The 56,060-nt window shown below is 65.3% G+C and carries 58 protein-coding genes (2 of these 58 only partly in view); 29 read left to right on the plus strand and 29 right to left on the minus strand.

Going from position 1 to position 56,060, the window contains the following annotated elements; genetic code table 11:
* A protein-coding gene (locus GY40_RS22115; protein WP_038367273.1) for an enoyl-CoA hydratase/isomerase family protein crosses the window boundary here: on the minus strand, positions 1–235 show its beginning. Its footprint begins 542 nt before the window's first position; only the first 235 of its 777 coding nucleotides appear in the window; it begins with the start codon at positions 233–235; its stop codon lies off the left edge, out of view.
* Between the two features lie 137 nt (positions 236–372).
* On the opposite strand from GY40_RS22115, the gene GY40_RS22120 reads away from it, so the two are divergent.
* The 4 genes from GY40_RS22120 to GY40_RS22135 all read left to right on the plus strand — a co-directional run bounded on the left by GY40_RS22120 (position 373) and on the right by GY40_RS22135 (position 4,410).
* A complete protein-coding gene (locus tag GY40_RS22120) occupies positions 373–1,920 on the plus strand; it encodes an AMP-binding protein (protein WP_038367275.1) in 1,548 nt (515 codons plus the stop codon).
* Positions 1,921–2,006: 86 nt separating this feature from the next.
* Positions 2,007–2,975, plus strand: coding sequence for an ABC transporter permease (locus tag GY40_RS22125; protein WP_038367110.1), 969 nt, complete (start codon positions 2,007–2,009; stop codon positions 2,973–2,975).
* Positions 2,972–3,883, plus strand: a complete 912-nt coding sequence (locus GY40_RS22130) for an ABC transporter permease (protein WP_038367113.1) — start codon at positions 2,972–2,974, stop codon at positions 3,881–3,883. Before GY40_RS22125 ends, GY40_RS22130 begins: the two co-directional genes overlap by 4 nt.
* Positions 3,884–4,053: 170 nt before the next feature.
* Positions 4,054–4,410, plus strand: coding sequence for a response regulator (locus tag GY40_RS22135; protein WP_038367277.1), 357 nt, complete (start codon positions 4,054–4,056; stop codon positions 4,408–4,410).
* On the opposite strand, the gene GY40_RS22140 is transcribed toward GY40_RS22135, so the two are convergent.
* Positions 4,411–5,349: a sensor histidine kinase gene (locus GY40_RS22140; RefSeq protein WP_051988415.1), complete on the minus strand. Its 939-nt coding sequence runs from the start codon at positions 5,347–5,349 to the stop codon at positions 4,411–4,413. It abuts the gene before it with no gap.
* Positions 5,350–5,549: 200 nt separating this feature from the next.
* On the opposite strand from GY40_RS22140, the gene GY40_RS22145 reads away from it, so the two are divergent.
* A complete protein-coding gene (locus tag GY40_RS22145) occupies positions 5,550–5,822 on the plus strand; it encodes a hypothetical protein (RefSeq protein ID WP_038367116.1) in 273 nt (90 codons plus the stop codon).
* 44 nt (positions 5,823–5,866) lie between these two features.
* On the opposite strand, the gene GY40_RS22150 is transcribed toward GY40_RS22145, so the two are convergent.
* The 5 genes from GY40_RS22150 to GY40_RS22170 form a co-directional block, all read right to left on the minus strand.
* Positions 5,867–6,181: a hypothetical protein gene (locus GY40_RS22150; RefSeq protein ID WP_051988416.1), complete on the minus strand. Its 315-nt coding sequence runs from the start codon at positions 6,179–6,181 to the stop codon at positions 5,867–5,869.
* A complete protein-coding gene (locus GY40_RS22155; protein ID WP_038367119.1) occupies positions 6,178–6,396 on the minus strand; it encodes a hypothetical protein in 219 nt (72 codons plus the stop codon). Before GY40_RS22155 ends, GY40_RS22150 begins: the two co-directional genes overlap by 4 nt.
* Positions 6,397–6,467: 71 nt before the next feature.
* The gene (locus GY40_RS22160) at positions 6,468–6,689 is read right to left on the minus strand and encodes a hypothetical protein (protein ID WP_038367122.1); all 222 of its coding nucleotides are present in this window, start codon (positions 6,687–6,689) and stop codon (positions 6,468–6,470) included.
* A gap of 221 nt (positions 6,690–6,910) precedes the next feature.
* A complete protein-coding gene (locus GY40_RS22165; RefSeq protein WP_038367125.1) occupies positions 6,911–7,147 on the minus strand; it encodes a hypothetical protein in 237 nt (78 codons plus the stop codon).
* Positions 7,148–7,229: 82 nt separating this feature from the next.
* Complete coding sequence (locus tag GY40_RS22170) at positions 7,230–7,694, minus strand: hypothetical protein (RefSeq protein ID WP_248311257.1); 465 nt, start codon at positions 7,692–7,694, stop codon at positions 7,230–7,232.
* A gap of 502 nt (positions 7,695–8,196) precedes the next feature.
* Between GY40_RS22170 and GY40_RS22175 the strand changes: the two genes are divergently transcribed.
* The 7 genes from GY40_RS22175 (at position 8,197) to GY40_RS22205 (ending at position 16,494) form a co-directional block, all read left to right on the plus strand.
* Complete coding sequence (locus GY40_RS22175; RefSeq protein ID WP_038367131.1) at positions 8,197–10,098, plus strand: ABC transporter substrate-binding protein; 1,902 nt, start codon at positions 8,197–8,199, stop codon at positions 10,096–10,098.
* A 100-nt stretch (positions 10,099–10,198) separates the two neighbouring features.
* Positions 10,199–11,203: an ABC transporter permease gene (locus tag GY40_RS22180; protein WP_038367134.1), complete on the plus strand. Its 1,005-nt coding sequence runs from the start codon at positions 10,199–10,201 to the stop codon at positions 11,201–11,203.
* Positions 11,203–12,066: an ABC transporter permease gene (locus GY40_RS22185; protein WP_038367137.1), complete on the plus strand. Its 864-nt coding sequence runs from the start codon at positions 11,203–11,205 to the stop codon at positions 12,064–12,066. The genes GY40_RS22180 and GY40_RS22185 overlap by 1 nt, the downstream gene beginning before the upstream one ends.
* Positions 12,063–13,073, plus strand: a complete 1,011-nt coding sequence (locus GY40_RS22190) for an ABC transporter ATP-binding protein (protein ID WP_038367140.1) — start codon at positions 12,063–12,065, stop codon at positions 13,071–13,073. The genes GY40_RS22185 and GY40_RS22190 overlap by 4 nt, the downstream gene beginning before the upstream one ends.
* Complete coding sequence (locus GY40_RS22195; protein ID WP_051988417.1) at positions 13,070–13,915, plus strand: ABC transporter ATP-binding protein; 846 nt, start codon at positions 13,070–13,072, stop codon at positions 13,913–13,915. The genes GY40_RS22190 and GY40_RS22195 overlap by 4 nt, the downstream gene beginning before the upstream one ends.
* Positions 13,912–15,447, plus strand: a complete 1,536-nt coding sequence (locus tag GY40_RS22200; protein WP_038367143.1) for an arabinosylfuranosidase ArfA — start codon at positions 13,912–13,914, stop codon at positions 15,445–15,447. Before GY40_RS22195 ends, GY40_RS22200 begins: the two co-directional genes overlap by 4 nt.
* 15 nt (positions 15,448–15,462) lie before the next feature.
* Positions 15,463–16,494: an ArsR/SmtB family transcription factor gene (locus GY40_RS22205; RefSeq protein WP_081925606.1), complete on the plus strand. Its 1,032-nt coding sequence runs from the start codon at positions 15,463–15,465 to the stop codon at positions 16,492–16,494.
* Positions 16,495–16,624: 130 nt separating this feature from the next.
* Here the strand turns inward: GY40_RS22205 and ald are convergent, their stop codons facing one another.
* The gene (ald, locus tag GY40_RS22210; RefSeq protein WP_038367146.1) at positions 16,625–17,740 is read right to left on the minus strand and encodes an alanine dehydrogenase; all 1,116 of its coding nucleotides are present in this window, start codon (positions 17,738–17,740) and stop codon (positions 16,625–16,627) included.
* 132 nt (positions 17,741–17,872) lie between these two features.
* Here ald and GY40_RS22215 point away from each other — a divergent pair, with 132 nt between their 5' ends.
* Positions 17,873–18,055 carry a hypothetical protein gene (locus GY40_RS22215; protein WP_197062803.1) on the plus strand — a complete coding sequence of 61 codons (183 nt, stop codon included), beginning with the start codon at positions 17,873–17,875 and terminating at the stop codon, positions 18,053–18,055.
* An 86-nt stretch (positions 18,056–18,141) separates the two neighbouring features.
* Here the strand turns inward: GY40_RS22215 and GY40_RS22220 are convergent, their stop codons facing one another.
* Positions 18,142–19,041, minus strand: coding sequence for a LysR family transcriptional regulator (locus GY40_RS22220; RefSeq protein WP_038367151.1), 900 nt, complete (start codon positions 19,039–19,041; stop codon positions 18,142–18,144).
* 173 nt (positions 19,042–19,214) lie between these two features.
* Here GY40_RS22220 and GY40_RS22225 point away from each other — a divergent pair, with 173 nt between their 5' ends.
* Positions 19,215–20,096, plus strand: coding sequence for an alpha/beta fold hydrolase (locus GY40_RS22225; protein ID WP_248311258.1), 882 nt, complete (start codon positions 19,215–19,217; stop codon positions 20,094–20,096).
* A 59-nt stretch (positions 20,097–20,155) separates the two neighbouring features.
* Here GY40_RS22225 and GY40_RS22230 read toward each other — a convergent pair whose 3' ends face one another.
* The 6 genes from GY40_RS22230 to GY40_RS22255 all read right to left on the minus strand — a co-directional run bounded on the left by GY40_RS22230 (position 20,156) and on the right by GY40_RS22255 (position 26,077).
* A complete protein-coding gene (locus tag GY40_RS22230; RefSeq protein ID WP_038367157.1) occupies positions 20,156–20,839 on the minus strand; it encodes a hydrolase in 684 nt (227 codons plus the stop codon).
* A gap of 41 nt (positions 20,840–20,880) precedes the next feature.
* On the minus strand, positions 20,881–22,506 hold the full coding sequence (locus tag GY40_RS22235) for an MFS transporter (protein WP_038367159.1): 1,626 nt from the start codon (positions 22,504–22,506) through the stop codon (positions 20,881–20,883).
* Positions 22,503–22,922: a DoxX family protein gene (locus GY40_RS22240; protein ID WP_038367289.1), complete on the minus strand. Its 420-nt coding sequence runs from the start codon at positions 22,920–22,922 to the stop codon at positions 22,503–22,505. Before GY40_RS22240 ends, GY40_RS22235 begins: the two co-directional genes overlap by 4 nt.
* A 2-nt stretch (positions 22,923–22,924) precedes the next feature.
* Positions 22,925–24,802, minus strand: a complete 1,878-nt coding sequence (locus tag GY40_RS22245; protein WP_038367162.1) for an amidohydrolase — start codon at positions 24,800–24,802, stop codon at positions 22,925–22,927.
* 101 nt (positions 24,803–24,903) lie between these two features.
* A complete protein-coding gene (locus GY40_RS22250) occupies positions 24,904–25,176 on the minus strand; it encodes a XapX domain-containing protein (protein ID WP_038367164.1) in 273 nt (90 codons plus the stop codon).
* 64 nt (positions 25,177–25,240) lie between these two features.
* Entirely contained in the window at positions 25,241–26,077 is an 837-nt protein-coding gene (locus GY40_RS22255; protein ID WP_038367166.1) for an alpha/beta fold hydrolase, read from the minus strand.
* Between the two features lie 244 nt (positions 26,078–26,321).
* Between GY40_RS22255 and GY40_RS22260 the strand changes: the two genes are divergently transcribed.
* A complete protein-coding gene (locus tag GY40_RS22260) occupies positions 26,322–26,663 on the plus strand; it encodes a winged helix-turn-helix transcriptional regulator (RefSeq protein ID WP_051988418.1) in 342 nt (113 codons plus the stop codon).
* 376 nt (positions 26,664–27,039) lie between these two features.
* Here GY40_RS22260 and GY40_RS22265 read toward each other — a convergent pair whose 3' ends face one another.
* From GY40_RS22265 to GY40_RS22305, 9 genes are all read right to left on the minus strand, one after another.
* Positions 27,040–28,206, minus strand: a complete 1,167-nt coding sequence (locus tag GY40_RS22265) for a mandelate racemase/muconate lactonizing enzyme family protein (RefSeq protein WP_248311259.1) — start codon at positions 28,204–28,206, stop codon at positions 27,040–27,042.
* Between the two features lie 86 nt (positions 28,207–28,292).
* Positions 28,293–29,057: an amino acid ABC transporter ATP-binding protein gene (locus GY40_RS22270; RefSeq protein WP_038367168.1), complete on the minus strand. Its 765-nt coding sequence runs from the start codon at positions 29,055–29,057 to the stop codon at positions 28,293–28,295.
* On the minus strand, positions 29,047–29,709 hold the full coding sequence (locus GY40_RS22275; protein WP_038367297.1) for a GntR family transcriptional regulator: 663 nt from the start codon (positions 29,707–29,709) through the stop codon (positions 29,047–29,049). The genes GY40_RS22270 and GY40_RS22275 overlap by 11 nt, the downstream gene beginning before the upstream one ends.
* Before the next feature lie 35 nt (positions 29,710–29,744).
* Positions 29,745–30,443, minus strand: coding sequence for an amino acid ABC transporter permease (locus GY40_RS22280; RefSeq protein WP_051988420.1), 699 nt, complete (start codon positions 30,441–30,443; stop codon positions 29,745–29,747).
* 31 nt (positions 30,444–30,474) lie between these two features.
* Positions 30,475–31,314 carry a transporter substrate-binding domain-containing protein gene (locus GY40_RS22285; RefSeq protein ID WP_038367169.1) on the minus strand — a complete coding sequence of 280 codons (840 nt, stop codon included), beginning with the start codon at positions 31,312–31,314 and terminating at the stop codon, positions 30,475–30,477.
* A 449-nt stretch (positions 31,315–31,763) separates the two neighbouring features.
* Positions 31,764–32,792 carry a DUF1254 domain-containing protein gene (locus GY40_RS22290; RefSeq protein WP_081925608.1) on the minus strand — a complete coding sequence of 343 codons (1,029 nt, stop codon included), beginning with the start codon at positions 32,790–32,792 and terminating at the stop codon, positions 31,764–31,766.
* A gap of 27 nt (positions 32,793–32,819) precedes the next feature.
* A complete protein-coding gene (locus GY40_RS22295) occupies positions 32,820–33,650 on the minus strand; it encodes an acid phosphatase (protein ID WP_038367304.1) in 831 nt (276 codons plus the stop codon).
* A gap of 47 nt (positions 33,651–33,697) precedes the next feature.
* Positions 33,698–34,612, minus strand: coding sequence for an outer membrane protein (locus GY40_RS22300; protein ID WP_133565785.1), 915 nt, complete (start codon positions 34,610–34,612; stop codon positions 33,698–33,700).
* Positions 34,613–34,747: 135 nt separating this feature from the next.
* Positions 34,748–35,575, minus strand: a complete 828-nt coding sequence (locus GY40_RS22305) for a hypothetical protein (RefSeq protein WP_038367171.1) — start codon at positions 35,573–35,575, stop codon at positions 34,748–34,750.
* Between the two features lie 377 nt (positions 35,576–35,952).
* On the opposite strand from GY40_RS22305, the gene GY40_RS22310 reads away from it, so the two are divergent.
* From GY40_RS22310 to mmsB, 14 genes are all read left to right on the plus strand, one after another.
* The gene (locus GY40_RS22310; protein WP_081925612.1) at positions 35,953–36,951 is read left to right on the plus strand and encodes a helix-turn-helix transcriptional regulator; all 999 of its coding nucleotides are present in this window, start codon (positions 35,953–35,955) and stop codon (positions 36,949–36,951) included.
* A gap of 147 nt (positions 36,952–37,098) precedes the next feature.
* Positions 37,099–37,773, plus strand: coding sequence for an RraA family protein (locus GY40_RS22315; protein WP_038367173.1), 675 nt, complete (start codon positions 37,099–37,101; stop codon positions 37,771–37,773).
* Positions 37,774–37,987: 214 nt separating this feature from the next.
* On the plus strand, positions 37,988–38,950 hold the full coding sequence (ytfQ, locus tag GY40_RS22320) for a galactofuranose ABC transporter, galactofuranose-binding protein YtfQ (protein ID WP_038367175.1): 963 nt from the start codon (positions 37,988–37,990) through the stop codon (positions 38,948–38,950).
* 127 nt (positions 38,951–39,077) lie between these two features.
* Entirely contained in the window at positions 39,078–40,595 is a 1,518-nt protein-coding gene (locus GY40_RS22325) for a sugar ABC transporter ATP-binding protein (RefSeq protein ID WP_038367177.1), read from the plus strand.
* Between the two features lie 8 nt (positions 40,596–40,603).
* Positions 40,604–41,587 carry an ABC transporter permease gene (locus GY40_RS22330; protein WP_038367312.1) on the plus strand — a complete coding sequence of 328 codons (984 nt, stop codon included), beginning with the start codon at positions 40,604–40,606 and terminating at the stop codon, positions 41,585–41,587.
* Positions 41,584–42,561 (plus strand): galactofuranose ABC transporter, permease protein YjfF, encoded by a 978-nt coding sequence (gene yjfF, locus GY40_RS22335; RefSeq protein WP_038367180.1) that lies wholly within the window; start codon positions 41,584–41,586, stop codon positions 42,559–42,561. The genes GY40_RS22330 and yjfF overlap by 4 nt, the downstream gene beginning before the upstream one ends.
* Positions 42,558–43,280, plus strand: coding sequence for a FadR/GntR family transcriptional regulator (locus tag GY40_RS22340; RefSeq protein WP_038367182.1), 723 nt, complete (start codon positions 42,558–42,560; stop codon positions 43,278–43,280). The genes yjfF and GY40_RS22340 overlap by 4 nt, the downstream gene beginning before the upstream one ends.
* A 68-nt stretch (positions 43,281–43,348) precedes the next feature.
* The gene (locus tag GY40_RS22345; RefSeq protein ID WP_038367185.1) at positions 43,349–44,281 is read left to right on the plus strand and encodes a dihydrodipicolinate synthase family protein; all 933 of its coding nucleotides are present in this window, start codon (positions 43,349–43,351) and stop codon (positions 44,279–44,281) included.
* A gap of 2 nt (positions 44,282–44,283) precedes the next feature.
* Entirely contained in the window at positions 44,284–45,210 is a 927-nt protein-coding gene (locus GY40_RS22350) for a Gfo/Idh/MocA family protein (RefSeq protein WP_038367314.1), read from the plus strand.
* Complete coding sequence (locus GY40_RS22355; RefSeq protein WP_038367188.1) at positions 45,204–46,301, plus strand: aldose epimerase family protein; 1,098 nt, start codon at positions 45,204–45,206, stop codon at positions 46,299–46,301. The genes GY40_RS22350 and GY40_RS22355 overlap by 7 nt, the downstream gene beginning before the upstream one ends.
* Positions 46,298–47,221 (plus strand): SMP-30/gluconolactonase/LRE family protein, encoded by a 924-nt coding sequence (locus GY40_RS22360; protein WP_038367190.1) that lies wholly within the window; start codon positions 46,298–46,300, stop codon positions 47,219–47,221. The genes GY40_RS22355 and GY40_RS22360 overlap by 4 nt, the downstream gene beginning before the upstream one ends.
* A gap of 105 nt (positions 47,222–47,326) precedes the next feature.
* Complete coding sequence (gene chvE / locus GY40_RS22365; protein WP_038367193.1) at positions 47,327–48,397, plus strand: multiple monosaccharide ABC transporter substrate-binding protein; 1,071 nt, start codon at positions 47,327–47,329, stop codon at positions 48,395–48,397.
* Positions 48,398–48,458: 61 nt separating this feature from the next.
* On the plus strand, positions 48,459–49,994 hold the full coding sequence (gene mmsA, locus GY40_RS22370) for a multiple monosaccharide ABC transporter ATP-binding protein (RefSeq protein WP_038367195.1): 1,536 nt from the start codon (positions 48,459–48,461) through the stop codon (positions 49,992–49,994).
* Between the two features lie 23 nt (positions 49,995–50,017).
* Positions 50,018–51,202, plus strand: a complete 1,185-nt coding sequence (gene mmsB / locus GY40_RS22375; RefSeq protein ID WP_038367315.1) for a multiple monosaccharide ABC transporter permease — start codon at positions 50,018–50,020, stop codon at positions 51,200–51,202.
* A 117-nt stretch (positions 51,203–51,319) separates the two neighbouring features.
* Here the strand turns inward: mmsB and GY40_RS22380 are convergent, their stop codons facing one another.
* From GY40_RS22380 to GY40_RS22400, 5 genes are all read right to left on the minus strand, one after another.
* Positions 51,320–52,834 (minus strand): tripartite tricarboxylate transporter permease, encoded by a 1,515-nt coding sequence (locus GY40_RS22380; protein WP_038367197.1) that lies wholly within the window; start codon positions 52,832–52,834, stop codon positions 51,320–51,322.
* Positions 52,834–53,256, minus strand: a complete 423-nt coding sequence (locus tag GY40_RS22385; protein ID WP_038367199.1) for a tripartite tricarboxylate transporter TctB family protein — start codon at positions 53,254–53,256, stop codon at positions 52,834–52,836. Before GY40_RS22385 ends, GY40_RS22380 begins: the two co-directional genes overlap by 1 nt.
* A gap of 326 nt (positions 53,257–53,582) precedes the next feature.
* Entirely contained in the window at positions 53,583–54,524 is a 942-nt protein-coding gene (locus GY40_RS22390) for an NAD(P)-dependent oxidoreductase (protein ID WP_038367201.1), read from the minus strand.
* Positions 54,521–55,852 (minus strand): CapA family protein, encoded by a 1,332-nt coding sequence (locus tag GY40_RS22395; RefSeq protein ID WP_038367202.1) that lies wholly within the window; start codon positions 55,850–55,852, stop codon positions 54,521–54,523. Before GY40_RS22395 ends, GY40_RS22390 begins: the two co-directional genes overlap by 4 nt.
* A 51-nt stretch (positions 55,853–55,903) precedes the next feature.
* A protein-coding gene (locus GY40_RS22400; RefSeq protein WP_038367204.1) for a Bug family tripartite tricarboxylate transporter substrate binding protein crosses the window boundary here: on the minus strand, positions 55,904–56,060 show its final stretch. The gene runs 830 nt beyond the window's last position; only the last 157 of its 987 coding nucleotides appear in the window; the start codon falls outside the window, past its right edge; the stop codon is at positions 55,904–55,906.

Consider the following 56,060-nt stretch of genomic DNA (forward strand, 5'->3'; position numbering starts at 1 on the left):
GGCGCGCCGGAGGATCGTCGCGCACGGCGGCGAAGGCGCCAATCTCGTCGCCGGCGCAGAATGCGCCGCCACGGCCGGTGAGAATGATGGCACGCAGCGCATCGTCTGCATGAAGCTGCGTGAACGCGCCACCCAGTTCGCGCCAGGCCTCGCCGCTGAGCGCGTTGCGCTTGGCCGGACGATTGATCGCGACGATCGCGACCGCGCCGTGGCGCTCCAGTTCGATGTCGGACAAATCAGCCTCCGTGTCTCGCTCGCCCTGGCTTGACACATATCCGAACATAATATCAATATTCAATCATTGTTATTGCAATTCGATACTTCCTTGGCCGACATATGCGCGTCGACCGGGCGAGCATTCCGGGGTACGACATGCAGACCGACGCCATCACGATCGGGCAGCTCTGGGACAGGCGCGCTGCCGCGGATCCCGCACATGTCTATTGCCGCTTCGGGGAGCGCGACTGGTCCGTCGGCGAACTCGATGGCCGCATCAACCGGCTGGCGAACGCGTTGCTGGCGACGGGATTGCGCAAGGGCGACCGTGTCGCCGTGATGCTGCCGAGCCATCCCGATCACATCGTCACCATCTTCGCGCTGGCGAAGGCGGGACTGGTCCGCATCCCCGTCAATGTCCATCTCAAGGGCGCCTCGCTCGACTTCGTCTTCGATCGCTTCGCGCCGCATGCGCTCATCGCCGATTGCAGCCATGCCGAGCTGCTCGCGCCGATTACCGCGCGGCTGCCGGAGCTCAAGCTGGTCTGGCGCGGGGGCGACGGCCCGGGAGAGTTTTCCCGGTTGATCGATGCCGCTTCGCCTGGCCGGCCGCCCGTCGATGTGTTGGCCGACGACATCATCGCGATCACGCCGAGCTCCGGCACCACCGGCGAACCGAAGGGCGTGCTGAAGAGCGACCGCAGCCTGCGTGCGGGGCCGATGGGGACGCTGGCGCTGACCGGTGCCAGGGCCGGAGACGTCTTCCTGCTCTGGGAGCCGTTGCATCATGGGGCCGGCGTCGCCGTGCTGATCGCGGCGCTGATGGAGCCGATCACGCTCGCCATGGTCGAGAAGTTCAGTGCCTCGCAGTTCTGGGACCAGGTCCGGCGCTACGACGTCACGCATATCCACTATCTCGGCGGCGTCCTGCCGCTGCTCCTGAAGCAGCCGGAAAGTCCCCTCGACCGGCAGCACAAGGTCCGCATGGCCTGGGGCGGCGGCTGCCCGATCGATGTCTGGCGGGCCTTCGAGGAACGCTTTGGCGTCGTGTTGCGCGAGGGTTACGGGCTCTCGGAAATGACGACCTTCGTCACGATCAATCCGGAAGGCCGGCTCGGTTCTTGCGGGCGCGCCCTGCCGTTCTACGATGTGAAGCTGCTCGGCGAGGACGGGCAGGAGGTGCCTGTCGGCGAAGCGGGCGAGATCGTCGTCAGGCCGCGCGAGGCCGAGCTCGCCTTCAAGGGCTATTTCCGGATGGAGGAGGCGAGCGCCGCGCTGGTCAGGGACGGCTGGTTCTCGACCGGCGACCTCGCCCGGCGCGACGAGGACGGCTTCCTGTTCTATGCCGGCCGCAAGAAGGACAGCGTGCGCCGGCGCGGCGTCAACATCTCGGCCTGGGAGGTCGAGCGCATCATCCTCACCCATGACGACATTGAAGAATGCGCGCTGATCGGCGTGCCGAGCGAACTCGGCGACGATGATCTCAAGCTGTTCATCCGCGCGGCCGGCGGACGCAGCCCCGATCCGCTGGCGTTGATCCGCTGGTGCGAGGGGCGGATGCCGTATTTCCAGATTCCGCGCTATATCGAGAGGATCGACGAGTTCCCGAAGACGCCGACGCAGCGGATCAAGAAGAGCGATCTCAGCCGCAGCACCGAGGCCGCTTTCGATCTCGAGCGCTCCGGGCACCGGATCGGCAAATAGCGGCCCCAGCCTGCAGATGAGCGGACGGCGCGAAATCAGATGAATGGCAGCACCACCGAGGCGCGTGAGATGGGCGAGCGCAGATCATGAGCGCCTGGCTGCTGCGACGCCTGCTGCAGGCGATCTTCGTGGTGATCGCCATGACGGTGATCGTCTTCATCGGCATCAGCGTGATCGGCGATCCGGTCGAGACGCTGATCTCACAAGATGCTGATCAGGGCGAGAGGCTGCGCACCATTGCCGCCTTCGGCCTCGATCGGCCGCTCTGGGTCCAATATCTCTCCTTCCTGAACGGCGCGATCCACGGCGATCTCGGGCGCAGCTTCGTCTATAATGAGCCTGCCCTGCAGGTCATTCTTCAGCGCATGCCGGCGACGCTCGAACTGGCGGTCGCGGCGATGTTGCTGGCGATCGTGATCGGCATCCCGCTCGGCTTGTTCGCCGGGGTGAAACCGCATTCGCCGGTCTCCAAGGCGATCATGACTGGCTCGATCCTCGGCTTCTCGCTGCCGGGGTTCTGGGTGGGGCTGCTGCTCATCATGGTCTTTGCCGTGCAGCTCGGCTGGTTGCCCTCCGGCGGGCGCGGCGAGACGCGCGCGCTCCTCGGCATCCAATGGTCGTTCCTGACGCTGGACGGGCTGCAGCACATGATCTTGCCGGCGCTGAATCTGGCGCTGTTCAAGACCTCGCTGGTGATGCGCCTCGTCCGCGCCGAGGCGCGCGAGATCATCCCGCAGGACTACATCCGCACCGCCCGCGCCAAGGGACTTTCCGAGCGCGCGGTCGTGAGCAGGCATCTGCTGAAGAACATCATGATCCCGGTCGTCACCATCGTCGGGCTCGAATTCGGATCGGTGATCGCCTTTTCCGTCGTCACCGAGACGATCTTCTCCTGGCCGGGCATGGGCAAGCTGATCATCGAAAGCATTCATGTCCTGGATCGGCCGATGATCGTCGCTTATCTGATGATCATCGTCCTGCTCTTCGTCGCCATCAACCTCCTGGTCGATTGCCTCTACGCGGTGCTCGACCCGCGCGTGAGGACGAGCCGATGAGCGCGCCGGCCTCGCTCGATCAAGTCGTCCCGCCGCGCGCCTCGGGCTTCAATCGATTCGCACGCGCCTTCACCGCCTCGCGCACCGCCGTGGTCGGCCTGACGCTGCTGGCGGTCGTCGTCCTGCTCGCGCTCCTCGCTGCCTGGATCGCGCCGCAGAACCCCTACGACCTGACTCAGCTCGACATCCTGGACGGGCGCATGCCGCCCGGCTCGACCTCGGCGAGCGGCATGACGTTCTGGCTGGGTACCGACGACCAGGGGCGCGACATGCTCTCGGCCATTCTCTATGGCCTGCGCATCTCGCTGTTCGTGGGCGTGACCTCCGCCGTGGTCGCTGCTGCGGTCGGCGCCCTGCTCGGCCTTTTTGCTGCCTATGCCGGCGGGCGGATCGAGAGCGCCTTGATGCGCCTGGTCGACCTGCAGCTCTCCTTTCCGGCGATCCTGATCGCCTTGATGATTCTCGCCTTTCTCGGCAAGGGCGTGCTCAACGTCGTGCTCGCGCTCGTCATCGTCGAATGGGCTGCCTATGCGCGCACGGCCCGGGCCAGCGCGCTGATCGAGAGCCGCAAGGAATATATCGAGGCGGCCAGGGCGATGGGCGCCTCGCCCTGGCGCATCCTGCTGCGGCACCTGCTACCGAATTGCCTGACGCCGCTGATGGTGATCGCAACCGTCCAGGTGGCCCGCGCCATTGCGCTCGAAGCGACGCTGTCCTTCCTGGGGCTCGGGGTCCCGGTCACCGAACCGAGCCTCGGCATGCTGATCGCCAATGGCTACCAGTACATGCTCTCCGGCAAGTTCTGGATCAGCTTCTATCCGGGCCTCGCCCTGCTGTTCACCGTCATCGCGATCAACCTTGTTGGGGATCGGCTGAGGGACGTTCTCAACCCGCGTGGAGCAAGCTGACGGGCTGGCAGCACCGCGGCTGAGGCGAGGCGGGCGGGAAGCGCTCGGCATCATCGAGACCCCGCCGGCTTTCATGCGGCGATCAGGTCAACGGACGCAATTCTTTTCAATGCGAGGCAACAAGAGCTGCCGCGGGCAGTTGGCTTGAGAGACGCATCCGAAAGAACATGATGTCGAAGCTGGTTGTCCTGATCGTCGAAGATGAGCCGCTGCTCCGGATGGACGCAGCGGACTTCATCGCGGAAGCCGGATTCGAGGTGGTCGAGGCTGCCCATGCCGACGAAGCCATCGCCATCCTGAAGGCCCGCCGCGACATCGCGGTGGTGTTCACGGATATCGAAATGCCGGGCTCCATGGACGGCATGAAGCTGGCGCATGCCGTGCGCCTGGGCTGGCCGCCGGTTCTCGTCGTGGTGACGAGCGGGCGCGTCCAGCCCCGTGAAGGCGATCTGCCGGCGAATGTCCGCTATCTCAGGAAGCCGTATCGGCCGGCCGAGGTGATCGAAGCCTTCCGGGAAGCGGCTTGATCAGTCGGCGGTGAGGGCTTCGATGGGCCCACGGAGCGAAAAGACCACGCCGGCCGGCTGATAGTCCATCCCGGCTGTCCCGCTGAAATATCCGGCCAAGGCCCGTTCGATCATCCGCGATCCGAAGCCACGGCGGCTGGGCGGCTCGACGGGAGGGCCGCCGCTCTCGCGCCACTCGAAATTGAACTCGCCCTCCAGGACCGACCACGTCACGTCGATGTGTCCGTCGTCCTGGCTGAGCGCGCCATATTTCGTGGCGTTGGTCGCCAGTTCGTGGAGCGCAAGCGCCATCGCCAGGGCGGTCTTCGACGAGAGCTCGACGGCCGGACCTTCGATCCGGAAGCGCGACAGGTCGCCATGCCCCTTCAACGATTCTGCGACGAGATACTTCAAGCTCGCCCTTGCCCAGGCGGTCTGTGTCAGGATGTCCTGCGCCGAGGCCATGGTGTTGAGCCGCGCGGTGAAGGCGTCCTTGACGGCGTCAATCTCGGCGCCGCCACGGATCGTCTGATTGGCGATCGCCTGGATCATGGCGACCGTGTTCTTCATCCGGTGCTTCAGCTCCAGCGCGAGCAGGCGTTGCCGTTGCTCGGCTTCCTTGATCGCCGTGATGTCGCGCGACACCGACAGAATCGCCTCGGGCTTGCCGTCCGGACCGATGATCGGGCCGACCTGGACATCCCAGAAGCGAGGATTTCCGGCAAACGTATTGGCGATGCCCTGGAAGCGATAGCTGCGGCCGGCCCGCGCTTCCTCGAGCGCGAATTTGGCGTCCGCGTTGCCCTCATCGGTCCAGAAATCAGGCCAGGGACATCCCTTGATCGCGTTGAAGTCGCTGACCTCCATGATGCGCTGGCCGCCCTCGCTCATGAAGGACAGCCCGCCGGCAAGATCGATGACCTTGATGCAGTCGTCGGACGCCGCCAGCAGGCTGCGCATGAAGCGTGCGTCTCGCAGTTCCGGCGTCGTCAAAATATCCCCGCTCTCGCTCCGCTTGGCGGGGCATTCCCAATTTACGCCATGTACGTGCCACGCGGCCAGATCGATGTCCCTGTCATTTGACATGTAGGACTGTCCGACTTGAACTCGGGAGCGGGCCTCGACGAGGAACAAAGAACAGCGCGGGCCGTTCGTCCTTGATGACCGATGCGATCAAATCCCAGGACGGCCAGACACACGCTGCGACACACGCCCCGGTTCACGACATGGATCGGTCGCTTCCGCTGGATTCGCCCAAGAATGTCACCCGCAAGAGCCAGCAACTGAAAGCGCGCGCCGTTGCAGGGCGGCATATCGACGAAGCGCTCTCCGACGTGCCGATCTCTGACGAAACCAAGGCTTCGCGGAAGGCGAAACTCATCGACATGCCGGCCGGCACCCCGGATAAGCGCCGCCGCAAGCGGCCGGAATAAAGCTCAGCTTCGTTCCCTGGCCGTGACGGAAGCGGGGCGGCTCGTCACGATGCCGGCTCCTCGTCACGATCGCCGGGTTGCGCGCGCCTGCAAGTTCCACGGGTGAAGCGTTCGATCTCGGCAAGCGCCTCATCCAGTGTCCGATAGGGTTCGAGCTTCATGCTCGCCATCGTCTGCACCGCATGACCGGCGGGCTGGATTCGAAACGCGCCTGGGCTTTCTTCCACAACCTGCCCCATTTCCCGGCCAAGCAGATCGGTCAGCAGCCACGCCGCCTCGCCCGGTTTAGACGTCACGTCGATATCCAAGACAGATTCCTTCGGTTCGTTGCTTGCGACCGCGACGGCCTTGGCTTTCATTTCGGGCGCTTGCCGGCCTTCGGCGTTGCTGCCGCGGTCGCGCGGTCGAGGGCTTCCTTCTGGAGCCGCTGTTCCTTCAGCCTGGCCGTATTGGCGTCGCGGGCCTGATTGACGCCTTCGGCTTCCGACAGGATGCGATTGCGCGACAGGGCTTGTGTCTGCGTCTTGAGGAATGCGGCTTCCGCCTGGGTGCGGGATTTCGAATGTTCGGTCATCTGCTTTCTCCTGATAGGCGGCTGCGGCCGCCCCTTCTGTCCGGTCGCTGATGCCAGCGAACCCATGATCGTCACCGGGAGCCGGATGCCGGCGATTTCGTTGTCGAAAGGACGATCTGGTCGTGACCGATCGCCCTCTCATGTCCGTCAGCGCCTCTGACGCGATACTGGCGCTCTCCGCTCTCGCGCACGGGCATCACGCGAAAGACCTCATAATCTCCCTCTCCCGACCGGTCGGCGAAGCCGAATGAGAGGTTCACGATATCGCCAACCTTGATGATCCGTTCGGTCATGGTTTTTCACTTTCGAGGGCAAGTTGCCCGGCGGGACGCCGCGCGTCTTCGCGACGGGTATCCAGGCGCGCGTCGCAAACGCCCATCGCATCCAGCAGCGCGGCGATACCAACGCACGACGACCCTCGACGGATCGGGATGCAGGTACAAGGCCTGCCTGTTCGGGAAACTGGGCTGGGACAAGATGTCCGCCGATCTGTTTGTGCAAGATCGCCGAAGGCTCAGGCGTGCAAGACCCGAAGCGGCGCCAGTTTCGGCCGATCCCCGCCGACGCGGGCAAACTGGCGAATCTCGGCGAGACTGATCAGACAGGATACCACGGATTCGCCGCCGCTGTTCTCATTTGACCGATCGCGATGCAGGCGGTCGCGGCAGGCGCCGGCATCGAGGTCGACCAGCGATAATGCGAGATCGCTATCGCCCCGGAAACCAGGCAAAGGCACGCGCGGCTTCAGCACACGCCCCCGGCGCGCTGTCCCGAAAGCGTCGCGACCGCTCGACCGATGTCGCACTGCGCGCGGAACGGTCGCTGCGATCGCCTCAAGTCTTCGGCATGCCGAGCCTTTCGGCACAGGCCTTGGCGACCGCCGAGTCGGGCGATGTGCTGCCTATCATCGTGGCCCAGCCACCCTTGGCGATGAAATCGCCCTGGCTCCACGAGCTGATCTTCTTCAGCTCGGAGAGCGCGGTATCCGCGTTTGGCTGATTTTGGAAGTTGCTCACGCAGATCGGAGACAAGGCGGCGACAACGGCATTCTCGGCTCTGAGCTTCGCCAAGCGCTCGCTCGACGCGGCTGTCGACCAGCCGCCCCAGGAGAATCCGACTACGGCCAGGGCGATCGCGCCACCAACGGCACCCCAGATGGCAGGCTTGGTCTGTGAAGGAATTTTCATGATATTTTCTTCCATCCTGCGGAAGAAAATCCTTCCGCAGAACATAATATCACACTTTAAAGAAATAATTCGTAATATTTTATTTTCAAGGACGATGACGAATATTTTCAATTATGCAGAAATTGCGCGCGATACTTCGCGTTAAAGCTGCGGCCGGCGCCGATCGAAAACAGTAGGTCCTGAATTTTTCGCAGCTCAAATCTCTCTGGAAATCGCAAATCGCCTGAAATCTCAGGGGGGAGCGATCCAGCGGCGATGGCGGTGCTCGGGCGCTATGGGCTTGTCCCGGATTCGGGCGGACCCCGGACACCGATCAGGGCGGACCTTTCTCCTCCATCCGGGCGCGATAGGGCGGCCAGAGCCCTGCATATCGTTCGCGGTCGCGCCGGATCGCCGACACATCAGCCCGGGCGATCTTCACGGCATGGCAAGCGGCGCGGCCGGATGTGGCGGGGCACTCGAAAGATGCATTATAATTCATATTTTCAATGTCTTACGTCATTCATATCTAACCTTCTGATATAGACCATATCCATCGTTGCTCCCCTTTTGGGCACCGCCTAAGCTCGCGTCATCGAAGGGCGAACAACGCCCCGTCTTTAGGGAGGTGACGATGACGCGTCTGCGCGCGTGGCTGCTTGCGGCCGCGCTCCTTGCACCCGCAATACCGTTCTTGCCGACGCCGTCGGCGGCCCAGGGCGTTCCGCAGAGCATCCCCCGCAAGGAGCTCCTGATTCTCGAGAATCCGGAAGGGACGATCAAGAACGCGGGCTGGTTCAACATCTGGGCGATCAACGCCGGCAGCCAGTCGAACGGGCTGCAGCAGGCGGCGCTCGACACGCTCTGGTACATCGATCCCGAAAAGGGGCTGGACGGCGCCTGGGACAATTCGCTGGCCGCCGAGAAGCCGGTCTACAATGCCGACTTCACCGAGATGCGGGTCAAGCTGCGGCGCGGCCTGTTCTGGAGTGACGGCGTCGAATTCACCTCCGCGGACGTGAAGGCAACGGTCGATATCCAGATCAAGAACCCGAACATGCGCTTCTCGGCGGTGCTCGCCAATAACGTCGCCTCCGTCGACACGCCTGACGCCGAGACGGTCATCTTCAAGCTCAAGAAGTCCAACTCGCGCTTCCACACCAATTTCACCGTGCGCTGGGGGGCGATCTGGATCCTGCCCAAGCACGTCTTTGAGAAGGTCGAAGATCCCGCGAAGTTCGACTTTAACAAGCCCGTCTCGCTCGGGGCCTATACGCTCCACTCCTTCGACCCCGACGGCAAATGGTACATCTGGCAGCTGCGCGAGGACTGGCAGCGCAGCTCGCTCGGCCGGCACGGCAAGCCGGGACCGAAATATCTCGCCTATATCGACCCGGGGCCGCCGGACAAGCGCGTCATCGCGCAGCTCAATCATGAGCTCGACGTCATTCACGACATCGCCCCGGAGGGCATGTTCACGCTGGCAAAGCAGGACAAGGGCACCCGCGCCTGGTTCAAGGGCTTCCCCTATGGCCATCCGGACCCGACCTTGCCGGCGGTGATCTTCAACACCCAGCACGAGCAGCTGAAGAACCGCGACGTGCGCTGGGCGCTGGCGCTGATGATCGACGTCAAGGCCGTGACCATGGCCGCCTATCGCGGCGCCGCGACCATCTCCGCGATCGCCGTGCCGCCGACCGGTATTCATCCGGAGGCCTATCACAAGCCGATGGAGGCCTGGCTCAAGGATTTCGAGATCGATACCGGCAAGAGCAAGATCAAGCCCTACGACCCGACGGTCGGCAAGCAGATCGCCGACATGCTGCGTCCGTCCATGGGCGACCAGATCCCCTCCGATCCGGCGGTGATCGACAAATCCTTCGGCCTCGGCTGGTGGAAGACCAATGTCGCCGCCGCCGGCGAATTGCTGACGCGGGCCGGCTTCCGCAAGCAGGGCAACCAGTGGCTGACGCCTGACGGCAAGCCGTTTGTGGTCAGGCTCATGGTCGAGGGCGATCTTCGGCCGGTCATGACGCGGGCGGGCACGATGATCGTGCAGCAATGGAAGCAGGCCGGCGTCGATGCGCGCATCGACGTCGCGCAGGGCACGCTGCTGACGCGGCGCGCGGCCGGCGATTTCGACGCCTTCATCGGCTGGAGCGTCGAGACCTGGGGCGGCCATCAGGACCTGTCCTATTTCATGGACAGTTGGCATTCGCAGTTCGTCGCCCCGCCCGGCCAGCCGCAGCCGCTGCGTAACTGGCAGCGCTGGAGCCATCCGGAACTCGACAAGATCATTGAGGACATTCGCAAGATCGACTTCGACGATCCCAGGGGCGTCGAGCTCGGTCGCGACTACGTCAAGCTGATGACCCGCGAGATGCCGATCATTCCCTTGATGGCCTACAACGTCTTCACCGCGATGGATCAGACCTATTGGAAGGGCTACCCGACCGCCGACGATCCCTACGCGAACCCGGTCACGAACTGGGGTAACTCCCGCTACATGTTCGTGCGCTTGAAGCCGGCCAACTGAGAAACCCGGGCCGCCTCGCCGGGCGGCCCGCCTTCCTCCCAGGACAATCGCCAGCCGGTGACGTCTGCGTCGCACGGACCGGTGGAGCTTTCGGGATCGCATGAGCGCCTACCCCGCCTATCTCGCGAAACGTCTGGCCCAGTTCGCCGTGGTGGTTTTCATCGGGGTCAACCTGGCCTTCGTGATCACCCATGCCTCGCCGATCGACCCGGTCGAGCAGTCGATCTCGGCCGTGACCTCCTTCGGCAGCACCGCGCCCGAGGCGATCGCGGCGATGCGCGCCTCGCTGCAGGAGCTCTACGGGCTCAAGGGCACGCTGGCCGAGCAATACCTCACCTTCTGGAGCCGGGTGCTGCGTGGTGATTTCGGTCCCTCTCTCTCCGCCTTCCCGACCCCCGTCTCGACCCTGATCGGTCGCGCGCTGCCCTGGACGGCGGGTCTGCTGATCGTCTCGACGCTGATCACCTGGGTGCTGGGCAATTGGCTCGGCGGGCTCGCCGGCTACTACCAGCGCAACCGCACGCTGAAGCTGATGGGCGTCGTCGCCATGGGCGTCCATCCGATCCCCTACTACATCGTCGCGCTTCTGCTGCTCATCGTCTTCGGCTTCCTCTGGCCGGTGCTGCCGATCACCGGCGGGTCGGCAATGAACCTGCAGCAGGGCTGGAACTGGTCCTTCGTTTCGAGCGTCGCCCGGCACTCGGTCCTGCCGGCGCTCTCGCTGATCCTGATCGGGCTCGGCAGCTGGTTCCTCGGCATGCGCTCGCTCGTTTCGAACATCGTGACCGAGGACTATGTCGTCTATGCCGAGATCGCCGGGCTCGACAGCCGCAGGGTGCTCGGCTCCTACGTCATGCGCAATGCGCTGGCGCCGCAGGTGACCGGGCTCGCCATGTCGCTCGGCGGCATCTTCAACGGCGCGGTGATCACCGAGAAGGTCTTTGGCTATCCCGGCGTCGGGACCCTCCTTGTCGATGCGGTCTATGCCGGCGACTACGGTCTGGTGCTCGGCGTCACCACCGTCTCGATCATCGCCGTCTCGGTCGGGGTCCTGGTGATCGATCTGCTCTATCCGCTGATCGACCCGCGCGTGGAGCTGCGCTGATGCTGGCCATCCTGCGGGACCTGATCCGCTACAATCTCGAATTCCGGATCGGGCTCGTGCTCGTCGGCATCGTGGCGATGATGGCGGCGCTGTCCCTCGTCTCGCTCTATCCGGCGGGCGACGTCTATGTCGTGCCGCCCGACCTGCCGCCCTCCACCGCCTATTGGCTCGGAACGACCTCGCGCGGGCAGGACGTGTTCTGGCAGCTCACGGCGGCGATCCGCAACACGCTCTTCTTCGGCATCATGGTCGCGGCGCTGTCGCGGGTGATCGCGCTCGTCGTCGGGCTGCTCGCCGGCTACTGCGGCGGCTGGATCGACCGGGTGCTGATGTCGATCAACGACACCTTCATCATCATCCCGCTCTTCCCGATCCTGATCCTGTTCTACTTCGTGCTGCGCGACTCGATGTCGACGCCGCTGCTCGCCACCATCATGGCCTGCCTCGGCTGGGCCTATGACGCCCGCCTGATCCGCTCGGTCGCCCTTTCCCTGAAGACGCGCGAGTTCACGCAGACGAGCATCTTCTCGGGGATGAAGACGCACGAGATCCTGGCGCGCGAGCACCTGCCCTATGTGCTGCCGATCGTCTTCTCCACCACGATGAACAACATGAACTGGTCGATCGGCATCGAGGTCACCCTCGCCGTGCTGGGCTTCACCGACATCAACACACCGACGATCGGCGGGATGATCTACTGGGCCAACCAGCATACCGCTCTCGTGGCCGGCATCTGGTGGTGGATCGCCTTTCCCGTCGCGCTGGTGGTGATGACCTTCGTCGGCCTGTTTCTGCTGGCTGTCTCGATGAACGAATATATCGACCCGCGCAGCCGTCTCGCCCGGATGGGAGGCAGCCGATGAGCGGCGGGGACGATGCGGGGCCGGTGCTCGAGGTTCGCGACCTCCAGGCGCATTTCCGCAGCCATTATTTCGGCGTCAACCGCGAGGTCAGGGCGGTGGACGGCGTCACCTTCGCGGTGAACCGCAACGAGATCTACGGGCTTGCGGGGGAATCCAGCTCCGGCAAGACGACTCTGGTCAAGACGATCGCGGGGCTGCTGAAGCCGCCGCTCGAAATGGTCGGTGGTTCGGCCCGCTTTTCCTTCCTGCCGGGCTGGGACGCGATCGGCCGGGCGCCGCCGGATGTGGTGCGCGCCATCCGCTGGCGGCACCTGTCCTACATCATGCAGGGCTCGATGAACGTGCTGAACCCGCTCAGGCGGGTCAGGCACAGTTTTCGCGACTTCGCCTGGCGCCATCTCGGCGGCAGCAAGGCCGAATTCGACGCGCGGGCCGAAGCGCATCTGGAGCGCGTCAAGCTCGACCCGTCGGTGCTCGCCGCCTATCCGCACGAGCTGTCCGGCGGCATGCGCCAGCGTGTGACCATCGCGCTCGCGACGATCTGCAAGCCGGATTTCATCATCGCCGACGAACCGACCACGGCCCTCGATGTGGTCGTGCAGAAAGACGTGCTGGCGATGATCCGCGCGATCCAGTGCGAGATGGGCTCGAGCGTGCTGTTCATCACCCATGACATGGGTGTCCACGCCGCCCTGACCGACCGGCTCGGCATCATGTATGCGGGGCGCCTCGTCGAGGATGGCGAGACGCCCGAGATCTTCTCGCGGCCGCTGCATCCCTATACGCGCCACCTGATCGCGAGCCTGCCGCGCATCGGCGACACGCAGCAACGCGAGGGCCTCGAAGGGACCCCGCCCAATCTGGCGGCGCCTCCGCCCGGCTGCCGCTTCCATCCGCGCTGCCCGCTGGCCATGCCGATCTGTGCAACCACCGTGCCCGCCATGATCGAGACCTTGCCCGGCCATCGTGTCGCCTGCCATGCGGTCAACGAGGGGGCGGCGGCATGAGCGCGCTGCTTGAACTCGACCGGGTCAGCAAGAGCTTCTCGCGCGGGGGGCTGTTCTCGACGCGCCGCGTCGAGGCGGTGAAGGAGGTGAGCTTCGCCCTCGCGGCGGACAAGCCCGAGATATTCACCGTGATCGGCGAGTCCGGCTCTGGCAAGTCGACCCTGGCGCGGATGATCCTCGGCATCCATGCGCCCAGCTCCGGCCTGATCAGGCTCGGGGGCCGCGACGTCGCGGCCTATGAGCGACGCGCCTTCATGGCCGAGGTCCAGCCGATCTTCCAGAACCCGTTCGAGGCGTTCAATCCGCTGAAGCAGCTCGACCGCTATCTGTTCATGACGGCGGAGCGCTTCGGAGGCGCGGCCGGCAAAAGCGCCGTCGAGGAACCGGTCGACGAGGCGCTGCGGCAGGTCGGATTGTCGCTCCCGGAAATCGCGGGGCGGTTTCCGCACGAGCTTTCCGGCGGCCAGCTGCAGCGTGTCGCCATCGCGCGTGCCCTCGTCGCGAAGCCCAGGCTGATCGTCGCCGACGAGCCTGTCTCGATGGTGGACGCATCTCTGCGCATGTCGATCGTCAACCTGTTCGGCCGGCTGCGCGACGAGCTCGGCCTGTCGATCGTCTACATCACCCACGATCTCGCCACCGCCTACTACATCAGCGACCGGCTGATCATCATGCAGAAGGGCGTCGTGGTCGAGCAGGGACCGGCTCGTGCCGTGCTCTCGGCACCCACGCATCCCTATTCCCGCCAACTCCGCGACGCCGTGCTCACGCCCGACAGCGCCGGAGCCTTCCGTGCCACCCATCCACGCAAAGCGGTTGAAACATCCGGAGACAGGTCATGAGACAAGCCAGCATCACCTTCGACCGCGCCTTCGCCATCGGCGACACCGATCCGAGGCTCTTCGGCGCCTTCGTCGAGCATCTCGGCCGCTGTGTCTATGGCGGCATCTACGAGCCAGGCCATCCCACCGCCAACAAGCGTGGCTTCCGCAAGGACGTGCTCGAACTCGTCAAGGAGCTCGGACCGACGATCATGCGCTATCCGGGCGGGAATTTCGTCTCCGGCTATAATTGGGAGGATGGCGTCGGCCCGATCAAGGACCGCCCCGCCAGGCTCGACCTCGCCTGGTTCACCACCGAGCCGAACAGCTTCGGCACCAACGAATTCGTGGACTGGTGCCGGGCGGCGAAGATCGAGCCCATGCTCGCCGTCAATCTCGGCACGCGCGACGGCGACGCGGCGCGCAACCTCGTCGAATACTGCAACCATCCCGGCGGCACGGCCTGGTCGGATCTCCGCATCAAGCATGGCTGGAAGAAGCCGCATGACATCAAGTTCTGGTGCCTCGGCAACGAGGTCGACGGTCCCTGGCAGATGGAGCACAAGACCGCGACGGAATACGGGCGCGTCGCCTATGAGGCGGCGAAGATGATGCGCTGGATCGACCCGTCGATCGAGCTCGCCGCCTGCGGCTCCTCCGGCCGCAACATGCCGACCTATGGCCGCTGGGAGGACGAGGTGCTGGAGCACACCTTCGACCAGGTCGAATTCATCTCGCTGCACACCTACTTCAACAACTACGCCGGCGACACCAAGGCCTTCCTCGCCAGCCCCGACCTGATGGACCAGTTCATCGAGGAGGTCGTCGCAATCTCCGACGCCGTGGCGGCACGCCGTCGCTCCGACAAGCGCATCATGCTGAGCTTCGACGAATGGAATGTGTGGTACCGGACGCGGCGCGTGCGGGCCGACCGCGTCAAGGAAGGATGGCCGGTGGCGCCGCCGATCCTCGAGGAAATCTACTCCATGGAGGATGCGCTGGTCTTCGGCGGCGCCTGCATCTCGCTTCTCAATCACGCCGATCGCGTGAAGACCGCCTGCCTCGCACAGCTCGTCAACGTCATCGCGCCGATCATGACCGAAACCGGCGGTCCGGCCTGGCGCCAGACCATCTTCTGGCCCTTCGCGCAGATGAGCCGGCTGGGACGCGGGACCGTGCTCAAGGCGATCGTCAAATCCGAAAGCTACGAGGCCTCCTATTTCGACCCCAGGGGCAAGCAGGATCTCTTCTATCCGATCGACGCGCCCTATCTGAAGGCGTCCGTGGTCTGCGACGACAAGGGCGTCTCGCTCTTCCTGCTCAATCGCGACCTTGAACAGGGCGTCGAGGTCACCGTCGATGCGCGCGGCTTCGGCAAGCTCACGGTCTCGGAAGCGACCGAACTGCGCCATGCCGACCTGAAGGCGGTCAACAGCAAGGAGGAACCGCTCAAGGTCAAGCCGGCGACCTTGAAGAAGGTCTCGACGAAGCCGGACAGCATCACCCTGGCCTTGCAGCCGGCTTCGTGGAATGTGATCAGGCTGGACAGCTGACAGAAGCCCGCGACGATGGACGAGAGCCCGCCACGACACCAGCGCGGCCGCCGCGGCAATCGCGGCGACACGTCGGGCGCGACCAAGCCGCGCGACCGGGGCTTCCTCGTCGTCAACGCCGACCGGCAGTATCAGGTGCTGCGCGGCCTGGCCTCTCCGGTCAGGCTGCGCATCCTGAGGCTGCTCAACCGGCAGGGCCCGAAGAACATCAATCAGATTGCGGAGATCCTCGGTCTGCCGCAATCGACGATCGTGACCAACGTCCAGGTGCTGGAGGAGGCCGAGCTGATCTCGACCTCGCTCGGCAAGGCCACCAAGGGCCAGCAGAAGGTCTGCGCCGCCCGCTATACCGAGATCGTCGTCAATCTCGACCCCGACGATCCCAGCCGCGAGAACAATGTCGTCGAGGTCGAGATGCCGCTCGGGCTGTATACGAATTCGGACGTCTCCGCCCCCTGCGGTCTGTGCTCGACCGAGCGCATTCTAGGGGTGCTCGACGTGCCCGAACTGTTTCTCGATCCGCGCCGCGTGCAGGCGGCGCTGATCTGGTTCGGTCGCGGCTATGTCGAATACAAATTCCCGAACAACGCGAAGGTTCTCAACCGCAAGGTCGAAGCCCTCGAATTCGAGATGGAGATGTCGTCGGAAGTGCCGGGGACCAATTCCGACTGGCCCTCGGACATCAGCCTGTGGGTCAACGAGCGCAAGATCGGAACCTGGACATGCCCCGGCGATTATGGGGACCGCCGCGGCGCCTACACGCCGCACTGGTGGAAGCTTGAGGGATCGCAATACGGCATTCTGACGACCTGGCGCATCACGGCCGAAGGCACCTTCCTCGGCGAGCGCAGACTCAGCGATGTCACGATCGAGGAGCTCGACCTCGACCGGCACCACTCGATCAAGATGCGTGTCGGCATCGACGAAAGGGAGGGCAGGCCCGGCGGCGTCAACATCTTCGGCCGCGGCTTCGGCAATCACAACCAGGACATCAAGATGCGGCTGCACCTGCACGCGATGACCGCGCTTCCCCACGCCACGACGTGAGCGTCACCCGCCCAAACACGCCGTAGTCGGACCGCGAACTCAGGCTTTCGCGGCAGATGGCTTCCACGTCAGGAGCAGCTCGGCAGCTCCCGGCAAACCGTCCAGGGAAAAACCGCCGGGAGCCACCGCCTTATGCGGCCAGGGCCTTCTCCACCGATACGCAGGGTGATCGAAGGCTGGCGGCGACCGGTTCGTTCGTGATCTGGCCGCGGTGGACGTTCAGGCCGGCCGCGAGATGGGGATCGCTGCGAATGGCGTCGAGGCCCTTCGCGGCGAGCGCCAGTCCAAACGGGAGCGTGGCATTGTTCAAGGCGTAGCTGGAGGTCAGCGGGACGGCTCCGGGCATGTTTGCGACGCAATAGTGGATCACGCCGTCGACCTCGAAGGTCGGATCGGCATGTGTCGTCGGCCGCGAGGTTTCGAAGCACCCGCCCTGGTCGATCGCGACATCGACGAGAACCGCCCCGCGCTTCATCCGCGAGAGCTGCGTGCGTGACACCAATCGCGGTGCCGCAGCGCCGGGGATGAGGACCGCTCCGATGACCACGTCGGCGGCGACCACCTCCTCTTCGATGGCATGCAGCGTCGAAAACCGCGTGCGGACCCTGCCGCCGAACAACTCGTCGAGCTGCCGCAGCCTTTGCAGCGATCTGTCGATGATGACGACGTCCGCGCCCAATCCGGCGGCCATGCGGGCAGCATGCGTGCCGACGACGCCACCGCCGATCACGACGATGCGGGCCGGCGGAACGCCGGGCACGCCGCCGATCAGGATGCCGCGCCCGCCTGCATGGCGCTTGAGGGAAACGCCGGCGGCCTCGATCGCGAGCCGTCCCGCGACCTCGCTCATCGGCGCCAGAAGCGGCAACCCGCCAAAGCGGTCTGTCACGGTCTCGTAGGCAATGGCGGTGACGCCGGACTGTACCAGGCCGGCCGTCTGTTTCGGGTCGGGGGCGAGGTGCAGATAGGTGAAAAGAATCTGGCCTTCACGCAGCTGCCCCCACTCCGTCGGCTGCGGTTCCTTGACCTTGACGATCATATCCGCCGAGGCGAACACCTCGGCAGCGTGGCCCACAATCCGCGCTCCGGCTGCTTCATAGGCTGCATCCGGGGCGGAGATACCAGTCCCGGCTCCTGCCTCGATCAACACCTCGTGGCCGGCGGCAACATATTCCCGGGCGGCTTCCGGCGTCAGCCCGACGCGATATTCATGGACCTTGATTTCCTTGGGGACGCCAACGCGCATGATTTCCTCCAACCGGCTGCGGGATCGATGTGTCGTCTCGATCAGCGTCGAGATTCTACCAGGAAACACCGTATCGCTCCCGGCCCCTGTTCGCGAAGGCCTGCAAAATTGGCCGTGATCTTGGGGGGCGATTTGAGCACGACGCGCAGCAGCTTTGGCAGCGACGGCAATTTCACGTCGGGCGTCGGGACCTCGACGCTCGACGGGCTGGGCGTCATCGGGAACGAGTGGCACTCGCCGCGCGAGCACATTCTCGTATCGGCCCTGCCGCGCAGGGAAGCGCTGCTGAGGCACATGATCTTGCGCCTGCGCTGACGCCTCAAAATCCGATCGCAGGTCTCGCTGCTGCATGAGGGGCGGCGGCGAGAAGCTTTGTCGTCCGTCCCGCTGCGGATTGCGCCTCAGCGTTCCCAAGGGGGCGGATCGCCGAAGGCGCGGCGAAGGCAATCTGCGAAGGCGCGCAGCTTCGCCGAGGGGCGGCGACCTTCGGGATGGGCCAGGTGAATGAATTCGGTTTCAGGCTGAACGCCGATGTCGACGATGCGCAGACCGCCGCTCCGGATCTCGGCGCTTGCGATGAACAGCGGCAGCAATGCGATGCCCAGACCCGCCAGCGCGGCATCCCGCATCATGTCGCCGTTGTTGACCCGCAGCGCCGGGCGCCCGCGCACGCTGATGGCGCCCTCGGGCCCGCGGAACCGCCAGTCGCCCACGCCGCGGTTCGTGTAGAAGATGCCGTCATGCCCATCGAGCTCGGCCAATGAGCCGGGCGTCCCGCGCCGCGCGAGATAGTCCGGCGACGCGACGAGAGCCCGCCGGCTCGGCGCCAGGGTCCAGGCGACGAGGCGCGAATCCGCGATCGGCCCATGGCGCAGCACGGCATCAAAGCTGTCGGAGCCGGCATCGATACGGCGGTCGTCGAGGTCGAGCGTCAACTCGATCCGGGGATGCCGGGCCAGAAAAGGGTAGATCGCCGGGCCGAGATGCATCCGGCCGAAGGTGACCGGTGCCGAAATCCGCAACGCTCCGACGAGGGCGCCCCGCCGCTCCGCCATATCGGCCGCAGCCTCCTCGACATCACGGGCGATACGGGTGGCGCGGGTGAGAAAGGCGGCTCCGTCCTCGGTGAGCGTGAGCCGGCGCGCGCTGCGATGCAGGAGGCTCGCGCCCAGGCCGCGTTCCAGCTCGGCGAGGCGGTCGCTCACCACCGATTTCGACAGGCGCAGCCGGCGGGCCGCCTCGCTCAGAGAGCCAGCCTCCGCGATTGCGACGAAGGTTGCGATACCGTCGAGCTTCAACATCGTTCGGTTTTTCCGGACCTGAATTTCGCTGATGCGATGCTAATCCGAACGTGAGGCCAATGCTACGTTGCGTCATGCCAACGGGGCTGACAGCGACGGTCACAGCGACCGCCCTCCCGACAGGCGGGAGATTTTAGATGTTGAAGCTCGCTTTAGCACTTGGAGCACTTGCCATGGCGACCCCGGCGGTTGCTCAGGTTTCCGACTTTCCGGCTTCCTTCAAGACGCAGGAGATCGCGACCAACGGCGCGACCATCCATGTTCGTGTCGGCGGGCGGGGCCCGGCGGTGCTGCTGCTGCATGGCTATGGCGAGACCGGCGACATGTGGGCACCGATGGCGGCCGATCTGGTGCGGGACTACACGGTGGTGGTGCCCGATCTGCGCGGGCTCGGCCTGTCGTCGAAGCCGGCCTCGGGCTTCGACAAGAAGACCCAGGCCGGGGACGTGGCCGGCGTGCTCGACGCGCTCAAGATCGAGCGTGCCGATCTGGTGACGCATGACATCGGCAACATGGTCGGCTTCGCCTTCGCCGCGCAGTATCCGCAGCGCGTCGGCCGCTTCGCTCTCATCGACGCACCCGTACCCGGCGTCGGTCCCTGGGAGGAGATCCTCAAGAACCCGCTGCTCTGGCATTTCCGTTTCGGCGGGCCGGACATGGAGCGGCTCGTGGCCGGCCGCGAGCGCATCTATCTCGACCGCTTCTGGAATGAGTTCTCGGCAACGCCGGCGCGCTTCACCGAGGCTTCGCGCGAGCATTACGCCAAGCTCTACGCATTGCCCGGCGCGATGCATTCGGGCTTTGCCCAGTTCGCGGCCTTCGATCAGGATGCGATCGACAACCGCGCTTTTCTGAAGGCTGGCGGCAAGCTCACCATGCCGGTTCTGGCGCTCGGCGGCGAGAAGTCGTTCGGCACGACGATGGCGGTGGTCATGCGGGATGCTGCGACCGACGTGACCGAAGGCGTTATCCCCGATTCCGGTCATTGGATCATGGAGGAGAACCCCACGGCCACGATCGCCATGGTCCGCCCCTTCCTCGACAAGGGGCGTTGATCCATCCGGGCATTGACGGAGGTCACGGCGGAAAGCACCCGGCTGTGACCTCCCGAACCTCAGGCCTTTGCCGGCCGAGGGCCGATCCGCTCGCCATGGGTGACACGCTCCGGCGCGCCGTGGACCATCGTATAGGCGTAGTCGACGCCCATGCCATAAGCGCCGGAATGCTCCTTCACGAGGCCCATGACCGCGTCATAGCTTTCGCGACGGGCCCAGTCGCGCTGCCATTCGAGCAGCACCTGCTGCCAGGTCACCGGGACGACCCCGGCCTGTACCATGCGGTCCATGGCGTATTTATGCGCATCGACCGAGGTGCCGCCGGAAGCATCGGCGACCATGTAGATCTCGTAATCGCCTTCCAGCATGGCGCAGAGCGCGAAGGTCGTGTTGCACACCTCGGTCCAGAGGCCGGAGACGACCACCTTCTTGCGGCCATTGGCAGCGAGCGCGTCGCGGACGTTCTGGTCGTCCCAGGAGTTCATCGAGGTGCGCTCGAGGATCTTGTTCTGCGGAAAGACCGCCAGCAATTCGGGATAGGTATGGCCGGAGAAGCTCGTGGTCTCAACCGTGGTGATCGTCGTCGGAATGCCGAAGATCTTCGCGGCCTTGGCCAGGCCGACGACATTGTTCTTCAAGACCTGTCGATCGATCGACTGGACGCCGAAGGCCATCTGCGGCTGCTGGTCGATGAAGATGATCTGGCAATTCTGCGGGGCGAGGACTTCGAGATATTTCGTCATAGGGCTCTCCTGTTCGTGAGTGGTTGAATGGCGCGACCGCATCAGGTCTTCGTTCCTGCAGGGGCATCGGCAGGACGGGCCGGCGGATCGACATGGAGGAAGTGGCGGACGACCGGCCCTTCCTGCCCGGCATGGAAGCGCCTGACTTCTTGCTGGATATCGGCATCGGCCTTCGAGACGCGGCGATGCTGGCGCAGATGCTCGGCCCAGGACGAGACCATGAACCACTCCACGAGCTTCTCGGGGTCGGCCGTGTCCTCGGTGATGCCCCAGCCATAGGCTCCGTCGCGGCGCCGCTCGATCGACAATTCGTTGATCGCCCGCAGGAACGCCTCCCGATCGGCAGCCGGCACGCGGTATTCGATCAGGATCAGAACGGGGCCGCGATCATTGCCGACCTCCGCCGCGACGAGCGGTTCCGGCCAATGATTGGAGGGCGCGAGATCGGCCTCGCCCGCGGGCAGCTTGATCCGGTGCATCACGATTCCGGCCACGAGCAATGCGGCCGCGCCGATCAGCAAGGTGCCGCGGATGCCGGCTGCTTCCGCGACCGCGCCCCAGCCGAGGCTGCCGGCGGTCATCGCGCCATTGAACACGGTGAGATAGACGGCAAGCGCCCGTCCACGCACCCAGTTCGGCAGAATGGCCTGCGCGACGCCATTCAGCGTCGTCAGCGCCACGATCCAGGCCATCCCGAGTACGAGCAGGATGACGATCGCGAGCCATTGCGGTGGCGACAGCGTCAGCGCGGCCATGACCAACGCTGTGAGCATGGCCGAGAGCAGCAGCAGGCCATCGGCATCGAGACGCTCCCGCAAGCGCGGCAGGATGACGGCACCGCCGATCGCGCCTGCTCCAACCGCGCCGAGCAGGACGCCGTAGAAGCTGGCGCCGCCGCCGAGCAGATTGCGTGCGACCAGCGGCAGCAGCGCCCAGACGGCGCTGGCGCAGCCGAAGAAGATCGCCGCGCGCAGCAGCACGCGATGGAGCTCCCGGCTCGCTTTGGCATAGCGCAGCCCGGCCCGGAACGCCCCGGCAAAGCGCTCGCTCAGCGCGTCGTCGGCGCCCACCGGGCGGCGCCACCAGAACAGCGCTCCGATCACCAGCACATAGCTCAGCACGTCGGCGCCATAGGTGAAGCCGGCGCCGAAGGCGGCGAGGATCAAGCCGCCCAGCGCGGGGCCGATGGCGCGCGAGATGTTGATGCCGAGCGAATTCAGCGCCACCGCGCTCTTGAGATCGGCCTTGCCGACGAGTTCGGGCACGATCGCCTGCCAGGTCGGCGCCATCAGCGCCGCGCCAATGCCGCCGAGAAAGGTGAGGCCGACCAAAGCGGGCACGCTGAGCTGGCCGAGGCTGGCCAGCGTCATCAGCGAGAGGCTGACGCAGCCGAGCAGGATCTGGATGGCGATCAGGAATTTGCGGCGGTCGAGGATATCCGAGAGCACGCCGGCCGGGATCGCCAGCAGGAAGATCGGCAGCGTCGCCGCCGCCTGCACCAGCGCCACCGCGGCGGGTGCGCCGGAGAGGTCGGTCACCAGCCAGGCGCTGGCGACGTCGCGCATGAACGAGCCGATATTGCCGATGATCGTCGCCGCCCAGAGGACCGCGAAGACCTTCTGGCGCAGCGGTGCGAAACCGGATCCTTGCGAGGCGGTGCCGGTCATCGCGCTGATCCTTTTCGCTGGCTAAAGTCGTCGAGCGCCACGATGATGAAGCCGCCGATCAGGCCGAGATGCTCGAAGAAGGCGTTCATCGCCATCATTCGCCCCTGGCCGGCCGGCATTTCCCAGAAGCGCAGGGCGACGAACGTTGCAGCCAGCGTGAACATGGCGAGCGCCAGCGCCGCGAGCCAGCGCCAGCGGCCAAGCAGGATGAGCGCGCTCATCGCGAGTTCGAAGACGATAACACCGATCGCGAAAATCGGCGCGGGCGACAGGCCGAAATGGGTCATCTCGGCGATGGCGCCCTCGAAATCGAGGACCTTGGTCACCGGACCCTGGATATAGGCGGCGCAGAGCAGCAGCAGTGCCAGCCAACGCAGGCCGCGCATCGGCTGCGAGTCGTGGTCGTTCGCTGTCATGGTCACACCGCCCACCAGGCGCAGCCGAGCGCGCCCCAGAAGCTGCGGAGGTCACCGACCGGCAATTTGCTCGACCAGGCGCTGGCATGGTCGTGGCCATGCACGCCGCAGGAACTGGCGCAGCCGCAATGCGTCATGGCCGCCCGCCGCAGCGAATTCTTGCCGGCGCCATCCGGCTCGCCCCAGGCGCCATAGCCCTTGAACGTCCTGACCGGCGACCAGTCCGGCATCGCCGGCGGTGGTGCGCTCTCGTCGAGCCCGGCGAAGTCCCGCGCGCCATAGACGACCTTGCCGCCGACGATGGTCAGGTCCGCCGAGATATGCGCGATGTCGTCTTCGGGGCAGCCGAAGAAATCGCGATCCGGCACGATCAGATCGGCGAACTGGCCCACAATGATCCGGCCTTTCTTGCCCTCCTCGTTGGAGAACCAGGTGACGTTCTCCGTCCACATCCTGAGCGCGGTCTCGCGGTCGAGGCAGTTGCGCTGCGGCGTGATGCGCAAGCCCCCGACCGTCTTGCCCGTGACCAGCCAGGAGAGCGCGACCCAAGGGTTGTAGGAGGCGACGCGGGTGGCGTCGGTGCCGGCCGAGGTCTTCACCCCCTTCTCCAGCAGGCGCGCCACGGGGGGCGTCGCTTCGGCGGCCGCCGCGCCGTAACGCTCGACGAAATACTCGCCCTGATAGGCCATGCGGTGCTGCACGGCGACGCCGCCGCCGAGTGCGGCGATGCGGTCGATCGAGCGTTCCGAGATCGTCTCGGCGTGGTCGAAGAACCAGTTCAGATCCTTGAGAGGGATCTCCTTGTCGACCTTCTCGAACACGTCGAGCGCGCGCGAGATCGTCTCGTCATAGGTCGCGTGCAGGCGCCAGGGCCAGCGGTTCTCGGCGAGGATGCGCACGACGCCTTCGAGATCGCCTTCCATCTCGGGCGGCATGTCGGGCCGCGGCTCGCGGAAATCCTCGAAATCGGCGGCGGAGAAGACCAGCATTTCGCCAGCGCCGTTATGCCGGAAATAGTCGTCGCCCTGCTTGTATGTCGAGGTCTTCGTCCAGTTGAGGAAGTCCTCCTTCTCCTGCTTGGGCTTCTGCGTGAACAGGTTGTAGGCGAGGCGGATCGTGAGCTGGTTCTCGTCAGCGAGCTTCTGGATGACGGCGTAGTCGTCCGGATAGTTCTGGAAGCCGCCGCCGGCATCGATCGCGCCGGTGACGCCGAGCCGGTTGAGCTCGCGCATGAAATGGCGGGTCGAATTAACCTGATAGTCGAAGGGCAGCTTCGGTCCCTTGGCCAGCGTCGCGTAGAGGATGGCGGCGTTCGGGCGCGCCAGCAGCAGCCCGGTCGGATTGCTGTTGGCGTCGCGTGTGATCTCGCCGCCCGGCGGCTGCGGCGTGTCCTTGGTATAGCCGACGGCCCGCAGCGCGGCGCCGTTCAGCAGGGCGCGGTCATAGAGGTGCAGGATGAAGACCGGCGTATCCGGCGCGACGGTGTTGAGTTCCTCGATCGTCGGCAGGCGCTTCTCGGCGAACTGGTGCTCGGTGAAGCCGCCGACGACGCGCACCCATTGCGGCGGCGGCGTCACTGCGACCTGGCGTTTGAGCATGCTCATCGCATCGGCGAGCGAGCGCACGCCGTCCCAGCGCAGCTCCATATTGAAGTTGAGCCCGCCGCGGATGATGTGGAGATGGTTGTCGATCAGCCCGGGCAAGGCGCTGCGGCCCTTCAGGTCGATGATCTTCGTATTCGGCCCGGCATGAGCCATCACGTCGGCTTCGCTGCCGACGGCGAGGAAGGCGCCGTCCTTGACGGCAACCGCATTGGCGATCGGGTTGCTCCGGTCGAGCGTCGTGAAACGGCCGTTGCGGAGGATGAGATCGGCGGTCATGGGAGCGGTTCCTCGCTGCGGAGACTGGGCTGCGGCGGTGCCGAGCAGGCCCGACAGGGCCCCGGCGGCGACACCAAAGGTGGTTTGCCGGCGTGTCGGACTCATGACTCCCGCCTTTCATGGTTTTGATCGCCCGAGGGGCGGGACGGCAGCGTGCCGAAGAGATGTTCGCCACATTCATGCCGCAGCCAGCCGAGCGTCAGGCCCTGTCCCGAAGCGAGGCGCTTTGCGACCGGAACGATCTGCTCGCCGGCGAGGATGCCGAGCAAGCCGATGAGCGCGATCACGGGAGGCGCAGGCGAGCGAACGTTCAGCAGGCCGTAGACGACGCCGACGAGCAGACCGGCGCCTAGCGAGACCAGATAGAGTTTCATCACGTCTTCCTGTCGCGTGGAATGGCAGCGGCCGGGCAAGCTGACGGCCGCTGCCCGCGGGATCTCAGGCCTCGACGAAGGCCAGCAGATCGGCGTTGAGCGTCCCGGCGTTCACGGTCAGCATGCCGTGGCTGAAGCCGGGATAGGTCTTCAGCGTGCCGTGCCTCAAATGCTTGATCGATTCATGCGCGGAGTCGGCGATCGGCACGATCTGGTCGTCCTCGCCATGGAGGACCAGCGTCGGCACGCCGATCGCCTTCAGATCCTCGGTCTGGTCGGTTTCGGAGAACGCCTTGATGCCGTCGTAATGGGCCTTGGCGCTGCCCATCATGCCCTGGCGCCACCAGTTCCAGATGACGCCCTGATCGACCTTCGCACCCGGCCGGTTGAAGCCGTAGAAGGGGCCGGTCGGCACATCGAGAAAAAACTGGGCGCGGTTGCCGGCCAGGGCCTGGCGGAAGCCGTCGAAGACTTCCAGCGGCAATCCCCCGGGATTCGTCTCGGTCTTGAGCATCAGCGGCGGCACGGCGCTGACGAGGACTGCCTTGGCCACGCGCCCCGACGGCTCGCCGTGCCTGGCGACATAGCGCGCCACCTCGCCGCCGCCGGTCGAGTGGCCGATATGGACGGCGTTCCGCAGATCCAAAGCCTCGGCAACGGCGAAGGCATCCGCGGCATAGTGGTCCATGTCGTGTCCGTCCGAGACCTGGGCGGAACGACCATGCCCGCGCCGGTCATGCGCGACGACGCGATATCCCTTCGACAGGAAGAACAGCATCTGCCCGTCCCAGTCATCCGAAGACAGAGGCCAGCCATGGTGGAAGACGATCGGACGGGCGTCCCGCGGGCCCCAATCCTTGAAGAAGATATCGACCCCGTCGCGCGTCGTCACGAATGGCATGGCAAGCTTCCTTCTCTAAAATGGTCCGCGGGCCCGTCAGGTCGGGCATCGTCCGGGGCCGGTTGCGAAAGCGCGGGCATCCGCGCGCTGGTCGCCGCCTGGAGCGGCGAACGAATATGTGGCCTTGCCTGCCCGACGACCGGTATGGGAAACCCGGAACATCCGAACTCTGGCGGAACCTAGGGGGCGGGCGGCGCGAAATCCATTAGTTACCTGAGAGATACCGGTAGTCAGAGCAAAGCGCATGACCAGTTCGAATGATTCCGCAGACGAACACTGTCTGGCCGACGGCTTCCTGAAGTTCTTCTCGCAGGAATGGATGAGCCACATCGTGTTTTCACTGGCTCGTCACGGGCCCCTGCGTTTCGGAGCTCTGAGACGGCAACTCCCGCCGCGGATTTCGGCGCGGGTTCTCTCCGCCCGGCTGAAGGCTCTCGAGGCCGCCGGCTATGTCGAGCGCCACGATCTCAGCGGACGGGTGTTGCATGTCGAGTACTCTCTCACGGCTTCGGGGCGCGCCGTCGACGTCGCGCTCGCGGGGAGCGAGCAGCTGCTGTCCGGCGGTGCGCGCCAGGAGCCGCGCTAACAAAATCTGAGCGGGTCTGGGCGTCGGCAATTCGTCCGTTCCGCCTGCGGCGTCGGACCGCCTTGCCGATATCTGGGTCATACATCTGCGACGGTCGAACACATCGACTGCGCCGCCTTCACGAGCCCAGGCCTGCTTCCGCTCGGCGGGCTTGGGGCTGGGCTCGAGGGCTTCTGGATTGGACTGATCGTCAAGCTGCTGCGCGGGAACGGTTATCGCGACTCTCGCAGCGCGATACAGATCGTTCGAACTGGGAGCTGACGAGAAAAGGCAGGCTGCGTTGTCAGGGCGTGCCGCTTCCCGACGGGGCGCCAGAGCCAGCTTCCGGCGCCACACGGCCCGCGTCTTCGATCGCGGGCCGTCAATTCGATCGATTTCAGACGTCCGCGCGGAAGTCGAAGCAGCGGAACGGGGCGATCGCTTCGGCATCGATCACGGCACCGATTCCGGGATCGGTCGGGACGGAGAGGCGGCCGTTCACCACGGCTTTCTCCGGCGGGTTGGCAAGGACCTGAACGTAGTCGTTCGCGTCCGGGAAATAGGGATAGGTTTCCAGCGGCATGCCGATGGCGGAGGCGGCCCAGACCTGTATCGTCGCGGCCGTGCAGAGCGAGCTCGCGCAGTTATGCGGCGAGACGCGGGCGTTGTAGCTCTCGGCCATCGCGGCGATCTGGACGGCCTCGAAGATGCCGCCGCAATTGCCGACATCGGGCATGACGATGTCGACGCCGCCGGTCTCCAGCAGATTGCGGAAGCCCTGCCGGGTATAGACGCGCTCGCCGGCTGCGATCGGGATCGGCCAGCGCCCAGCGAGATGGCGCAGGCCCTGCAGGTTGAAGGGGTCGAGCGGTTCCTCGACCCAGGTCACGTCGAGTTCGGCGCAGACATCCATGAAGCGAATCAACTGGTCGTTGTTGAGACCGCCGCTCAGGTCGAACATCAGGCCGATATCGGGCCCGACGACCTTCCTGAGATTGCGTACGCGGTCGATCGCGCGCTTGAACTCCTCCGTGCTCAGAGCGCGGCGCTGAACATGCCGCAGCGTCCCTTCCTTCTGGCGCGTCGCGAGCGGATAGCATTTCAGGATGGTGTAGCCGTCCTTCAACGGACGTTCCGCGGCCTTAGCCCACTCCATGGCGTCGTCATGGGCGCTGTTCCAGCCATTGGCATAAACCTCGAGCGAGGTTTCGAACTTCGCGCCGAAGAGCTCATAGACGGGAATGCCGAGGGATTGTGCCTTGATGTCCCACAAAGCCTGATCGATGGCGCTGAGCGCTGCGAAGACGATGGCGCCGCCTCCCTTGGTCCAGAACGAATTGTCGTAGATCTCGTGCCAGATGTTGCGCGGATAAGTGGCGTCAGCGCCGACGACCTTGTGCGCGAGGTCGCTGAGCATGCCCGCTGCGGCATTCGCTCCGATGCCATAGGCCACGGCAGCCTCGCCATAACCCTTGAGGCCGTCCTTGGTCGAAAGCTCGACCAGCACGGGGTGAAGCCCGCCGCCCCGGATGTTGAAGACCCGCATATTGTCGATCGTGAGCAAGGGAATGTCCTTTCCGCTTGAGGCAAAGGTGTCCCGTCAGCGCCTTCGCATAGGGCACCGCGGGCCTTCCGCCGAATGTGAAATCGTCAGTGAGTGAGGATGCGTTTCAGGAACAGCGCGAGCCGCTCCGACGAAGGCGAATGGAAGAGTCGCTCGGGCGGCCCGACCTCAGCAATGGCGCCCTGATCCATGAACACCATCCGGTCGGCGACCTTCTGCGCGAAGCCCATCTCATGGGTGACGCAGACCATCGTCATGCCGGATGCCGCCAGTTCGATCATCGTGTCGAGAACTTCCGAGATCATCTCCGGGTCTAGGGCCGAAGTCGGCTCGTCGAAGAGCATGATCCGCGGCTGCATGCACAAAGCGCGGGCGATGGCCGCGCGCTGCTGCTGCCCGCCCGAGAGCTGCGAGGGGTATTTATGGGCGTGCTCGGCGATGTGGACGCGCCGCAGATAGTCCATGCTGCGCTCCTCGGCATCGCCTCTCGACAGGCCGCGCGCCTCCATCGGCGCAAGCATGCAGTTCTCCTTGATGGTGAGATGGGGGAACAGGTTGAACGACTGGAAGACCATGCCGACCTCCCGCCGCACCTGCGACAGGGTCTTCGGCCCCAGTTCGACGCCTTCCACGCTGATCTGGCCGCCCTGGTGCTGCTCCAGCCCGTTGATGCAGCGGATCAGGGTCGACTTGCCGGAACCGGACGGGCCGCAGATCACGACCTTCTCGCCCTTGTCGATGGTCAGGGACACGTCCTTGAGGACATGCATGGCACCAAACCACTTGTTCAGCCCGTCGAGAGCGATGACCGCCTCGCGGCCGGCGGCCCCTGCCTTGATTTCAGCCTGCATGGTCCACCATCGCGAGCACGCGCTCGCCCTCGCTCAGGACATGGTGTTCGCTGTGGCCGGCCGCGGCCTCGCCGTCTCCGGCGAGGATCGCGTCGACGATCGGCGAATGATGGGCGATGGCGACCGAGAGGTTCGGCGCCGAGGCATAGGTCGAGTTGATGAACAGCCGGATCTGCTGCTCAACCATCAGATACTGATCGAGCAGGCGGCGATTGCCCGAAAGCTCGACGATGGTCCGGTGGAGCGAAAAATCGGAGTCGACGGCGACGGCGACATCGGCTCGCTCGCAAGCGGCGAAGAACGCATCCCGGACGCCGGCCAGCCGTGCCCGGCCATCGTCGTTCATCCGCTCGGCTGCCAGCCGCGCGGCCAGCCGTTCGAGACTGCTGCGCAGCGTGTAGATCTCCCAGAGATCCTGTCGATCGATGGTGGCGACCGCCCAGCCCGTATAGGGGGTCAGGACCACGAGACGATCGCGGCTGAGTTGATGCAGCGCGGTCCGGACCGTGCCGCGCGAGACGGCGAACTGATCGGCCAACGCGGCTTCCGTCAGCCGCTCGCCGGGCTTCAGGTCTCCGGCGAGAATGGATTCCTTCAGTGCCTCCGTCGCCAGTTGCTCCGCGGGCTGTCGCTTGAGGGCGGTCAGGCTCATTGGGTGCGTGCTTTCCTTGAATTCAAGCGAGCCGATCATGCCGCGGCCAGATCATAGAGATCGCGCCGCCCCTTGGCGAAGCGGCGTTCCAGCGCGCGCTGGACAAAGCCGTATGCGATCGCCAGCAGCAGGTACCAGATCGCGACCACCGCGATGACCTCGAAATATTTGAAGTTCGCGCTGAACAGGTTCGTGCCCGTCGCGAAAATCTCCGGGATGGCGATCGTGAACAGAAGCGAGGTGTTCTTGAGCAGGTTGACCGCCTGGTTCCCCGTCGGCGGAATGGCGATGCGGATCGCCTGAGGCAGGATGACCTTCATCATCATCGAGCGATAGCTCAGGCTCAGCACCTGCGAGGCCTCGCGCTGCCCGCGATCGACCGACTGGATGCCCGACCGGACGATCTCGGTCATGTAGGCGCCTTCATTGACGCCGAGCGCGATGATGCCGGCGGCATAGGCGGAGAGGTTGATGGCGCCCCCGGTCAGGGCCGGCAGCCCGTTGTACCAGAACACGATCTGCACCAGCACCGGAATGCCGCGTATGGTGGTGACGTAGAGCCGCACGAGCCTTTGCAGCAGCGGCACGGGCGAGTTCAGGACGATGCCGCCTACCGTGCCGATCAGGACGCCGATCACCATGGCCGTTGCGGCCACGGCGATCACGATGGCGACAGGCTCGAAGAAGCGCGTCGAGAACAGCAGGCTCAGGAAATAGTCGAGATCGAAGCGCATCCTCGCCTTCCTTGTTTCGGGGCGTTGCGCCTCAGTTCACCTTGCGGACGTCGCCGTCAGCGAGGTTCCAGCGCTTCAGGATGTCGTCATAGGCGCCGGTGCTCATGGCCGCCTTGACCGCCGCCGCGACCGCGTCCTGCGTGGCGCTGTCGCCCTTGCGGATGACGATGCCGTTGCGGTTGCGCTCGGTGTTGGGCCCCTTGCCGCTCAGCACGGGGCTGGCCTCGACGAAGTCCTTCGGGCGCTGCTGGATCAGATAGGCCGCGACGGGCCAATCGACATAGGCCACGTTGACCGTGCCCTTGGCGACTTCGTTCAGCGCCTCGCTCTGGTTGCTGAAGACCTTGAGCGTCATCGGCTTGCCGGCCGGGCAATCGCCCTTGACCTTGTCGAGCGCCGCCATCTGCGTGGAGCCCGCGACGATGCTCGCGGCATGGCCGCAAACGTCGCTCTCGGTCTGGAACTTCAGGCCGCTGTCCTTCTGCGTGACGAGACGCAGGCCACCGACGAAGACGGGAACGAAATCGAACATCTCCTTGCGTGGCTCGGTGATGCCGATCTGCGAGGCGATGACGTCGAACTTCCTGGCGATCAGTCCGGGAAACAGCCCCTGGAAGGTGACGTTCACGATCCTGGTCTTGAGGCACATCTTCTCGGCGACCGCCGCGATGAATTCTGGATCGAAGCCCGAGGGCTTGTCATCGTTCATGAAGCCCATTGGCGGAGCCGTCAGCGAGGTCCCGACCGTGAGGTAGCCGGCCTCAACGAGATTGGGTGGGGCAGACAGGCATTCAGCCTGGGACGGCGTGGCAGCGAGACCAAGAGCGGTGCCGCCGATGGCGAGGATCGCCTTCAAAATTGTCGAGCGCATCACGAAATATCCCCTCCGCTTATGTCATGGTCGATTGCTGACAATCGACCATGACATAATGCGCCGGCTGCATGCCTTGTCAACCCGGCGAACGGGACCGGCAGATCGCTGCGCCAAAGGCCGATGATGCCGTAGTGGCGGTCGAGGGCCCTCCGCGCGGTTGGAATCGCCGATGGCCTGTGTTCGGGCAGCGCAGACCCACAGCGTGACGGAACAGCGATTTCCGTCTGAAGCTCGGTGGTGGCTGCGGAAATTCTCTCGCGGGTCGGCCGTGCAGAGACCGGGACTAGCATCTGTCGGACCGGCTTCAGGCCAAGAAGTCGGTGGCCGGTCCCGTCATCCGCATCTCTGTGTCCCAAACGACGACATGCGGATCGAAATCCCGGCTGGCAAGCCTCGGTGGGTGATGACCGCTGCTTGCCGGGCCGAGCGAAGGAGGTTGATGCCCTCTACGATGCAGGCTGCGCCACCGGCAGCTTCCATGTGCCGTTCAGGTACGCGGCACGGGGTCGGTAGAGCCGGAATGTGTAGTTCCACCCCTCCGTGATCGGCAGACAGTTCGCGATCTTGCCGTCGCAGCCGCCGAACTGGATGTCGATCGCGCCGTCAGCGCTCTTCGTGCCCGTGATGCTGTTGACCGAATAGGCATCGTAATCGTTCTTCTGGAAGAAGCCCTTGTCGTTATAGACGCTGATCGACCAGAACGCGTCGACGGGAACATCCTTGAGCCTGAGCTTGTAGACCGTCTTGCCGTCGTTTCTGGCCGGGGTCACCGAGGGGTAGGATGCGTCCCTGTCGGGGTTGCCGCCCCAGCCGGACGCGGTGCCGAGCAGGTGCTTGACCGGGTCGACCTTGCCCTTCGGGCCGAAAGCGTTGCTGAAGTCGCCTGATGCAGCGGAGAGCGTTTCCAGCGCCTCGCGGATCTTCTTCTGCTGAGCTAGGTCCCAATTCGGGGCCTCGAACTTGCCGGCCGACTTCTGCTGCACCTTCAGCGCATCCTGCAATGCGTGAACCTGCGCGAGGTCCTTGCTGTCGTTGGGATCGACAAGGATGCGAACCGCAACGAACACGTAGCGGGTGCCGACCTTGTCCCGGGTGAGCGTCGTGCGGCCCGGCTTGTAGACCACCATCGGGGTGTAGTGATCTTCGCTGATGACCTGCATCGAGACGAAGCGCTTGCCGGCGTCTGGAAGGGTGATGGTCACCGGACCGGCGTCGAGATCGAAGATCGCCTGGGAATAGAGCGTATCCCGGTTCATCCGGACCACGGGCTGCTTGTCGATCGGCGTCGGCGCCCTGTTGTGGACGAACTTGCCGAGAGCGCCTGCATCGACCGTTTTGGCCATATAGAAATCGGACTCGGCTCGCTTGAAGTTGTCGACATTGACCGCAACCGGCTGGGCGAACGCCACGCACGGCGCGAGAACGAGGAAACTTAGGCTTGAGAGCAGCGTCATGCGCATCGAACGGTACCTCATTGGTGTCTTTGATCCATGTGCTCGTCGTTACTGCGCCGACAGCGCAGCCGCTTCCGCGGCGCATTCGGATACCGGGAGCGGTCGCTTCGCCTTCGCCGCCTTCACTTCTGCCTTCGCGGCCTTGAGATCGGCGAGGAAGGCCGGGTCGGTTTGCAGTCGTGCAACGGTCGCCGCGCCCATGATCCGGCCTGCATCGACATCGCTCTGCCAATGCGCGTCGCAGATCACGCGGCTCTGCCCGAACTCGATGCCACGCTTGAGCAGCGCATCCGCGTGCTCGGGGCTGATTTGCGCGAGGACGAGGGCCCAGCCCCAGCCGGCAGCCGTGTGCCCCGACGGATAGGAGCCGTCATTCCGCAGAATGGCCTCCTGATCCGCCCGGCAGGTCGCTTCGTTGTGAACCACGAAGGGGCGGACCCGGTTGTATTTGTTCTTCACGCCATAGGTGGAGAGGCCGAAATCCGAGAGCACCTTCTGCATCATCGCGGAGAGGCGCGGCGTCTGCCGGCTGTCGATCTTCACGCCCAGCGCGCAGGAGAAATTGTCGGCAGCCTGCGGAAAGGCGAGGTCTGCATCGGTACGGGCGAGGTTCCAGCGCGCGGTGTTTCGCAAGGGAAGCGTCGCCTTTCGCGCTTCCTCGTCCCGGGCGAGCGCAGCCGAGCCTGCTTCGGGAGGCGGGCCGAGCAGGACTAGGCTGTTCGGCAGATCGGATCGCTTCAGATAGCCGGGCGCGATCTTGAAATGTGGGTCGGTGACCTCTGGCCGGGCTTCGCCCGCCTGCGCCAGGGCCTGCCCGCAGAGCGCGACGAGCAGTGCAAGCGTGGTAGCCCCAGCGCTCCGAAGCGCAGTCCCTGTCATCGACATTCCCATCCCTTTCGACATCGCCGAACTCATCAAGGCCCCGGTCAGAATCGGTACGTTGCCGCGACCGCAGGCCCGTGCTGCGTCACGTCGTATGAAAAGCTGCCGCTGCGATAATCGACATGAAGCGCGCGATAGCCGGCTTTCAGCGTCAGGCTCTCGCTCCACGCGTAGTTGACGCTGCCCAATGCCTGCCAGGTCAGGCGCGAGCCGGCGCTGAAGCCGCCGATGTCGCCCGCCACCGTCAGGCTCCACGGACCGTCGAGCTTCACGCCGAGCCGCGCGCCGAGAATCGGGTCGGCCCACATCTGCGATTGACGGTGGTCGATGCGAAGATTGGCGAGGCCGGGCAGGATTTCGAGCTTGGTGTCGAGGTTCCAGAACCGGACGCCAGCCCCCACATCCAGCGCAAGAACGGTGTCTTCATAGACGCGATAGAAGACCGAGCCCTGCAGGGTCGTAGTCTGCGAGCGCAGCTTCAGCGCGGAAAAGAAGGGGCCGGGCAGATTGCCGCCCGTCGTCACCTGCGAGAACTGCCCGTCGACCAGGACGCTCCAGCGCTCGATGCGCATCTCGGCGGACGCCATCATCGCGCCGTTCAACTCCTTGAGCACGTCGCGGAAGCGCAGATTGATATCCGCGGGCGGCAGTGGCGGCAGCGTCGCGCTCCTGCCGTCGATCGCGGTCGCCCAGATGTAGCTGGTAACCGAGAAGCTCGGCGCCGATGCGAGGACAGGCCCTGGTGGCGCGGCGGGCTGCCGGAGATCGGACGCCAAAACGGGTCCACACAACGCAGCCGACAGCCAACCGATGGCAAGATTGCGCGCCGTTGCGCCTGACATTGCTGCTTGTCCCCTGCCTAGCCTGCCTAACGGCATCTGCGCGAGCGCTTCGGCTTGCTGCAGCACGTGATCGCGGCCCGATTGGCCGGCGAATGTCGTCACGAGCATCTCGTGCATGGGCGGTCTGTCCGTCTTGCCATTTCGCGACAATCGCGACCGGTTGTGCTCCCTCCCCATGGGGCGGCGCACCAGATTGCTGAATCGTCAGTTCACCACGGCGCGACAGAACCAGTGTTGCAGCGCCAACTGCGCCTATGTCGGAAACAGGAACGTCAACCCCACACGGGGGCCCCAGCCATGCGGCCCGTTCTTTGGCGCGGCCGCCCAATAGCGCACGCCTGCGGTGAGACTCACCGGCTGCTCGCCAAATTTCATAAGCTTCGAAACCTGGACGTTAATGGGCACCGACCATCGTTCAGCCTTCCAGTCATAGGTGCTCTCGGTATTGAGCGTGAACGTCCAGGCGTCCGATGTTCTGTAGGCGATGAAGGGCTGCAGGTAGGTCACGCTGATGTCGGACCTGTCTCCCCGCCCCGCAACGGACCAGATGTGGTTTGCAAGTGCGCCGATCGTCCATGCCCCTTCCTGCTTCAGAACGACGGCAGTCAGACCCATTCCGAACTTGCCGCCTCCGAGCAGATCGTCGGTCGCCGTCGGCAGCAGGAAGACAGGACCTGCGCCCCAGATGATCCCACCGGCGGTCGGCTGCGTCGGGGAAATGAAAAAGCTCTGGGTGATGTCTCCTAGACCGGATTGGTAGCCGGAGGGCCCTGCTATGTCGTGCTGCCAGATGACGGGGACGATGGTCCGGGAAATGATGTTCCAGTCCGCGTTCAACGAGAACGGGATGACCGGTTGGATGTCGAGCGTTTTCCGGTCGCCACGGTTCGGTCCGAAGCCTCGGTCGTAGTTGAATTGGAACGGCACGCTGATGAGCGACGACACGGGATTGCTGAGTTTTTTAGCCAGCTCAGCATTTGCATCCTGCGCCAGTGCAGCACCGGTACCAGTCAAGTCGATGCCCTGCCCAAGGAGTGTGAAGGCCGAGAGCACAGCCAGTTGGTCAATTCTCGACAGCATTCAAAAACTCCTCAATCTGCAATCTCAGAGGCCATCCGCAGATGGTCGAGCAATTCAATGGTGATCACGAGGTGGGATCTGGAGGTTTGCGGTGACGCTCACTTGACGAATTAGAACTAAAACGTACGAAAGCCCGGGATTTCCGAATAAGAAGGCCGCATTGCCGAATCTCCGTGAGGCGAAAATTTCCAGCAGTGGACGCTCCATGCGACGGATCATCTTCAGCTCAGCCGACATGCTCTATTTTGAATACTTGGTGCATATGCGGGTTGTCGGTCTTGCCATTTCACGCCACCCGCAAATGGCTATTCTGCACTCCTCAGGCGATTCAGGGGCCTGCCTGAGGACGTGCAGATCCTGTGATGACGGTGGACCTGATGGCTGACATCCCGTTGACGCGCGGCCAGTTTCTGCTGCCCTTCGTCAGCATCCTGGACGATATCGGCGCGCCGACGGAAACTCTCCTGGAGAGGTCGCGGCTGCCATCGTCCCTGGCCGAGAAGAGCGAGCTCTACCTGCCGCTCCTGCCGGCCTTGCGCTTCGTCGAGACCGCCCAGAGAAGCCAGGGTATCGAGGATTTCGGCTTCCTCGCAGCCCGGCGCCTGCAATTCTCGCATATGCGGGAAAAGACGCGGGCCTTCATCGCGCATTCACCGACGCTGCTCGTCGCGCTCCGGCACGCCTGCCGCGAGGCGTCAGGCGAAGACACCATCCTGAGCATGTGGATCGAGCATGACACGGATCACGTGCGGGTCTGCAGCAGGCTCACCGGGCCATGGCCCCTGCAGCTGAAACACGCGCAGTGGATCCAGAACATCTTCTCGGTCTACATCGTCCGGCAATTCGCAGGGTCCGACTGGATGCCGGCGGCGATCGGCTTTGAGTCGTCTTATGGGCCAAGCCCTGCGACGCTATCCTGCTGGCCGAACGTGCGGTTTTTATCGGGCCAGCATGCCGCTTGGATCAGAGTACCGACCATGCTGCTCGGCCTCCCAAACCGTTCGGCCGCCTCGTTTGCGCCGCCACCCGACAATGAGGACGGCCCGTCCGCCTACAATATCGTCGATCTTCTCAAGCTGATGCTTCCGGCCTATCTCGACGAGGGAACAACCGCTCTTGCCGACGTCGCCGAGATCGCGGGTATCAGCATCCGGACGCTTCAGCGCAGGCTCGCCCATCTCGGCCTCTCCTATTCGGACCTCCTCGACACCGTCAGATACGAAAATGCGAGCAAGCTGCTGCGCGACACCGATTGCAGGATCATCGACGTCGCTTTTTCCTCCGGTTACACGGATCCGGCGCATTTCAGCCGCGCCTTCAGGAGGATGACCGGTGTCACACCGCGTCAGTTTCGCGAGCAGTCGCGGCTCGGCTGAAGGTGGGTGAATGCGGCTTTCGGGAAAAGCCGATACGAAAACAATGGTGCGCAGCATCGGGCTGAATACGATATTCAGGTCGATGCTGTGGCGCTTTGCCGGCCCCTTCGGGCTCTCATCCATTTTCTCCCGCCAGACGAGGTCGATATGATCGGTTTCCGCATCCTGAAGCGTGAGCGTGCCGTGAGCGCCGAGGTCGTCGCGCGTTTCCGTTCGCTGCCCGTGGCCAATGTCAGCGATTCGATGTCGCGCATGACGGCGGGTGGGCCGCGGCTGCGCCCGATGCACAAGGGCGGGATGCTGGCCGGGCCGGCGCTCACCGTGAAGACGCGCCCGGGCGACAATCTGATGATCCACCGGGCGATCGACCTGGCGGCGCCGGGCGACGTCGTCGTGGTCGATGGCGGCGGCGATCTCACCAACGCCCTGATCGGCGAGCTGATGGCGGCCTATGCGCAGACGCGCGGCATTGCCGGCATGGTGCTCTACGGCGCGATCCGCGATGCGGGCTGGATCGCCGCCCATGACTTCCCGGTCTACGCCGCCGGAATCACCCATCGCGGCCCCTATCGGGACGGCCCCGGCGAGATCAACGTGCCGATCGCGCTCGACGGCATGGTGATCGAACCCGGCGATCTGGTCATCGGCGACGAGGACGGTCTGCTCTGCGTGCCTTACGACGAAACGGAGACGGTCTTCGCCGCCGCGCAGGCCAAGCAGCAGGTCGAGCAGAAGCAGAGGCGCGCGATCGAGGAGCGCCGCTACGATCGGAGCTGGGTCGAGGAGACGTTGAAGCGCCTCGGCTGCGAGACACAAGGCTGATCCCGGCGCGCGGCCTTCACCGCCGATCCGGCCGGAATGGCCCGCGCTGGCCCGCGAGGCCGCGCTCGAGCCGGATCTGCCGACGTCGCTTCCCGGCCCGCGCGATCATCATCCAATAGTCAAACAATATGACTATTCCTCCACCTCCGCGCCTGTGCCATAAGGAGGAACAACAAGCCGTATCAAGCGGCGTGGCTCACCAAGGAGGATCATGATGAAGCTCAAGGGCATTTTGATCGCGTCTGCGATTGCGGGCGCCATGTCGGCCAATGCGCAGGCCAGGGACCTGACCGTCGGCTTCTCGCAGATCGGCTCGGAATCGGGCTGGCGCGCAGCTGAAACCACGGTTTCCAAATCGGAGGCCAAGCGGCGCAACGTCACCCTCAAGATCGCCGACGCCCAGCAGAAGCAGGAGAACCAGATCAAGGCGATCCGGTCCTTCATCGCCCAGGGCGTCGATGCCGTGTTCCTCGCCCCGGTGGTGTCGACAGGCTGGGACAGCGTGCTGAAGGAGGCCAAGGAGGCCAAGATTCCGGTTGTTCTGCTTGATCGCGACATCGATCCCGCCGGCAAGGACCTCTATCTCACCGCCGTCACCTCCGACAGCGTGCATGAGGGCAAGGTCGCCGGCGATTGGCTGGTGAAGACCGTCGGATCCAAGCCCTGCAACGTCGTCGAACTCCAGGGCACGGTCGGCGCCAGCGTCGCGACGAACCGCAAGAAGGGCTTCGAGAACGGCATCGCCGGTCAGGCCAACATCAAGCTCGTCCGCAGTCAGACCGGTGACTTCACCCGTGCCAAGGGCAAGGAGGTGATGGAGAGCTTCATCAAGGCTGAAGGCGGCGGCAAGTCGATCTGCGCCGTCTACGCGCACAATGACGACATGATGGTCGGTGCCATTCAGGCGATGAAGGAAGCCGGCCTGAAGCCCGGCAAGGACATCCTGACCGTCTCGATCGACGCCGTGCCGGACATCTTCAAGGCGATGGCGGCGGGCGAGGCCAACGCCACGGTCGAGCTGACGCCGAACATGGCCGGGCCCGCCCTCGACGCGCTCGTCGCCTACAAGGCCAAGGGCACTGTGCCGCCGAAATGGATCCAGACGGAATCGAAGCTTTACACGGCTTCCGACAATCCCAAGGCGATCTACGACAGCAAGAAGGGTCTCGGCTACTGAGCCGAAGTAGCGGCGCGCCGGTCTCGAGCCGGCGCGTCGTCATCCCCTTCTGCCTCGGCGCTTGCGGCTTTCAGCGTGGCATGCACCGGCGGAAAGCGGCCGTCCTCCCGTTGCGCAAAGCCGTTTCATGGACCAGCCTCAAGCATCTCCTCTCCTGACCGCCACCGGCTTCTGCAAGTCCTTCGCCGGCTTTGTCGCGCTCGACCATGTCGATTTCACCCTGCATGCGGGCGAGATTCATGCCTTGCTGGGCGAGAACGGGGCAGGCAAATCCACGCTGATCAAGACGATGACCGGCGTCGTGCAGCGCGATGCGGGCAGCCTGACGCTGAACGGCGAGGAGATCGCGCCCCATTCGGCGAAGGAGGCCGCGAAGGCGGGCATCGCCACCGTCTATCAGGAGGTCAATCTCGCGCCCAACCTCTCGGTTGCCCAGAACCTCTTCCTGGGGCGCCAGCCGACCCGTCTCGGCTTCGTCCGCGAAGGTGAGATGCGGCGGCGCGCGCGGGCGCTGGTGGCCGAGTTCGGCCTCGATGTCGACGTGTCGCTCCCGCTCGAGCGCTATTCGGTCGCGGTCCAGCATATCGTCGCGATCGCGCGGGCGGTAGACCTCTCGGCGCGCGTGCTGATCCTCGACGAGCCGACCGCGAGTCTCGACGCCCATGAGGTCGAGGTGCTGTTCGCCGTCATGCGCCAGCTCCGGGCGCGCGGCATCGGCATCGTCTTCGTCACCCATTTCCTCGACCAGGTCTATGCGGTCTGCGACCGGATCACGGTGTTGCGCAATGGCCGGCTGGCTGGAACGGCTGCCGTCGCCGACATGCCGCGCATGGACCTCGTCACCATGATGCTCGGACACGAGCTCAGCGAGGCAACTCATGTTCGCCCGCCCCATCGCGAAGGCGGGGAGACCCTTGCGATCTTCTCCGGCTTCGGCAAGGCCGGCTATGTCGAGCCGTTCGACCTCACCTTGCAGAAGGGCCGCGTCGTCGGGCTGGCTGGCCTGCTCGGCTCCGGCCGCACCGAGACGGCCCGCCTCGTCTTCGGTGCCGAGCGCGCCGATCATGGCTCGGCGACCGTCGCCGGCCGCGAGGCCAAGCTCGCGAGCCCGGGCGAGGCGCTGCGGCTGGGCTTCGGTTACTGCCCGGAGGAGCGCAAGACCGAGGGCATCGTCGCCGAACTGAGCGTGCGCGAGAACATCGTCCTGGCGCTGCAGGCCCGGCGCGGCGTGCTGAAGCCGCTGTCGCGCCGCGAGCAGGATGCGATCGCGCGCCGCTTCATCGAATTGCTCGACATCCGCCCGCCCGACCCTGAACGTCCGATCGGCCTGTTGTCGGGCGGCAACCAGCAGAAGGCCCTGCTCGCCCGCTGGCTCGCGACGGAGCCACGCCTGCTGATCCTCGACGAGCCGACGCGCGGCATCGATGTCGGCGCCCATGCCGAGATCATCCAGCTCATCCGCAAGCTCTGTGCCGAGGGCATGGCGCTATTGATCGTCTCCTCGGAACTCGAGGAGATCGTGACCTATGCCGATGAGGTGATCGTGCTGCGTGACCGGGCCCATGTCGCGCGCCTGACGGGCGACGCGCTCAGCGTCTCCGGCATCCTGGGCGCGATCGCCGCCGACGCATCGCAGGCAGCCTGATGAGCGCCATGCCCTTTCGCTTGCCCCGTATCGGCACGTCGCAGGTCGCGGCGCTGCTGGCCATCCTTGCCATGAACTGGCTGGTCTCGCCGCAATTCTTCGAGATCCGCCTGCAGGATGGCCGGCTGTTCGGGAGCCTGATCGACGTGCTGAATCGCGGCGCGCCGGTGGCGCTCCTGTCGCTCGGCATGGTCCTGGTCGTCGCCATGCGCGGCATCGATCTCTCGGTCGGGGCCGTGATGGCCATCGCGGGGGCCATCGCAGCCAGCCTCGCGGACAGCCATTCGCTGCCTGTGGTGCTGGCCGCGGCCCTGGGAGCCGGCCTTCTGTGCGGGCTGTGGAACGGCATCCTCGTGGCGGTGTTCGGCATCCAGCCCATCGTCGCGACGCTGATCCTGATGGTGGCGGGGCGCGGCATCGCCCAGTTGATCACCGAGGGGCGCATCGTCACCTTCACCTCGCCGTCGCTCGCCTGGTTCGGCGGCGGCTCGGTGCTGGGCCTGCCGCCGCCCGTGGTCCTGACTCTGGCGATGCTGGTGCTGACGCTCGTCATCGTGCGCGGCACCGCGCTCGGGCTGCTGATCGAAGCAACCGGCGCGAATGCCAAGGCGAGCGCTCTGGCGGGCGTCGGCACGCGATTGATCACCATCGCGACCTATGTCTGGTGCGGCCTCTGCGCCGCGCTGGCCGGCGTCGTCGCCGCGGCCGACATCCTCGGCGCCGACGCCAACAATGCCGGGCTCTGGCTCGAGCTCGACGCCATCCTCGCGGTCGTGATCGGTGGCACCTCGCTGCTTGGCGGCCGCTTCAGCCTGGTGCTGGCGGTGGTCGGCGCGTTGATCATCCAGGCGATGAACACCGGCATCCTGCTGTCGGGCTTCCCGCCGGAGACGAACCTGATCGTCAAGGCGATGGTTGTGCTTGCCGTGCTGCTGGCGCAGTCGCCGCGGCTGTCGGGCCTGGCCACGTTTCTGCGCGGGAAAAGCCGATGATCCGCTTCATGCCGCTCGCCGCCACCACGGTCGTCTTCCTCCTCGGCTTCCTCGCCTGCGCGATCGCCTTTCCGAATTTCGCCTCGCTCCGGGTGGTGATGGACCTCCTGACCGACAATGCCTTTCTCGGCATCGTCGCGGTCGGCATGACCTTCGTGATCATCTCGGGCGGGATCGATCTTTCGGTCGGCGCGGTGATCGGCTTCACGACCGTGTTCCTGGCCCTGGCGATCGAGCGTGCCGGCATCCCGCCTGTGGCGGCCTTCGCGCTGATCCTCGTCATCTGCGCGCTGTATGGCGCCCTGATGGGGGCTGCGATCCAGTATTTCGAGCTGCCGGCTTTCATCGTGACCCTGGCGGGCATGTTCCTGGCACGCGGCGCGAGCTTCCTGCTCTCGACCGAGTCGATCCCGATCAACGCGCCGCTCTATGCCGATCTCGCGGACAACGCCTTGCGCCTGGGTGGGGGAGCGCGCCTCACCGTTCCGGCGATGATCATGCTGGCGGTGGTGCTCGGGGGCGCGGCGCTGCTGCATTTCACGCGCTTCGGCGCCAATGTCTACGCGCTGGGCGGCAGCCGCGGCTCGGCGGCGCTGATGGGCATCGATGTCGGCCGCACCACGGTCGCGATCTACACGCTCTCCAGCGTTCTCGCCGGTGTCGCCGGCATCGTCTTCTCGCTCTACACCTCGAGTGGCTATTCGCTCTCGGCGGTCGGGGTCGAGCTCGACGCGATCGCGGCGGCGGTGATTGGCGGCACGCTCCTGTCGGGCGGCTACGGTTTCGTCTTCGGCACCTTCGTCGGAGTGCTGATCCAGGGCCTGATCCAGACCTACATCACCTTCGACGGCACGCTTTCGAGCTGGTGGGCGAAGATCGCGACCGGCCTCCTGCTGTTCGCCTTCATCGCGTTCCAGCAGGCGACGCTCCATGTGGCGCGGCGCCGGCGCCCTGCCGGAGTCACCTCGCCATGAACCCGCTCCTCGTCATTCCCGCCAGGCGCGGGCATTCCAACCATGCCGAGGTGGCGCGCACCATCGGCATCGACATCATCGCCGGGCGCTACCCGGAAGGGACCAAGATCCCCGGCGATGCCGAGCTGATCCTGCGCTTCCGCGTTTCGCGCCCGGTCCTGCGTGAGAGCGTCAAGACGCTGGTTGCCAAGGGGCTGCTCAGCACCAAGGCCAGGATCGGCACGGTGGTGCGCGAGCGCGCCGCCTGGAACATGTTCGACGCCGATGTGCTGGCCTGGCATCTCGACGGCGGCATCGACAAGCGCTTCCTGCGCGACCTCGCCGATATCCGTCTGGCGGTGGAGCCGCGCGCCGCCGCGCTCGCCGCCGAGCGTCGGACCGAGGCCGACCTCGCGCTGATGGCCGCTGCCATCGACAGGATGCGGATCGAATCGGCACGGGAGGCGCCCGGCTTCGCCGAGGCGGATCTGAGCCTGCACCTGCTCGTCGCCAATGCCTCCGGCAATCCGTTCATGCGCTCCATCGGCGCGGTCGTCGAGGCGGCCTTGCGGGCGTCCTTCCTTTTGAGCGCGCCGGTCGACGAGAGCGAGTACGAGATTTCCGTAGCGGCACATGGGCGCATCGTCGAGGCGATCGCCGCCCGCGACGCCGATGCGGCCGCCGCGGCGATGACCGGCGTGATCTTCGACGGATTGCGCCGTCACGGCGCAGCCGAATGAATACGCAGACAGCACGACCCGCACGCCCCGGCTTTGCCGGTCCGCGCGACAACCCATGAAGGTGACAGATGCCGAAGCTTTCCGCCGCGCAGACCTACAAAGGCGTCTTTCCGGTCGCTCCCACCGTGTTCGACGCTGAAGGGCGGCTTGATCTCGAAGGCCAGAAGCGCGCCGTCGACTTCATGATCGATGCCGGCTCGCACGGGTTGTGCATCCTCGCCAATTTCTCGGAGCAGTTCGTGCTCACCGATGAGGAGCGCGAGCGGGTGATGGTCACCGTTCTCGAGCATGTCGCCGGCCGCGTCCCGGTGATCGTCACCACCACGCATTTTTCCAGCTTCGTCTGCGCCGAGCGCTCGCGCCGCGCGCAGGATCTGGGCGCGGCGATGGTCATGGTCATGCCGCCCTATCATGGCGCGACCTTCCGCGTGCCCGAAGCCTCGATCTACGATTTCTACCGCCACGTCTCCGATGCGATTTCGATCCCGATCATGGTGCAGGATGCCCCGGTGGCCGGAACGCCGCTATCGGTTCCTTTCCTCGCCCGCATGGCCAAGGAGATCGAAAACCTCGCCTATTTCAAGGTCGAGGTGCCCCAGGCCGCCGCCAAACTGCGCGCGCTGATCGAGGCGGGCGGCGCCGCGATCGAGGGGCCGTGGGACGGCGAGGAGGCGATCACGCTGATGGCCGATCTCGACGCCGGCGCGACCGGAGCGATGACGGGCGGAGGCTATCCCGACGGCATCCGCCAGATCACCGACCCCTATTTCGCAGGCCGCCGCGACGAGGCGATCGACGCCTATCAGCGCTGGCTGCCGCTGATCAACTACGAGAACCGCCAATGCGGGCTCGCCGCCTGCAAGGCGCTGATGAAGGAGGGCGGCGTCATCGCGCACGAGACGCTGCGCGCGCCGCTGCCGGCGATGCATCCCGCCACCCGCGCCGGGCTGATCGAGATCGCCCGGCGGCTCGATCCGGTCGTGCTGCGTTGGGGGCGCTGAGCGTGCGCCCGATCCGCCTCGCCATCGTGGGCCTCGGCAAGATCGCCCGCGACCAGCATCTGCCGGCGATCGCGGCGACGCCGGGCATCGCGCTCGCCGCCATCGCCAGCCGGAATGCCACGCTCGACGGCGTCGCCCATTTCGACACGCTGGAAGCGCTCCTGGCCGAGGCTCCCGAGATCGAGGCGGTGGCGCTGTGCACGCCACCGCAGGGCCGCCGCGCCCAGGCGGCGCTGGCGCTCGCAGCCGGCAAACATGTGTTGCTGGAAAAGCCGCCCGGCGCGACGGTGAGCGAGATCGCGCCGCTGGTCGACGCCGCCAGGGAGGCCGGGCTGACCCTGTTCGCCACCTGGCATTCGCGCTTTGCGCCGGCCGTCGAGCCCGCCCGCGATTTTCTGGCCGTCCATGAGCCGCATGCCGTCGAGATCGCCTGGAAGGAGGATGTCCGCGTCTGGCATCCCGGCCAGGACTGGATCTTCGAGCCCGGCGGGCTCGGCGTCTTCGACCCCGGCATCAACGCCTTGTCGATCCTGACGCGCATCCTGCCGCGCCCGCTGTTCCTCACGGGAGCGACGCTCGCCTTCCCGGAGAACCGCGCGGCCCCGATCGCGGCTGAGCTGGATTTCACGGATGCGGCCGGCCTGCCCATCCACGCCGTCTTCGACTTCCTCCAGACCGGCCCGCAGAGCTGGGACATCGCGATCGACAGCGCGGGCGGCCGGCTGCTGCTCTCCTCGGGCGGTGCGCGGCTGACGCGTGACGGCGCGGTGCTGGTCGATGAGAAGGAAGCCGAATATGCCGGCATCTACCGGCATTTCGTCGATTTGATCGGGCGCGGCGCCTGCGACGTCGATCTTGCCCCGCTCGGCCATGTCGCAGACGCCTTCATGCTGGGGCGCCGGACCAAGGCGGCACCGTTCTCATGGTGAAACCGACGCCCGCCATCACGCGAGACGGCTTCGGCACGCTTGCCGACGGGCGCGCGGTCGAACGCGTGAGGCTGCGTGGTGCCGGCGGTTTCGAGGCCCGGATCATCACCTATGGCGCGGCGCTGCAGGCGCTCCTCGTGCCCGACGCGAAGGGCGCGCTCGCCGACATCGTGCTCGGCCATGACGATGCCGCCGGCTATGAAGCGCGGCGGGATTTCTACGGTGCCACGATCGGGCGCTTCGCCAACCGCATCGCGGGGGCCGCCTTCACGCTCGACGGTGAGTGTATCGCGCTGCCGGCCAATGACGGCGCGAACACGCTTCATGGCGGTCCGGGCGGCTTCGACCGGGTGCTGTGGTCGGTCGAAGCGATCGAGGAGAGCGACACTCCGGCCGTCACGCTTCGTCATGTGAGCCCCGATGGGGAGAACGGTTTTCCCGGCTCGCTCGACGTGCGTGTGAGCTTTCGCCTGTCGGCCCCCGGTGAGCTGACGATCAGCTATGAAGCCGTGACCGACCATCCAACCGTGGTCAGCCTGACCAATCACAGCTTCTTCAATCTCGATGGCGTCGCTGCGGGCGGGGACATCCTCGACCATGTCCTGACCCTGGCCGCCGACAGCTTCCTGCCGACGAACGCCGAGGCGATCCCGCTGCCGGGGCCACCGCGTCCGGTCGCGGGAACGCCCTTCGACTTCAGATCGGGCGCGGCGGTCGGCGCGCGCATCCGCGAGGACGACGCCCAGTTGCGCGCCGGGCGCGGCTACGACCATAATTTCTGCCTCGGCATATCGGCGCAGCCGCGCCTCGCCGCCCGTGTCGAGGCAACGTCTTCGGGGCGGGTCATGGAACTGCTGACGAACCAGCCGGGGTTGCAGTTCTATTCGGGCAACTTCCTCGATGGCGCCGCGCCGGGAAAATACGGGCGCCTGCACCGCCAGTCCGATGCGTTCTGCCTGGAGCCGCAGGCCTGGCCGGACGCGCCCAATCGCCGCGACTTTCCCTCGGCGCGGCTCGATCCGGGCGAGACCTATCGCCACGTCTCGATCTATCGTTTCTCCACCACCCGCGACGGAGGCATGCGCGCATGACCATGCTTCACACACCGCCTTCGCAGATGACCGCGCCGGAGACGGTTTCGGTCTCGGTGCTCTGCATGGAGCGCTGCCATCTTGGCGAAGGCCCGAGCTACGATGCCGGGAGCGACACGGCCTGGTGGTTCGACATCCTCGAGCGCCGTCTGTTCGAGGCGCATCTGGAAACCGGTCGCATCACGATCCACGATCTGCCGGTCATGGCCAGCGCGCTGGCGCGGATCGATGCCGGGCGCCAGATGCTCGCGGCCGAGGACGGGCTCTATCTGCGCGAGATCGCGAGCGGAAAGCTGAGCCGGGTCGCCGAGCTCGTCGGCAAGGACGGCCCCATCCGTTCCAATGATGCGCGCGTCCATCACAGCGGCGCCTTCTGGGTCAGCACGATGGGCCGCGGTGCGCAAGCGGGCGCCGGTGCGATCCATGCGTTCCGTGACGGGAAGCTGTCGCTGCTCTTCAGCGGCCTGACCATTCCCAACGCCATCTGCTTCTCGCCGGATGGCGGCACCGGCTATTTCGCCGACACCCGCGAGAACACGCTCTATCGTGTCGCGCTCGACCCTGCGACCGGCCTCCCGGTCGAGGCGCCCGCGATCCTGCACAAGCGGGAGGCCGCCGGCGGCCTCGACGGCGCCGTCACCGACGCGCAGGGCCTGATCTGGTGCGCGATCTGGGGCGGTGGCTGCGTCGACGTCTATTCGCCGCGCGGGGACCGGTTGCGCAGCATCGCGATGCCGGCGCGCCAGCCGAGCTGCCCGGTTTTCGTCGGGCCGCGCTTCGACCGCCTGCTGGTCACCTCGGCCCATGAGAACATGAATGCGGATGCCCGCGCCGCCGACCCCGACCACGGGCGGACCTTTCTGGCCGAGGTCGGGGCCATCGGACGTGCGGAGCCGAGTTTGCGCTGGGGAGGATCCTGACCGCGTCAGACGCAGCCAGCCCGCCCCGAACGATCAGCGGCCGACCCGCCGCCAAGAAACCGGTCCGCGAATGCGGCCGACCCTTTCACAACCCGGGAGTCCAGTATGAAACGCCTGACGACACTTCTCTCCGCTCTGACGCTCGCGGCCTTCGCCATGGGCCAGCCGCATTCCGCCGCCGCGCAGAGCAAGCCGACGGTCGGCATCGCGATGCCGACGAAATCCTCCGCGCGCTGGATCGCCGACGGCGACAACATCGTGAAGGTGCTCAAGGAGCGCGGCTACGACACCGATCTGCAATATGCTGAGGACGACGTCCCCAACCAGCTCTCGCAGATCGAGAACATGATCACCAAGGGCGCCAAGGTCCTGGTGATCGCGGCGATCGACGGCTCGACCCTGTCCGATGTGCTGGCCCAGGCCAAGGCGCAGGGCATCAAGGTCGTGGCCTATGACCGGCTGATCAGGGGCACGCCGAACGTCGACTACTACGCGACCTTCGACAATTTCCAGGTCGGCGTGCTGCAGGCCCAATCCGTGCTGAAAGGGCTCGGTCTGCCTGAAGCCAAGGGCCCGTTCAACATCGAGCTCTTCGGCGGCTCGCCCGACGACAACAACGCCTTTTTCTTCTACGATGGTGCCATGTCGGTGCTGAAGCCGCTGATCGACGAGAAGAAGCTCGTCGTCGCCAGCGGCCAGATGGGCATGGACAAGGTCTCGACGCTGCGCTGGGACGGCGCCACCGCCCAGGCCCGCATGGACAACCTGCTGAGCGCCTTCTACGCGAACAAGAAGCTCGATGCCGTGCTGTCGCCCTATGACGGCATTTCGATCGGCATCCTCTCCTCGGTGAAGGGCGTCGGCTACGGGTCGGGCGGGCAGAAGATGCCGGTCGTTTCCGGCCAGGATGCCGAGGTGCCTTCGGTGAAGTCGATCATCGCCGGCGAGCAATATGCCTCGATCTTCAAGGACACCCGCGAACTCGCCCGCGTCACCGCCGACATGGTCGATGCGATGCTGTCGGGCAAGGAGGTCAAGGTCAACGACACCAAGACCTACAACAACGGCGTCAAGGTCGTGCCGTCCTATCTGCTGACGCCCGTGGTGGTCGACAAGTCGAACTGGGAGCCGGTCCTGATCGGCTCCGGCTACTACAAGGCCTCGCAGGTCAAGTGACGCCTGAGGCCCGGCTTCGCTGCCGGGCCTCATCCACCGGCCCGAAGGCGGGAGAACCACCATGAGCCCTGTGCTGGAAATGCGCGGCATCTCCAAATCCTTCACCGGTGTGAAGGCGCTGAACGATGTGTCCTTCACCGTCGAACCCGGGGAGATCCATGCCCTCGTCGGCGAGAACGGCGCGGGCAAGTCGACGCTGATGAAGGTGCTGAGCGGCGTCTATCCGCACGGCTCCTATGACGGCTCGATCCTGTTCGAGGGGGAGGAGCGGCGCTTCCGCGACATCAATGAATCGGAAGCGCTCGGCATCATCATCATCCATCAGGAACTGGCGCTGATCCCGCTGATGACGATCGCCGAGAACATCTATCTCGCCGATCCCCCGACCCGGATGGGGATGATCGACCGCAGCGCCGTCTATCGCGGGACGCAGGCGCTGCTGGCCAGGGTCGGGCTCGATGAGGCGCCCGATACGCGCATCGCCGATCTCGGCATCGGCAAGCAGCAGCTCGTCGAGATCGCCAAGGCGCTGGCCAAGAACCTGCGCGTGCTGATCCTCGACGAGCCGACGGCGAGCCTCAACGAGCGCGACAGCGAGGCGCTGCTCGACCTGCTGCTCGAATTCAAGGCCCAGGGCATCGCCTCCGTGCTGATCTCGCACAAGCTCAACGAGGTGTCCCGCGTCGCCGACCGGATCACCGTGCTGCGCGACGGCCGCTGCGTCGACACGCTCGACTGCCACGCCGGCCCTGTCGAGGAGGATCGCATCATCCGCGCCATGGTGGATCGCGATCTGGCGCATCGCTACCCGCAGCGCGAGCCGAAGATCGGCGAGACGGTGCTGGAGATCGAGGACTGGTCCGTGTTCCATCCGCTCGATACCCACCGCAAGGTCGTCCGGAACGTGAACTTCCATGTCCGGCGCGGTGAGATCGTCGGCATCGCCGGGTTGATGGGGGCCGGGCGCACCGAATTCGCGATGAGCGTCTTCGGCGGCTCCTATGGCCGCAAGGCCTCCGGCACGGCGCGGCTGGAAGGCCGGCCGATCGAGCTCTCCGACGTGCCCGGAGCGATCGCAGCCGGTCTCGCCTATGTGACGGAGGATCGCAAGGAGCTCGGCCTGATCCTGGCGGAGGACATCCGCAAGAACATCACGCTGACCAACCTGCCCGAGGTCGCGCATTCGGGCGTGGTCGACGACATGGCCGAGCTGAAGGTCGCCAATGCCTATCGCAGCCGCATGCGGATCCGCTGCGCCAGCGTCTATCAGGAGGCCGGCCAGCTCTCGGGCGGCAACCAGCAGAAGATCGTTCTGTCGAAATGGCTCTTCACCGATCCCAAGGTGCTCTTCCTTGACGAGCCGACGCGCGGCATCGACGTCGGCGCCAAATATGAAATCTACTGCATCATCAACGAACTCGCCGACGCCGGGCGCGGCGTCGTGGTGATCTCGTCGGAGATGCCGGAGCTTCTGGGCATCTGCGACCGCATCTGCGTGATGAACGAGGGCGCCTTCGTCGGCGAGTTCCCAGCCGCCGAGGCGACACAGGAAAAGATCATGCGCGCCATCATGCGCAACCGGGAGGCAAGAGCGTGAGCACCGACGTCCAGAACGACGGCATCGTCAAACCCGCCGCGGTCCGCGTCGAAACCGCCAGGCCCAAGGGCGGAAACCTGCGCGAATACGGCATGCTGATGTCGCTCGTCGCGATCATGCTGTTCTTCCAGGTCGTGACCGGCGGCAAGCTGCTGCTGCCGCTCAACCTGACCAACCTGATCCTGCAGAACAGCTTCATCGTCGTCATGGCGCTGGGCATGCTGCTGGTCATCGTCACCGGCCATATCGATCTCTCGGTCGGCTCGGTCGCCGGCGCGGTCGGCGCGGTCGCCGCCGTCCTGATGGTGCAATACGGCATGCATTTCGTCCCGGCGACGCTGATCTGCCTGGCGCTGGGCGGGTTGATCGGGGCCGCGCAGGGCTACTGGGTCGCCTATTTCAAGATACCGTCCTTCATCGTCACGCTGGCCGGAATGCTCGTCTTCAAGGGGCTGGCGCTGGCGATCCTGCAGGGCCAGTCGGTGGGGCCGTTCCCGGCCGAGTTCCAGAAGCTCTCCTCCGGTTTCATCGTCGATCTGTTCGACAAGATTCAGGGCCTGCAGCCGACCTCGATGCTGCTGGGCGTGGCGCTGGCCCTGCTGCTCGTCGTCATCAACCTGAAGAGCCGCAGGCGCCAGCAGGACCACGACATTCCCGTCGAGCCCTGGAGCTTCTTCATCGCCAAGACCGCGATCTTCGCGGGGATCGTCCTTTATGCCAGCTATCTGCTCGCCTCCTATCGCGGCCTGCCCAATGTTCTCGTCGTGATGGGGGTGCTGATCGCGCTCTACGCCTTCGTCACGACGCGCACGACGATCGGCCGCCAGATCTACGCCGTCGGCGGCAATGCGCGTGCCGCCAAGCTCTCGGGCGTCAGGACCGAGCGGCTGACCTTCCTCGCCTTCGTCAATATGGGCGTGCTGGCGGCGCTGGCAGGGCTCATCTTCGCCGCGCGCCTCAACACCGCGACGCCTAAGGCCGGCCTCGGCTTCGAACTCGACGTCATCGCCGCCTGCTTCATCGGCGGCGCCTCGGCCTATGGCGGCGTGGGCCGCGTCTCGGGCGCCGTGATCGGTGCGTTGATCATGGGCGTGATGAACAACGGCATGTCGATCCTGGGCATCGGCATCGACTATCAGCAGGTCATCAAGGGCCTGGTGCTGCTCGGTGCCGTCTGCCTGGACGTCTACAATCAGAAGCGCGGCTAGAGCATTTTCGAGCGAAACGGATACCGGTTCGCGTGAAGAAAATGCGATAAAACAAAGAGATGGAGCATTTCAGCGTTTCGGAGAAATGCAGAAATGCTCCAGGGTTGGCGGCTCTGGTCAGCCCGACGCGGCGTGCGGATCGGCGGGGGCGAGCGTGGTGCGCCGCCCCTTCAGCGTGGCGTAGATCTGCCAGGCGATGAACAGCCCGAGGATGCTGAGCAGCGTCGCGCTGATCGGGTGTTCGAAGAAGGTCAGGAAACTGCCGCGACTGAGCAGCATGGAGCGCCTGAAATACTCCTCCAGCATCGGCCCGAGGATGAAGCCGAGCATCAGCGGCGCCGGGTCGAGGGACAGCCGCATCATGATGTAGCCGATCAGGCCGAAGGCGGCGGTGGTGTAGATGTCGTGCAGGCTGTTGTTGATGCTGAAGGTGCCGATGCAGCAGAAGAACAGGATCGACGGGAACAGCACGTTGTAAGGAATCTTGAAGACCGAGAGCCAGAAGCGGACCAGCGGCACGTTCAGCAGCAAGAGGAAGCAGTTGCCGATCCACATGCTGGCAACCAGCCCCCAGAACAGGTCCGGATGCTTGGCGATCATGTTCGGGCCGGGCTGGATGCCCTTGATGATGAAGGCGGCCATCATCAGCGCCATCACCGCGTTCTCGGGGATGCCGATGCTCATCAGCGGGATGAAGCTGGTGCGCGCCGCCGCCTCGTCGGCCGCGGCCTGCCCGGCGACGCCCTCGATCGCGCCAGAGCCGATCTCGTCCTTGTATTTGCTGACCTTCTTGTCGAGACCGTAGGCCGCGAACTGGGCTATCGTCGGCCCGCCGCCCGGCAGGATGCCGAGGAAGGAACCGACCACGCTGCCGCGCAGGGCGCTCGGGATGATGCGCTTGAACTCGGGCCAGGTCGGCATCAGCTTGATCTTGCCGTTGAACGGCGTGCGTTCCTCTTTCGCATCGAGGTTCTTGGTGATCTCGGCGATGCCGAAGCAGCCGAGCGCGAGGCTGACCAGGCTGACGCCGTCGACGAGCGAGGGCAGGCCCATGGTGAAGCGCTCGAGGCCGGTCTCCAGATCGGTGCCGACCTGCCCGAGCAGCACGCCGAGCAGGCACATCGCCATCCCGTTCAGCAGGCTGCCGGTGGTGACGAAACTGACGCAGAAGAAGCCGAACAGCATCAGCGCGCAGTAGTCGGTCGGGCCGAATTTCAGGGCGATGGTGCCGAGCGTCGGCGCGAGCGAGGCCAGCACCACGATCGCGACGGTGCCGCCGATGAAGCTCGACACGCCAGCGGTGAACAGGGCGAGCCCCGTCTTGCCCTTGAGCGTCATCTGATAGCCGTCGATGCAGGCCACGATGCTCGAGGCGTGCGGGATCTTCATGGTGATCGCGCTGACGCTGTCGCCATATTGCGCGCCGTAATAGATGCCGGCGAGCATGATCAGCGCGCCGCCGGTCGGGATCGAGTAGGTCAGCGGCAGGAGCAGGCTGATCGTGGCCAGTGGGCCGAGGCCCGGCAGCAGCCCGACCAGCGTGCCGACGACGCAGCCGATGGCGCAGTAGAGCAGGTTCTCGGGCGTCAGCGCATGGCCGAAGCCGAAGGCGAGGTTGTTGAGCACCTCCATCACAGCAACCTCAGATTCAGGCCGAGGAAGCGTTGGAAGATGAAGGCCACGACGATCAGGCCGATGGCGATCTTGAGGTTGCGCACCCAGGAATAGCTGTTGGCGGCGAAGCCGGCGACGAAGACCAGCACGATGATGCCGACGGTCACGTTCACATATTCGGAAGCGATGACGAAGCCGATGAGGCTCGCCATGATCAGCGCGATGTTCCGCGGGCTGAACTGGAGAGGCTCCGGATCGGCGAGGCGCGCCTGCACGATCGTCGCCAGGGCTATGATCAGCAGCGGCGCGCAGATCAGGAGCGGGAAGAGCCCGGGACCGGCATGGGCGAGGGTGCCGATCGGATAGCGCAGCGCGTTCACGGCAAAGAACAACGCGACGGCGGCCAGAAAGACCCCGCGCGCAATCTGTTGATTTGGCATTGTCTCTCCGCGTATCGTCCCGTATTGATCGGTATTATTAGTTCTTGAAGCTCTGCGTTTTGAGTTTTTCTATCTTCATTTCAGCGTTCAAGGGTCGCTTAAAACAGGTAGAGGCCGAAAATATGCCGCGGCAATAAAATTTATAATTACAATTAACCGAAATTCAGACCCGGTAGTTGGTTGATTATTGTATTTGGTTCTCCGGGAGGCCGTGAGTATCGTTGCATTCCAGTGTCAAATTATTTTATTTGAATGAATTATTAAACGCAATAATCGAGATTGCCAACCGCGTTTCCCGATGTCGAGCATGTCATTTCGGCGGCGCTCTAATAGGCCCGTATCGGGTCGACAACGCCCTCGACTTGTTCGCCTCGGGTGAAACGCGACAGGTTCAGGGCAAGGAACGCCGAGAGGCGTTCTTCGCCATACTCGCAGCTTCCCGATATATGCGGGGTCAGTCGGACCAGCGGGTGGCGGTAGAAGGGGTGGTCGGCCGGCAAGGGTTCGGGATTTGTGACGTCCAGCGTCGCCGCGGCCAGCCGGCCCGAATCCAAGGCCTCCGCCAGGGCGGTGTCGTCGATCAGCGCACCGCGCGCGACATTGATGAGATGCAGGCCCCGGCGCGCGGCCTGGAGACTCTTCCGGTTGACGATCCCGCGCGTCTGCTCGGTCAAGGGCATGGCGAGGACCACGTGATCGCTGTCGGCCAGCAGATCATCGAAACTATTGGCTCGCTCGACGCCGCCGATCGGGAAGCTCCGCGACCGCGCCAGGCCGATCACCCGCATCCCGAGGGCGAGCGCGCGCTTGCCGACCTCCTCGCCGATCGCGCCCATCCCGGCGATCCCCAGCGTCTTGCCCGCGACGCTGCCGAGGGAGCGGGCTCGCCAGTGGGCGGCGGCATCGACGCGGACGTCCCAGAAGCGCTTCTCATGCGCCATCACGGCGGCGATGACATATTCGGCGATAGCCGGCGCCTGCACGCCGCGTCCGCGGCTGATGAGCGGCACCTCGAAGAACCAGCGCGGGAAGGTATCGACGCCGGCCGAGGCGATTTGCGCCCAGGCCAGCGTGCCGGGCCAGCCGGCCGGCGGCTTCGCCGGAGCGTTGCGCCACTGGGTCTGATAGGTGAACAGGGCCTGAGCTTCGGCCGGGGCCCGCCATGGCTCGCTCACCTTGACGATGACCGGGGCGCTCGGATGCGCCGCCAGCCGCTCGTTCTGCTGGTCGGTGAGGCTGCTCGCGATGACGAGGGGCGGGGCGCTCACTGGGCAGGCCCCGGCGTGACCGCGATAAGGCCGTCTTCGTTGAGCTGGTAGCGTGTGCCGTAATAGCTGCTGAGCCTGGTCATGTCGTTGGCGATGGCCTGGGCTTCATCGCGGCCTGCGATCGCCGGCACGCCGCGGTCGCTGACGCGCTTGCGGTTGAGGTCGAGATCGAGCGGGACGAGCTTCACCGTGACGCCGTCCTCGGCATAGTCGCAGATCGCGACGATGGAGCGGGAGAAGCGCGGCTCGGCATAGAAGCCCTGCTTGTTGCCGTTGGCGTCGTGGATGCGCGACATGTGCAGGTCGGACGGCAGATGGTCTTTGGTGAAGCCGTAGGCCTCGTACATCTCCGGCGTCATGCGCTGCTCGCCGGCCTCGAACTCCATGAACAGACTGTTGAGCGAGTAGAAGATCGGCCGGCCGCGATGGAACTCGATGCCGCGCAGCATATGGGCGCCGTGGCAGAGCACCGCGTCGGCGCCGGCCTCGATCGCCTGATGGGCGAACTCCTCGATGAAGGAGGCGACGCGCGGGGTATACCAGTTCTCGTGCGTGCCCTCATGGGTGTGGAGGCTGACGAGCGCGCATTCGGCCCGGTTCTTGGCGTCGCGGATGTTGTCGAGGATCGCCTTGCGGTCCCTGTCGTTGCTGTAATAGCGGACATGGGCGTGGCTGCCACGCTCGATCTGGAGCGAGCCCTCGAAGAAGGAACCGAAGCCGAACCGGTCCGGCCCGGGATCCTTGACCACCTCGACGCGCAAGACCTCCTTGCGGCTGTCCGCAATGCCGAGCGCGGCCTCGATGCGCTGGAGCTCCTTGAAATCGGCATCGGGCAGGACATAGGCGCGGCCCCAGCGCAGCGGGTTGAGGCCGGGCCTGGGCTCGATGCCGCGGCCGGGCGAGCTCGCGGCGAACTCGGCCGAGCGGGTCGAGCTTGCCGACACCAGCCCGATGCGCCCGTTCGGCGTGTCGCGGAACTTCGCCATCCGCGCCTCTTCCAGGCTGTGGCCGATGCCGCTCCAGAGGATGCCGCGGGCCTCGGCCGCCTCGATGGTGTCGACCACGCCCTGCGGCCCGAAATCGCCGGTATGGTTGTTGGCGAAGGAGAACATGTTGACGCCGATCGCGGCGAGTTCGTCGATCGCGGCCGGCTTGACCGCGGTGACGAAGCGCCGCGGCGCCGGCGGCGTCGATGGCTTCGGGCAGACGAACTCGGCATTGGCGAAGGTGCCGTCGGCGTCCTTCAGCAGCCCGACCAGCCGCGGATCGAGCCGCCGCGCCAGATCGCTCGAGGAAAACAACGCGTCGCCGCAGGCTACTATCCGCATCGATAACTCCGTCAGTCGTTGCGGGGCCGGAAAGCCGATCCCGCTCGCAGGCTATTTCTTCAGGGCGAGTCCGGCTTCGACGAGCAGGACGCGGAATTCGGCATAGTCGTCATCGGCGCGCTTGCGCATGCCGGCCAGGTCCTCGAAGCCGGGGATCAGCCCGAACATGATCAGCCGCTGCTTCACCTCCGGCATGGCGAGGATGTCG

It is taken from the genome of Allobosea sp. UNC402CLCol, from assembly GCF_000745475.1.
Classification (GTDB): domain Bacteria; phylum Pseudomonadota; class Alphaproteobacteria; order Rhizobiales; family Beijerinckiaceae; genus Allobosea; species Allobosea spartocytisi.

Bases quoted from the DNA above. Each gene is read 5' to 3' on its own strand.
- GY40_RS22355 (WP_038367188.1), top strand. From the start codon at position 45,204: ATGGTGAAACCGACGCCCGCCATCACGCGAGACGGCTTCGGCACGCTT.
- GY40_RS22340 (WP_038367182.1), top strand. From the start codon at position 42,558: ATGAACCCGCTCCTCGTCATTCCCGCCAGGCGCGGGCATTCCAACCAT.
- GY40_RS22360 (WP_038367190.1), top strand. From the start codon at position 46,298: ATGACCATGCTTCACACACCGCCTTCGCAGATGACCGCGCCGGAGACG.
- GY40_RS22125 (WP_038367110.1), top strand. From the start codon at position 2,007: ATGAGCGCCTGGCTGCTGCGACGCCTGCTGCAGGCGATCTTCGTGGTG.
- GY40_RS22275 (WP_038367297.1), bottom strand. From the start codon at position 29,709: ATGAGCCTGACCGCCCTCAAGCGACAGCCCGCGGAGCAACTGGCGACG.
- GY40_RS22260 (WP_051988418.1), top strand. From the start codon at position 26,322: ATGACCAGTTCGAATGATTCCGCAGACGAACACTGTCTGGCCGACGGC.
- chvE (WP_038367193.1), top strand. From the start codon at position 47,327: ATGAAACGCCTGACGACACTTCTCTCCGCTCTGACGCTCGCGGCCTTC.
- GY40_RS22250 (WP_038367164.1), bottom strand. From the start codon at position 25,176: ATGAAACTCTATCTGGTCTCGCTAGGCGCCGGTCTGCTCGTCGGCGTC.
- GY40_RS22185 (WP_038367137.1), top strand. From the start codon at position 11,203: ATGCTGGCCATCCTGCGGGACCTGATCCGCTACAATCTCGAATTCCGG.
- GY40_RS22345 (WP_038367185.1), top strand. From the start codon at position 43,349: ATGCCGAAGCTTTCCGCCGCGCAGACCTACAAAGGCGTCTTTCCGGTC.
- GY40_RS22285 (WP_038367169.1), bottom strand. From the start codon at position 31,314: ATGCGCTCGACAATTTTGAAGGCGATCCTCGCCATCGGCGGCACCGCT.
- GY40_RS22230 (WP_038367157.1), bottom strand. From the start codon at position 20,839: ATGACGAAATATCTCGAAGTCCTCGCCCCGCAGAATTGCCAGATCATC.
- mmsA (WP_038367195.1), top strand. From the start codon at position 48,459: ATGAGCCCTGTGCTGGAAATGCGCGGCATCTCCAAATCCTTCACCGGT.
- GY40_RS22130 (WP_038367113.1), top strand. From the start codon at position 2,972: ATGAGCGCGCCGGCCTCGCTCGATCAAGTCGTCCCGCCGCGCGCCTCG.
- GY40_RS22315 (WP_038367173.1), top strand. From the start codon at position 37,099: ATGATCGGTTTCCGCATCCTGAAGCGTGAGCGTGCCGTGAGCGCCGAG.
- GY40_RS22160 (WP_038367122.1), bottom strand. From the start codon at position 6,689: ATGACCGAACGGATCATCAAGGTTGGCGATATCGTGAACCTCTCATTC.
- ytfQ (WP_038367175.1), top strand. From the start codon at position 37,988: ATGAAGCTCAAGGGCATTTTGATCGCGTCTGCGATTGCGGGCGCCATG.
- GY40_RS22120 (WP_038367275.1), top strand. From the start codon at position 373: ATGCAGACCGACGCCATCACGATCGGGCAGCTCTGGGACAGGCGCGCT.
- GY40_RS22280 (WP_051988420.1), bottom strand. From the start codon at position 30,443: ATGCGCTTCGATCTCGACTATTTCCTGAGCCTGCTGTTCTCGACGCGC.
- GY40_RS22195 (WP_051988417.1), top strand. From the start codon at position 13,070: ATGAGCGCGCTGCTTGAACTCGACCGGGTCAGCAAGAGCTTCTCGCGC.
- GY40_RS22240 (WP_038367289.1), bottom strand. From the start codon at position 22,922: ATGACAGCGAACGACCACGACTCGCAGCCGATGCGCGGCCTGCGTTGG.
- GY40_RS22295 (WP_038367304.1), bottom strand. From the start codon at position 33,650: ATGACAGGGACTGCGCTTCGGAGCGCTGGGGCTACCACGCTTGCACTG.
- GY40_RS22155 (WP_038367119.1), bottom strand. From the start codon at position 6,396: ATGACCGAACATTCGAAATCCCGCACCCAGGCGGAAGCCGCATTCCTC.
- GY40_RS22305 (WP_038367171.1), bottom strand. From the start codon at position 35,575: ATGCTGTCGAGAATTGACCAACTGGCTGTGCTCTCGGCCTTCACACTC.
- GY40_RS22325 (WP_038367177.1), top strand. From the start codon at position 39,078: ATGGACCAGCCTCAAGCATCTCCTCTCCTGACCGCCACCGGCTTCTGC.
- GY40_RS22145 (WP_038367116.1), top strand. From the start codon at position 5,550: ATGACCGATGCGATCAAATCCCAGGACGGCCAGACACACGCTGCGACA.
- GY40_RS22245 (WP_038367162.1), bottom strand. From the start codon at position 24,802: ATGACCGCCGATCTCATCCTCCGCAACGGCCGTTTCACGACGCTCGAC.
- GY40_RS22150 (WP_051988416.1), bottom strand. From the start codon at position 6,181: ATGAAAGCCAAGGCCGTCGCGGTCGCAAGCAACGAACCGAAGGAATCT.
- GY40_RS22200 (WP_038367143.1), top strand. From the start codon at position 13,912: ATGAGACAAGCCAGCATCACCTTCGACCGCGCCTTCGCCATCGGCGAC.
- GY40_RS22255 (WP_038367166.1), bottom strand. From the start codon at position 26,077: ATGCCATTCGTGACGACGCGCGACGGGGTCGATATCTTCTTCAAGGAT.
- GY40_RS22310 (WP_081925612.1), top strand. From the start codon at position 35,953: ATGGCTGACATCCCGTTGACGCGCGGCCAGTTTCTGCTGCCCTTCGTC.
- GY40_RS22385 (WP_038367199.1), bottom strand. From the start codon at position 53,256: ATGCCAAATCAACAGATTGCGCGCGGGGTCTTTCTGGCCGCCGTCGCG.
- GY40_RS22190 (WP_038367140.1), top strand. From the start codon at position 12,063: ATGAGCGGCGGGGACGATGCGGGGCCGGTGCTCGAGGTTCGCGACCTC.
- GY40_RS22175 (WP_038367131.1), top strand. From the start codon at position 8,197: ATGACGCGTCTGCGCGCGTGGCTGCTTGCGGCCGCGCTCCTTGCACCC.
- GY40_RS22235 (WP_038367159.1), bottom strand. From the start codon at position 22,506: ATGACCGGCACCGCCTCGCAAGGATCCGGTTTCGCACCGCTGCGCCAG.
- yjfF (WP_038367180.1), top strand. From the start codon at position 41,584: ATGATCCGCTTCATGCCGCTCGCCGCCACCACGGTCGTCTTCCTCCTC.
- GY40_RS22300 (WP_133565785.1), bottom strand. From the start codon at position 34,612: ATGCACGAGATGCTCGTGACGACATTCGCCGGCCAATCGGGCCGCGAT.
- GY40_RS22225 (WP_248311258.1), top strand. From the start codon at position 19,215: ATGGCGACCCCGGCGGTTGCTCAGGTTTCCGACTTTCCGGCTTCCTTC.
- GY40_RS22140 (WP_051988415.1), bottom strand. From the start codon at position 5,349: ATGCGCAGCCTGCTGGCGGCGTCCGACGACTGCATCAAGGTCATCGAT.
- GY40_RS22330 (WP_038367312.1), top strand. From the start codon at position 40,604: ATGCCCTTTCGCTTGCCCCGTATCGGCACGTCGCAGGTCGCGGCGCTG.
- GY40_RS22135 (WP_038367277.1), top strand. From the start codon at position 4,054: ATGTCGAAGCTGGTTGTCCTGATCGTCGAAGATGAGCCGCTGCTCCGG.
- GY40_RS22180 (WP_038367134.1), top strand. From the start codon at position 10,199: ATGAGCGCCTACCCCGCCTATCTCGCGAAACGTCTGGCCCAGTTCGCC.
- GY40_RS22395 (WP_038367202.1), bottom strand. From the start codon at position 55,852: ATGCGGATAGTAGCCTGCGGCGACGCGTTGTTTTCCTCGAGCGATCTG.
- GY40_RS22290 (WP_081925608.1), bottom strand. From the start codon at position 32,792: ATGAGGTACCGTTCGATGCGCATGACGCTGCTCTCAAGCCTAAGTTTC.
- GY40_RS22220 (WP_038367151.1), bottom strand. From the start codon at position 19,041: ATGTTGAAGCTCGACGGTATCGCAACCTTCGTCGCAATCGCGGAGGCT.
- GY40_RS22270 (WP_038367168.1), bottom strand. From the start codon at position 29,057: ATGCAGGCTGAAATCAAGGCAGGGGCCGCCGGCCGCGAGGCGGTCATC.
- GY40_RS22205 (WP_081925606.1), top strand. From the start codon at position 15,463: ATGGACGAGAGCCCGCCACGACACCAGCGCGGCCGCCGCGGCAATCGC.
- GY40_RS22380 (WP_038367197.1), bottom strand. From the start codon at position 52,834: ATGGAGGTGCTCAACAACCTCGCCTTCGGCTTCGGCCATGCGCTGACG.
- ald (WP_038367146.1), bottom strand. From the start codon at position 17,740: ATGCGCGTTGGCGTCCCCAAGGAAATCAAGGTCCATGAATATCGCGTC.